General features: G+C 73.2%; 55 protein-coding genes (2 of these 55 cut by a window edge). 38 read left to right on the top strand and 17 right to left on the bottom strand.

Features of this window, described 5'->3' with window-relative positions; translation table 11 throughout:
• From LTT61_RS22860 to glmM, 5 genes are all read left to right on the top strand, one after another.
• Positions 1 to 2,207: the 3' portion of an FHA domain-containing protein gene (locus tag LTT61_RS22860; RefSeq protein ID WP_233016108.1), read on the top strand. 355 nt of this gene lie to the left of the window's left edge; 2,207 of the gene's 2,562 nt are visible here — the last part of the coding sequence; its start codon lies off the left edge, out of view; it ends in the stop codon at positions 2,205 to 2,207.
• 127 nt (positions 2,208 to 2,334) lie between these two features.
• Positions 2,335 to 3,684 carry a hypothetical protein gene (locus LTT61_RS22865; RefSeq protein WP_233016109.1) on the top strand — a complete coding sequence of 450 codons (1,350 nt, stop codon included), beginning with the start codon at positions 2,335 to 2,337 and terminating at the stop codon, positions 3,682 to 3,684.
• A gap of 159 nt (positions 3,685 to 3,843) precedes the next feature.
• Entirely contained in the window at positions 3,844 to 4,287 is a 444-nt protein-coding gene (gene rplM / locus LTT61_RS22870; RefSeq protein ID WP_233021148.1) for a 50S ribosomal protein L13, read from the top strand.
• On the top strand, positions 4,284 to 4,826 hold the full coding sequence (gene rpsI / locus LTT61_RS22875; RefSeq protein WP_420094685.1) for a 30S ribosomal protein S9: 543 nt from the start codon (positions 4,284 to 4,286) through the stop codon (positions 4,824 to 4,826). Before rplM ends, rpsI begins: the two co-directional genes overlap by 4 nt.
• Before the next feature lie 86 nt (positions 4,827 to 4,912).
• Positions 4,913 to 6,283, top strand: a complete 1,371-nt coding sequence (glmM, locus tag LTT61_RS22880) for a phosphoglucosamine mutase (RefSeq protein WP_233016110.1) — start codon at positions 4,913 to 4,915, stop codon at positions 6,281 to 6,283.
• On the opposite strand, the gene LTT61_RS22885 is transcribed toward glmM, so the two are convergent.
• Positions 6,280 to 6,717, bottom strand: a complete 438-nt coding sequence (locus LTT61_RS22885; protein WP_233016111.1) for a hypothetical protein — start codon at positions 6,715 to 6,717, stop codon at positions 6,280 to 6,282. The two genes, glmM and LTT61_RS22885, sit on opposite strands and share 4 nt — an antisense overlap.
• Before the next feature lie 2 nt (positions 6,718 to 6,719).
• A complete protein-coding gene (locus LTT61_RS22890; protein WP_233016112.1) occupies positions 6,720 to 8,354 on the bottom strand; it encodes an ABC-F family ATP-binding cassette domain-containing protein in 1,635 nt (544 codons plus the stop codon).
• A gap of 135 nt (positions 8,355 to 8,489) precedes the next feature.
• On the opposite strand from LTT61_RS22890, the gene LTT61_RS22895 reads away from it, so the two are divergent.
• The 5 genes from LTT61_RS22895 (at position 8,490) to LTT61_RS22915 (ending at position 12,284) form a co-directional block, all read left to right on the top strand.
• Positions 8,490 to 8,684, top strand: coding sequence for a PspC domain-containing protein (locus LTT61_RS22895; RefSeq protein WP_233016113.1), 195 nt, complete (start codon positions 8,490 to 8,492; stop codon positions 8,682 to 8,684).
• Between the two features lie 70 nt (positions 8,685 to 8,754).
• Positions 8,755 to 9,060 carry a DUF6802 family protein gene (locus LTT61_RS22900; protein ID WP_233016114.1) on the top strand — a complete coding sequence of 102 codons (306 nt, stop codon included), beginning with the start codon at positions 8,755 to 8,757 and terminating at the stop codon, positions 9,058 to 9,060.
• 120 nt (positions 9,061 to 9,180) lie between these two features.
• Positions 9,181 to 9,477: a hypothetical protein gene (locus LTT61_RS22905; RefSeq protein ID WP_233016115.1), complete on the top strand. Its 297-nt coding sequence runs from the start codon at positions 9,181 to 9,183 to the stop codon at positions 9,475 to 9,477.
• A 1-nt stretch (position 9,478) separates the two neighbouring features.
• Positions 9,479 to 11,593, top strand: a complete 2,115-nt coding sequence (locus LTT61_RS22910) for a hypothetical protein (RefSeq protein ID WP_233021327.1) — start codon at positions 9,479 to 9,481, stop codon at positions 11,591 to 11,593.
• A gap of 178 nt (positions 11,594 to 11,771) precedes the next feature.
• Complete coding sequence (locus LTT61_RS22915; RefSeq protein WP_233016116.1) at positions 11,772 to 12,284, top strand: hypothetical protein; 513 nt, start codon at positions 11,772 to 11,774, stop codon at positions 12,282 to 12,284.
• On the opposite strand, the gene LTT61_RS22920 is transcribed toward LTT61_RS22915, so the two are convergent.
• On the bottom strand, positions 12,257 to 13,120 hold the full coding sequence (locus LTT61_RS22920; RefSeq protein WP_233016117.1) for a hypothetical protein: 864 nt from the start codon (positions 13,118 to 13,120) through the stop codon (positions 12,257 to 12,259). The two genes, LTT61_RS22915 and LTT61_RS22920, sit on opposite strands and share 28 nt — an antisense overlap.
• 36 nt (positions 13,121 to 13,156) lie before the next feature.
• Between LTT61_RS22920 and glmS the strand changes: the two genes are divergently transcribed.
• Positions 13,157 to 15,037, top strand: a complete 1,881-nt coding sequence (glmS, locus tag LTT61_RS22925) for a glutamine--fructose-6-phosphate transaminase (isomerizing) (RefSeq protein ID WP_233016118.1) — start codon at positions 13,157 to 13,159, stop codon at positions 15,035 to 15,037.
• A 28-nt stretch (positions 15,038 to 15,065) separates the two neighbouring features.
• Here the strand turns inward: glmS and LTT61_RS22930 are convergent, their stop codons facing one another.
• Positions 15,066 to 15,476, bottom strand: coding sequence for a cupredoxin domain-containing protein (locus LTT61_RS22930; protein WP_233016119.1), 411 nt, complete (start codon positions 15,474 to 15,476; stop codon positions 15,066 to 15,068).
• Positions 15,477 to 15,601: 125 nt separating this feature from the next.
• On the opposite strand from LTT61_RS22930, the gene LTT61_RS22935 reads away from it, so the two are divergent.
• From LTT61_RS22935 to tsaD, 7 genes are all read left to right on the top strand, one after another.
• Positions 15,602 to 17,149, top strand: coding sequence for an NAD(P)H-hydrate dehydratase (locus tag LTT61_RS22935; RefSeq protein WP_233016120.1), 1,548 nt, complete (start codon positions 15,602 to 15,604; stop codon positions 17,147 to 17,149).
• Between the two features lie 32 nt (positions 17,150 to 17,181).
• A complete protein-coding gene (alr, locus tag LTT61_RS22940; protein ID WP_420094686.1) occupies positions 17,182 to 18,342 on the top strand; it encodes an alanine racemase in 1,161 nt (386 codons plus the stop codon).
• Between the two features lie 68 nt (positions 18,343 to 18,410).
• Entirely contained in the window at positions 18,411 to 19,475 is a 1,065-nt protein-coding gene (locus LTT61_RS22945) for an alpha/beta fold hydrolase (protein WP_233016122.1), read from the top strand.
• Complete coding sequence (gene tsaE, locus LTT61_RS22950; RefSeq protein ID WP_233016123.1) at positions 19,468 to 19,914, top strand: tRNA (adenosine(37)-N6)-threonylcarbamoyltransferase complex ATPase subunit type 1 TsaE; 447 nt, start codon at positions 19,468 to 19,470, stop codon at positions 19,912 to 19,914. Before LTT61_RS22945 ends, tsaE begins: the two co-directional genes overlap by 8 nt.
• A 48-nt stretch (positions 19,915 to 19,962) precedes the next feature.
• A complete protein-coding gene (tsaB, locus tag LTT61_RS22955) occupies positions 19,963 to 20,685 on the top strand; it encodes a tRNA (adenosine(37)-N6)-threonylcarbamoyltransferase complex dimerization subunit type 1 TsaB (protein WP_233016124.1) in 723 nt (240 codons plus the stop codon).
• A gap of 23 nt (positions 20,686 to 20,708) precedes the next feature.
• Positions 20,709 to 21,218 (top strand): ribosomal protein S18-alanine N-acetyltransferase, encoded by a 510-nt coding sequence (gene rimI, locus LTT61_RS22960; RefSeq protein WP_233021150.1) that lies wholly within the window; start codon positions 20,709 to 20,711, stop codon positions 21,216 to 21,218.
• Positions 21,215 to 22,258, top strand: a complete 1,044-nt coding sequence (tsaD, locus tag LTT61_RS22965) for a tRNA (adenosine(37)-N6)-threonylcarbamoyltransferase complex transferase subunit TsaD (protein ID WP_233016125.1) — start codon at positions 21,215 to 21,217, stop codon at positions 22,256 to 22,258. Before rimI ends, tsaD begins: the two co-directional genes overlap by 4 nt.
• Before the next feature lie 18 nt (positions 22,259 to 22,276).
• On the opposite strand, the gene LTT61_RS22970 is transcribed toward tsaD, so the two are convergent.
• Positions 22,277 to 23,758: an Hsp70 family protein gene (locus tag LTT61_RS22970; RefSeq protein WP_233016126.1), complete on the bottom strand. Its 1,482-nt coding sequence runs from the start codon at positions 23,756 to 23,758 to the stop codon at positions 22,277 to 22,279.
• 444 nt (positions 23,759 to 24,202) lie between these two features.
• Here LTT61_RS22970 and groES point away from each other — a divergent pair, with 444 nt between their 5' ends.
• Both groES and groL read left to right on the top strand, forming a co-directional pair.
• Positions 24,203 to 24,505, top strand: coding sequence for a co-chaperone GroES (gene groES, locus LTT61_RS22975; protein ID WP_067646611.1), 303 nt, complete (start codon positions 24,203 to 24,205; stop codon positions 24,503 to 24,505).
• A 90-nt stretch (positions 24,506 to 24,595) separates the two neighbouring features.
• Positions 24,596 to 26,206 (top strand): chaperonin GroEL, encoded by a 1,611-nt coding sequence (groL, locus tag LTT61_RS22980; protein WP_233016127.1) that lies wholly within the window; start codon positions 24,596 to 24,598, stop codon positions 26,204 to 26,206.
• A 105-nt stretch (positions 26,207 to 26,311) separates the two neighbouring features.
• Here groL and LTT61_RS22985 read toward each other — a convergent pair whose 3' ends face one another.
• From LTT61_RS22985 to LTT61_RS22995, 3 genes are all read right to left on the bottom strand, one after another.
• The gene (locus tag LTT61_RS22985) at positions 26,312 to 26,551 is read right to left on the bottom strand and encodes a hypothetical protein (protein ID WP_233016128.1); all 240 of its coding nucleotides are present in this window, start codon (positions 26,549 to 26,551) and stop codon (positions 26,312 to 26,314) included.
• Between the two features lies 1 nt (position 26,552).
• Positions 26,553 to 27,191 (bottom strand): sigma-70 family RNA polymerase sigma factor, encoded by a 639-nt coding sequence (locus tag LTT61_RS22990; RefSeq protein WP_269821787.1) that lies wholly within the window; start codon positions 27,189 to 27,191, stop codon positions 26,553 to 26,555.
• A gap of 254 nt (positions 27,192 to 27,445) precedes the next feature.
• The gene (locus LTT61_RS22995) at positions 27,446 to 27,739 is read right to left on the bottom strand and encodes a WhiB family transcriptional regulator (protein ID WP_067646602.1); all 294 of its coding nucleotides are present in this window, start codon (positions 27,737 to 27,739) and stop codon (positions 27,446 to 27,448) included.
• A gap of 597 nt (positions 27,740 to 28,336) precedes the next feature.
• Here LTT61_RS22995 and LTT61_RS23000 point away from each other — a divergent pair.
• The 3 genes from LTT61_RS23000 (at position 28,337) to LTT61_RS23010 (ending at position 31,186) form a co-directional block, all read left to right on the top strand.
• Complete coding sequence (locus LTT61_RS23000; protein WP_233016129.1) at positions 28,337 to 29,332, top strand: hypothetical protein; 996 nt, start codon at positions 28,337 to 28,339, stop codon at positions 29,330 to 29,332.
• A 200-nt stretch (positions 29,333 to 29,532) separates the two neighbouring features.
• Complete coding sequence (locus LTT61_RS23005; protein WP_233016130.1) at positions 29,533 to 30,111, top strand: sigma-70 family RNA polymerase sigma factor; 579 nt, start codon at positions 29,533 to 29,535, stop codon at positions 30,109 to 30,111.
• A complete protein-coding gene (locus LTT61_RS23010) occupies positions 30,104 to 31,186 on the top strand; it encodes an anti-sigma-D factor RsdA (RefSeq protein ID WP_233016131.1) in 1,083 nt (360 codons plus the stop codon). Before LTT61_RS23005 ends, LTT61_RS23010 begins: the two co-directional genes overlap by 8 nt.
• A gap of 128 nt (positions 31,187 to 31,314) precedes the next feature.
• On the opposite strand, the gene LTT61_RS23015 is transcribed toward LTT61_RS23010, so the two are convergent.
• Positions 31,315 to 31,728, bottom strand: coding sequence for a DUF5319 domain-containing protein (locus LTT61_RS23015; protein WP_011207424.1), 414 nt, complete (start codon positions 31,726 to 31,728; stop codon positions 31,315 to 31,317).
• A 277-nt stretch (positions 31,729 to 32,005) separates the two neighbouring features.
• Between LTT61_RS23015 and guaB the strand changes: the two genes are divergently transcribed.
• On the top strand, positions 32,006 to 33,550 hold the full coding sequence (guaB, locus tag LTT61_RS23020; RefSeq protein ID WP_233016132.1) for an IMP dehydrogenase: 1,545 nt from the start codon (positions 32,006 to 32,008) through the stop codon (positions 33,548 to 33,550).
• 255 nt (positions 33,551 to 33,805) lie between these two features.
• Positions 33,806 to 34,966, top strand: coding sequence for a GuaB3 family IMP dehydrogenase-related protein (locus LTT61_RS23025; RefSeq protein ID WP_233016133.1), 1,161 nt, complete (start codon positions 33,806 to 33,808; stop codon positions 34,964 to 34,966).
• Here the strand turns inward: LTT61_RS23025 and LTT61_RS23030 are convergent.
• Entirely contained in the window at positions 34,926 to 35,804 is an 879-nt protein-coding gene (locus LTT61_RS23030; RefSeq protein WP_233016134.1) for an alpha/beta fold hydrolase, read from the bottom strand. The two genes, LTT61_RS23025 and LTT61_RS23030, sit on opposite strands and share 41 nt — an antisense overlap.
• Positions 35,805 to 35,816: 12 nt before the next feature.
• Here LTT61_RS23030 and guaA point away from each other — a divergent pair, with 12 nt between their 5' ends.
• Positions 35,817 to 37,388, top strand: a complete 1,572-nt coding sequence (gene guaA, locus LTT61_RS23035) for a glutamine-hydrolyzing GMP synthase (protein ID WP_233016135.1) — start codon at positions 35,817 to 35,819, stop codon at positions 37,386 to 37,388.
• Positions 37,389 to 37,439: 51 nt separating this feature from the next.
• Here the strand turns inward: guaA and LTT61_RS23040 are convergent, their stop codons facing one another.
• On the bottom strand, positions 37,440 to 37,640 hold the full coding sequence (locus tag LTT61_RS23040) for a hypothetical protein (RefSeq protein ID WP_233016136.1): 201 nt from the start codon (positions 37,638 to 37,640) through the stop codon (positions 37,440 to 37,442).
• Positions 37,633 to 39,177 (bottom strand): PspC domain-containing protein, encoded by a 1,545-nt coding sequence (locus tag LTT61_RS23045; protein ID WP_332909199.1) that lies wholly within the window; start codon positions 39,175 to 39,177, stop codon positions 37,633 to 37,635. Before LTT61_RS23045 ends, LTT61_RS23040 begins: the two co-directional genes overlap by 8 nt.
• 124 nt (positions 39,178 to 39,301) lie before the next feature.
• Between LTT61_RS23045 and LTT61_RS23050 the strand changes: the two genes are divergently transcribed.
• Positions 39,302 to 40,642: an ATP-binding protein gene (locus LTT61_RS23050; RefSeq protein ID WP_233016138.1), complete on the top strand. Its 1,341-nt coding sequence runs from the start codon at positions 39,302 to 39,304 to the stop codon at positions 40,640 to 40,642.
• Between the two features lie 49 nt (positions 40,643 to 40,691).
• Positions 40,692 to 41,327, top strand: coding sequence for a response regulator (locus LTT61_RS23055; protein ID WP_233021152.1), 636 nt, complete (start codon positions 40,692 to 40,694; stop codon positions 41,325 to 41,327).
• Between the two features lie 4 nt (positions 41,328 to 41,331).
• Here the strand turns inward: LTT61_RS23055 and LTT61_RS23060 are convergent, their stop codons facing one another.
• A complete protein-coding gene (locus LTT61_RS23060; RefSeq protein ID WP_233016139.1) occupies positions 41,332 to 42,483 on the bottom strand; it encodes a serine/threonine-protein kinase in 1,152 nt (383 codons plus the stop codon).
• A 242-nt stretch (positions 42,484 to 42,725) separates the two neighbouring features.
• Between LTT61_RS23060 and LTT61_RS23065 the strand changes: the two genes are divergently transcribed.
• Positions 42,726 to 44,282 (top strand): DNA polymerase Y family protein, encoded by a 1,557-nt coding sequence (locus tag LTT61_RS23065; RefSeq protein WP_233016140.1) that lies wholly within the window; start codon positions 42,726 to 42,728, stop codon positions 44,280 to 44,282.
• Here LTT61_RS23065 and LTT61_RS23070 read toward each other — a convergent pair.
• Positions 44,273 to 44,779: a VOC family protein gene (locus LTT61_RS23070; protein WP_233016141.1), complete on the bottom strand. Its 507-nt coding sequence runs from the start codon at positions 44,777 to 44,779 to the stop codon at positions 44,273 to 44,275. The genes LTT61_RS23065 and LTT61_RS23070 overlap by 10 nt on opposite strands.
• A gap of 84 nt (positions 44,780 to 44,863) precedes the next feature.
• Positions 44,864 to 45,784, bottom strand: coding sequence for an SDR family NAD(P)-dependent oxidoreductase (locus LTT61_RS23075; protein ID WP_233016142.1), 921 nt, complete (start codon positions 45,782 to 45,784; stop codon positions 44,864 to 44,866).
• Between the two features lie 85 nt (positions 45,785 to 45,869).
• Between LTT61_RS23075 and LTT61_RS23080 the strand changes: the two genes are divergently transcribed.
• The 6 genes from LTT61_RS23080 to LTT61_RS23105 all read left to right on the top strand — a co-directional run bounded on the left by LTT61_RS23080 (position 45,870) and on the right by LTT61_RS23105 (position 53,183).
• A complete protein-coding gene (locus LTT61_RS23080; RefSeq protein WP_233016143.1) occupies positions 45,870 to 46,304 on the top strand; it encodes a MarR family winged helix-turn-helix transcriptional regulator in 435 nt (144 codons plus the stop codon).
• Entirely contained in the window at positions 46,304 to 47,494 is a 1,191-nt protein-coding gene (locus tag LTT61_RS23085; RefSeq protein WP_233016144.1) for an epoxide hydrolase family protein, read from the top strand. The genes LTT61_RS23080 and LTT61_RS23085 overlap by 1 nt, the downstream gene beginning before the upstream one ends.
• A 79-nt stretch (positions 47,495 to 47,573) precedes the next feature.
• The gene (locus LTT61_RS23090; protein ID WP_233016145.1) at positions 47,574 to 48,026 is read left to right on the top strand and encodes a hypothetical protein; all 453 of its coding nucleotides are present in this window, start codon (positions 47,574 to 47,576) and stop codon (positions 48,024 to 48,026) included.
• Positions 48,027 to 48,122: 96 nt separating this feature from the next.
• A complete protein-coding gene (locus LTT61_RS23095; RefSeq protein WP_420094825.1) occupies positions 48,123 to 51,644 on the top strand; it encodes an error-prone DNA polymerase in 3,522 nt (1,173 codons plus the stop codon).
• Between the two features lie 20 nt (positions 51,645 to 51,664).
• Positions 51,665 to 52,696, top strand: coding sequence for a DUF4349 domain-containing protein (locus tag LTT61_RS23100; protein ID WP_233016147.1), 1,032 nt, complete (start codon positions 51,665 to 51,667; stop codon positions 52,694 to 52,696).
• A gap of 91 nt (positions 52,697 to 52,787) precedes the next feature.
• Positions 52,788 to 53,183 carry an antibiotic biosynthesis monooxygenase gene (locus LTT61_RS23105; protein WP_233016148.1) on the top strand — a complete coding sequence of 132 codons (396 nt, stop codon included), beginning with the start codon at positions 52,788 to 52,790 and terminating at the stop codon, positions 53,181 to 53,183.
• Here LTT61_RS23105 and LTT61_RS23110 read toward each other — a convergent pair.
• Positions 53,180 to 53,644, bottom strand: coding sequence for a tRNA (cytidine(34)-2'-O)-methyltransferase (locus tag LTT61_RS23110; RefSeq protein WP_233016149.1), 465 nt, complete (start codon positions 53,642 to 53,644; stop codon positions 53,180 to 53,182). The two genes, LTT61_RS23105 and LTT61_RS23110, sit on opposite strands and share 4 nt — an antisense overlap.
• Before the next feature lie 93 nt (positions 53,645 to 53,737).
• Between LTT61_RS23110 and LTT61_RS23115 the strand changes: the two genes are divergently transcribed.
• The 3 genes from LTT61_RS23115 (at position 53,738) to LTT61_RS23125 (ending at position 55,302) form a co-directional block, all read left to right on the top strand.
• A complete protein-coding gene (locus LTT61_RS23115) occupies positions 53,738 to 54,553 on the top strand; it encodes a helix-turn-helix domain-containing protein (protein ID WP_233016150.1) in 816 nt (271 codons plus the stop codon).
• Positions 54,554 to 54,625: 72 nt separating this feature from the next.
• Positions 54,626 to 54,982, top strand: a complete 357-nt coding sequence (locus LTT61_RS23120; protein WP_233016151.1) for a VOC family protein — start codon at positions 54,626 to 54,628, stop codon at positions 54,980 to 54,982.
• Positions 54,983 to 55,056: 74 nt separating this feature from the next.
• Positions 55,057 to 55,302, top strand: a complete 246-nt coding sequence (locus tag LTT61_RS23125; protein WP_233021153.1) for a DUF3017 domain-containing protein — start codon at positions 55,057 to 55,059, stop codon at positions 55,300 to 55,302.
• On the opposite strand, the gene metX is transcribed toward LTT61_RS23125, so the two are convergent.
• Positions 55,299 to 55,837 carry the end of a homoserine O-acetyltransferase MetX gene (metX, locus tag LTT61_RS23130; RefSeq protein ID WP_420094687.1) on the bottom strand. The gene runs 589 nt beyond the window's last position, so 539 of the gene's 1,128 nt are visible here — the last part of the coding sequence; its start codon lies off the right edge, out of view; it ends in the stop codon at positions 55,299 to 55,301. The genes LTT61_RS23125 and metX overlap by 4 nt on opposite strands.

The following is a 55,837-nucleotide window of genomic DNA, read 5'->3' on the forward strand; positions in this document are numbered from 1 at the left end:
CGGCGCCGCAGTGGCCGCAGCAACCGCAGCGCCCGCCGTACCCGCAGCAGCAGCCCCCGCCGCCGCAGCGCCCGCAGTCGGGCCCGTTCCAGCAGCAGCCGCAGCAGTCGGGGGCCTTCCAGCAGCAGCCGCCGCAGTCGGGGCCGTTCCAGCAGCCGTCGGCGGCCCAGCCGCAGATCAACGTCAATATGACGACGCGGGCGGATTCCTCGTCGCTGCCGCCGGTCCGGGCCCGGCCGTCCACCGCGCCGATCGCGCGCGCGGACCGGCTTCCCCCCGGCGGGCTGACGATCGGCCGCACCTCGGACAACCAGATCGTGGTCAACGACCCGCTGGCCTCGCGCAGGCACGCGCGGCTGATCTCCGCCTCGGAGGGGCTGACCATCGAGGACCTCGGCTCCTCGAACGGCACCTTCGTCAACGGCGGCAGGCAGCAGCGCGCGGTGCTGCGCGAGCGCGACGTCGTCACTATCGGCAACATCGACTTCGAGGTGCAGCAGGGCGCGCTGGTGCACCGGCAGAAGCCGGTGGCCGAGCAGGGGCTGCACGTGCACGGCGTCGGCTTCACGGTGGAGAACAACAAGCAGCTGCTCGTCGATGTGAATCTGCAGGCGGGCAGCGGCACGCTGACCGCGCTGATCGGGCCGTCCGGCGCGGGCAAGTCCACACTCTCCAAGCTGATCGCGGGCAGTACCAGGCCGTCCGGCGGCGTGGTCACCTTCGAGGGCCGCAACCTGCACGCGGAGTACGAGGCGCTGCGCTCCCGGATCGGCATGGTGCCGCAGGACGACGTGCTGCACCGGCAGCTCACCGTGCGGCAGGCGCTCGGCTACGCCGCCGAGCTGCGGCTGCCGTCGGACACCACCAAGGCCGACCGGCAGCAGGTGATCGACGGCGTGCTCGGCGAGCTCTCGCTGACCGAGCACGCCGACACCAGGGTCGACCGGCTCTCCGGCGGCCAGCGCAAGCGCGCCTCGGTGGCGCTGGAGCTGCTCACCGGCCCCTCGCTGCTGATCCTGGACGAGCCGACCTCCGGGCTCGACCCGGCGCTGGACCGCCAGGTCATGACCATGCTGCGCGAGCTCGCCGACGCGGGCCGCGTGGTGATCGTGGTCACCCACTCGGTGGCCTGCCTGGACATGTGCGACCAGGTGCTGCTGCTCGCGCCCGGCGGCAAGACGGCCTTCTGCGGGCACCCGGCCGGGGTCGGCGCCGCGCTCGGCACCAGCGACTGGGCCGAGATCTTCGGCAAGGTCGCCGCCGATCCGGACCAGGCCTTCGCCGCCTACCGCTCGCGGCAGGCGTTCGTGCCGCCACCGCCACCGCCGCCGCCGTACGGCTCGGCGGGCAGCCCGCCGAAGTCGAGCAGCGTCAAACAGTTCTCCACGGTGGCGCGGCGGCAGCTCCGGCTGATCTTCGCCGACCGCGGCTACCTGACCTTCCTGGTGGTGCTCCCGTTCATCCTCGGCGGGCTCTCCCTGGTCGTGCCTGGCAAGAACGGCTTCACCAGGGGCGGGCTCACCCAGGCGCCGGACGGCTCGCTGATCCCCTCCGGCGGCGCCGAGGCGCAGCAGCTGCTGGTGGTGCTGATCCTCGGGGCCTGCTTCATGGGGTCCACGCTCACCATCCGCGACCTGGTCGGGGAGCGCACCATCTTCCAGCGCGAGCGCGCGGTCGGGCTGCTGCCCGGCTCGTACCTGTGGGCCAAGATCGCGGTTTTCAGCGTCACCGCCTTCCTGCAATCCGCGGTGCTGGTCGGGATCACGCTGGCGGGCAAGAAGGCACCGGGCGAGGGGGCGGTGCTCGCCTCGGGCAGCGCCGAGCTGTACATCGACATCGCGGTGACCGCGGTCTGCTGCGTGGTGTTCGGGCTGCTGATGTCGAGCTTCGCCAAGTCCAGCGAGCAGGTCATGCCGATGCTGGTGGTCGCGGTCATGGCCCAGCTGGTGATGGCCGGCGGGCTCATCCCGGTGACCGACCGGGTGGTGCTGGAGCAGGTCTCCTGGCTCTTCCCGTCCCGCTGGGGGTACGCGGCGGGTGCCTCGACGGTGGACATCCGCTCGATCTTCCTGAGCGCCCAGCCGGACCGGCTGTGGAACCACGAACCCGGCATCTGGGCGCTGAACATCGGCATGGTGCTGCTGCTCACCGTGGTTCTCGCGCTGGTCACCCAGCGCAGGCTGCGGTTGAAGAAGTCGTCGGCATGACGGCGCCGAGCGCGGCTTGCGGGCACCAGGCACACTTATGGCTGTGACGGTGCGAGTTGGGGCGGTACATCTCGGCTGGGATGTGGTGTCCGTTGCGGCCGGCGGCGGGGAGACACCGATCCGCCCGGTGCAAGTGGAGGGTACGTACTCGACGCCCGCCTACCTGCTGGCGGACTCGTCGGGCAGGCTGCACACCGCCGGTGTCGACCGGCTGCGCCCGGATCTGGGCATGGCCATCGCCGACGTGCGGGACATCCTCGGCCACCCGCAGATCGTGGTGGCGGGCGCCACCTGGCCCGCCCACATGGTGTTCCGGGCGCGGCTCTACAACCCGCTCGCCTCGATCGGCAGCTACCTGCGCGGCAAGCCGGACGTGGTCGCCATGCCGTACCCGGACGACTGGCCGGAGGAGAAGGTCGAGCTCTACGCCGAACTGGTCGAGCAGCTCGACGTCGAGGTGGAGCCGCTGCCGGAGAGCGTCGCGCTCTCCGGCTACGTGCGCGCGCTGAACCTGGTGAGCCCGCCGGACGAGCACGACCCGAACGGGGTCGGCGCCACCGGTGTCTACTGCGACGGCCGGACCGTGCTCGTCGTCGCGGTGCACGGCGACGACGAGCAGCCGACCGAATCGGTGGACGTGCACTTCGACCCGGCCGCGCTGCGCGAGGCGCGCGCCGCCGACGACGTGGTGATCGAGGTGATGGCCGCGGCCCGCTCGATCGGCGCGGACACCTCGACGATCCTGCTCGCAGGCAATGTCTACGACAACGAGCCGCTGCGCTTCGCCTTCCGCAACCACCTCGGGCAGCGCTTCCGGATCGCCGACCACCCGATCCACGCGCTGGTGCTCGGCGCCGCGCACCTGCTGGTCTCCGAGGGCGACGCGGGCGAGCCGGAGCAGGGCGGCAGGCATGCCGAGCGGTCCGGCGGCGAGCAGGGCGCGAGTGTGGCGCAGCCGGAGGCGGCGGCCTGGAGCAGCTCGGTGCAGCGGGACGAGCCCGAGCCGCCCGCCGGGTCGGACCGGGGCGGGCTGTGGAACCGGATGCGGGACAATTTCTTCGGCGCCCCCGCGGTCGCCGGGGCGATGGCGCTCGCGGTGGTCGCGCTGCCCGGCGACGGGCACGTCACCGCGGCAGAGCCGCCGGTCCCCGCGCTCGCGGCCGCGGCGGCTGCCCCGGCGCTGCCAGGGACCGGGTTCGCGGGGTCGGCGCGGGTCGCCGATGCCGCCGTGCCTGCACCGGGGGCCCCGGTGCTGCCCGCCGGCTTCGGGCAGCCGGTCTCCTGCGCCGTGACGCCGCGGATCGCCGACCGGCACCGCGACAGCGTCGCCTCGGCCCGCGCCGAGCTGTGGTTCCGGCCGGGCCGCGACACCGCGGCCGGGGAGCCGGACTGCGTCGCGCCCGGCGTCGACACCCTTCGGTACCTCATCCCCGGCCCGCCCGGGGCCCGCGATCCGGGCCCGCCGATCGCCATCTGAGCCGATTCGGCCGCCGGACCGGCGGCTGGTATCGTGGCCGATTGGCGTGTGGACATCCGGGTTCTCCCGGATGCGCTCGAGGCCCGGGTCTCCACCGGCCGCCGGGATCCCTCGACCATGCGCCAGGCCGGCAACACCGACGACAGACAGGGATGCACTGTGCCTACGTACAGCCCGAAGGCGGGTGACGTAACCCGCAAGTGGTACGTCATCGACGCCACTGACGTAGTGCTCGGACGCCTTGCCGTGCAAGCAGCGACGCTGCTTCGCGGCAAGAACAAGCCGACCTACGCGCCGAACTTCGATGGTGGCGACTTCGTCATCATCATCAATGCCGACAAGATCTCGCTCAGCGGGAACAAGCGGCAGGACAAGCTGATCCACCACCACTCCGGCCACCCGGGCGGCCTCAAGTCGCGCTCTGTCGGTCAGGTCATGGAGACCCGCCCCGATCGGGTCGTGGAGAAGGCCATCAAGGGCATGATCCCCAAGAACAAGCTGGGCAACGCGATCGCGGGCAAGCTCAAGGTGTACGCGGGCGCGGCCCATCCGCACGCCGCGCAGCAGCCCATCCCGTTCGAGATCAAGCAGGTGGCCCAGTGACCGCTCCCGAAAACGACGCGCTGAACCCCGACGAGACCGAGGTCGAGGTCGAGCTCACCGAGTACACCTCGGAGGACCCGAACGCCGAGGTCGTGACCGAGGACTACGGCTACGAGGGCGAGCCCGAAGAGGAGTACGCCCCGGTCCTCATCGACCGCCCGGTGCAGACCGTCGGCCGCCGCAAGGAGGCGGTCGTCCGCGTCCGCATGGTGCCCGGCTCCGGCAACTTCGTGCTGAACGGCCGCACCATCGAGGACTACTTCCCGAACAAGGTGCACCAGCAGCTGGTGAAGTCCCCGCTGGTCACCGTCGAGCGCACCGAGTCGTTCGACATCTTCGCCCGGCTCGTCGGCGGCGGCCCCTCCGGCCAGGCCGGCGCGCTGCGGCTCGGCATCGCCAGGGCCCTGATCGAGGTCACCCCGGACGACCGCCCCGCGCTCAAGCGGGCCGGCTTCCTCACCCGTGACCCGCGCGCCACCGAGCGCAAGAAGTACGGCCTGAAGAAGGCCCGCAAGGCGCCGCAGTACTCGAAGCGCTGATCTACTCGATCGTCCGAGAGCAGGCCACCGGCGCCGCCGGTGGCCTGCTCTCGTGGTGTACGCGGAACTTTCTCGAGGACGTATAAATGGGACGCTTGTTCGGCACCGACGGCATTCGCGGGCTCGCCAACGGCACGCTCGGCCCGGAACTCGCACTCCAGGTGGCCGGTGCGGCCGCCGAGGTGCTCGGCAGGGGCAAGGCCCGCCCGCTCGCGGTGATCGGCCGCGACCCGAGGGCGAGCGGCGAGATGCTGGAGGCCGCGGTCACCGCCGGGCTCACCGCGGCGGGGGTGGACGTGCTCTCGGTCGGCGTGCTGCCGACGCCTGCCGTCGCCTACCTGACCGGGCTCTACGACGCCTGCCTCGGCGTGATGATCTCGGCCTCGCACAACCCTATGCCGGACAACGGCATCAAGATCTTCGCGGCGGGCGGGCACAAGCTCGACGACGCGATCGAGGACCGGATCGAGGCCCTGATCAGGGCGAACACCCCGCAGCGGCCGACCGGCGCCGGGCTCGGCCGGGTGCGCAGCGCCTCCGCCGCCGCCGGGCCGGACGTGCCTGCGAAGTACTCGCTGGCCGGAACGCACGAGCGCTACGTCGAGCACCTGGTCGCCACCACCGGTGAGGACCTCGCCGGGCTCACCGTCGTGGTCGACTGCGCCAACGGCGCCGCCGCCGAGGTGGCCCCCGCGGTCTACCGGGCGGCGGGCGCGACGGTGATCGCGATCAACGCCGAGCCGGACGGGCTCAACATCAACGACGGCTGCGGCTCCACCCACCTGGGCCCGGTGCAGGCGGCGGTGCTGGAGTACGGCGCCGACCTCGGCCTCGCGCTCGACGGCGACGCCGACCGCTGCCTCGCGGTGGACGCCACCGGCGCCGTCGTCGACGGCGACGCCATCCTCGCGGTGCTCGCCATCGGCATGCGCGAGCGCGGCGAGCTGGCCGATGACACCCTGGTGGCGACGGTCATGAGCAACCTCGGGCTGCACATCGCCATGCGCGAGGCCGGGATCGCGCTGCGCACCACCGGCGTCGGCGACCGCTACGTGCTGGAGGAACTGCGCCGCGGCGGGTTCAGCCTCGGCGGCGAGCAGTCCGGCCACGTCATCCTGCCCGCGCACGGCACCACCGGCGACGGCGTGCTCACCGGGCTGCACCTGATGGCGCGGATGGCCGCGACCGGGCGGAGCATGGCCGAGCTGGCGAGCGTGCTCAGCACGGTGCCGCAGGTGCTGGTGAACGTCCCGGTGAGCGACAAGTCGCTGGTGGCCGCGGCGCCCGCGGTGCGCGCGGCGGTGGCCGAGGCGGAGCGCTCGCTCGGCGACAGCGGCCGGGTGCTGCTGCGCCCGAGCGGAACCGAGGAGCTGGTCCGGGTGATGGTCGAGGCCACCGACCCGGAACGGGCGCGCCAGCTCGCCGCCGATCTGGCCCGCCTGGTCGGCTCGTTCTAGCCGAGCTGCCAGGCGCGCAGGAAACCGGTGAAGAGCACGAGGAAGCCGCCGACCTCCGCGACGATCAGCAGCACGGTCGCGAGCTTCAGCGCGACCGGGATGTCGCCGCGGTACTGATTGGTGGTGTCCCGGCGCCACCCGTGCAGCACATAGCTGACGATCGCGCCGACGAAGAAGGCGAGCACCACCAGGTCGGCGGCGAGGTTCACCGCCGTCGGCCAGGCGCTCAGCTCGGTGAAGACCGCGAGCAGCAGCCCGGCGAAGGCGTAGAGCAGCGCCGCCCGGTGCGCGATGTCGACGTAGGGGTGCGCGGCGCCCTCCGGGGAGCTCCGCATGCCGCGGTACTTCCAGACCCCGAGCAGCAGCGCCGCCAGGAAGATCACCCCGGTGATCAGCAGCGTGACCCGGGTGTCGAGGCCGAGCGTGGCTGGCACGGTCACTCCTCCGTGAGCGTGCCGCCGGCCAGGTGCCAGCGGCGGGTGGCGCGCACCGAATCGAGCATCCGCCGATCGTGCGTGACCAGCAGCAGCGTGCCGTCGAAGGAGTCGACCGCCTGCTCCAGCTGCTCGATGGCTGGCAGATCCAGGTGGTTCGTCGGCTCGTCCAGGACCAGCAGGTTCACCCCGCGGGCCTGGAGCAGCGCCAGCGCCGCCCTGGTCCGCTCGCCGGGGGAGAGCGTGGCACAGGGACGAAGCACGTGCGGGCCGCGCAGCCCGAACTTGGCGAGCAGGGTCCGCACCTCGGCCTCCGGCAGCTCCGGCACCGCGGCGCCGAAGGTCTCGGCCAGGGTGTCGTCGGCCCGGAACAGCCCGCGCGCCTGATCCACCTCGCCGACCAGCACGCCGGAGCCGGTGCTCGCGCTGCCGCTGTCCGGCTGGATCCGGCCGAGCAGCAGCCCGAGCAGCGTGGACTTGCCCGCGCCGTTCGCACCGGTGAGCACGACCCGGTCGGCCCAGTTCAGCTGGGTGCTGATCGGGCCGAGGGTGAAGCCGCCGCGGCGCACGACCGCTCGGGAGAGCGTGGCGACCACCGAGCCGCTGCGCGGGGCCGCGGCGATCTCCATGCGCAGCTCCCACTCCTTGCGCGGTTCGTCGACCACGTCCAGCCGCTCGATCCGGCGCTGCGTCTGGCGGGCCTTGGCCGCCTGCTTCTCGGTGGACTCGGCACGCATCTTGCGCCCGGCCTTGTCCGAGTCCTGCTTGCCCTTGCGCCGCGCGTTCCGCACCCCGTGCTCCAGCCAGTTGCGCTGCATCTGCGCGCGCGCCTCCAGCCCGGACTTGGTGTCGGCGAACTCCTCGTACGCCTCGCGCGCGTGCCTGCGCGCGACCGCCCGCTCGGCCAGGTACGACTCGTAGCCGCCGTCGTAGTAGTCGACCTGCTGCTGCGCCAGATCCAGCTCCAGGATGCCGTTCACGGTGCGCGCGAGGAACTCCCGATCGTGGCTGACCACCATCATCGGCACCCGGATGCCGAGCACGAAGCGCTCCAGCCGGGCCAGGCCGTCCAGGTCGAGGTCGTTGGTCGGCTCGTCCAGCAGCAGCACGTCGTAGCGGGAGAGCAGCACCGAGGCCAGCCCGGCGCGGGCGGCCTGGCCGCCGGAGAGCGCCGTCATCGGGGTCTCGACGCCCTGCGGCAGGGTGCTGTCCAGCCCGAGCTCGGCGGAGATCTCCGCGGCGCGCTGCTCCAGGTCGGCGCCGCCGAGCGCGAGCCAGCGCTCCAGGGCGGGGGTGTAGTCGTCGGCGCCGCCGTCGGCGAGCCGCTCGGCGGCGGCGTCCATCGCGCGCTGCGCCTCGGCCACCCCGGTGCGCCTGGCGAGGAAATCGAGCACGGTCTCGCCCGGCACCCGCTCCGGCTCCTGCGCGAGGTGGCCGACGGTCGCGTCCGGCGGGCTCAGCGTGATGCCGGCGGCGGGCGCGCTCGCCAGCAGCCGCAGCAGCGTCGACTTGCCCGCGCCGTTCACGCCGACCAGGCCGATCACGTCGCCGTCGGCGAGCGTGAGATCGAGGTCGTCGAAGAGGGTGCGTTCGGCGTGTCCGGCCGCGAGACCGCGGGCGTGCAGGGTGGTGCTCACCCGCACGAGTCTGCCGTGTCCGGGTCCGACCCCGAGACCGGGCCGGGCGGAATGGGGGTCGATATGGGTACCGCGACCGATGCGGCGCGAACCCCGCTCGCGGAGAGTGGAAGTCGTCACGAGGAGGAGAACACCATGACCACCACACCGACCCGCCGCTTCACCCGCACCGCCGACGATCAGGTCGTCGCCGGGGTCTGCGGCGGCATCGCCCGCTACTTCGGCTGGAACTCGACCGTCGTCCGGATCGCGTTCGTGCTGTCCTGCCTGCTCCCGGGGCCGCAGTTCCTGGTGTACGCCGCGCTGTGGCTGCTGATGCCGAAGTACTGAGCATGCGCCCCGGATCGGCGGGTGACAGGATGGAGGGCCACACCCGCCGATCGGCCTTGCAGGAGGAGCCGTGGTCAATTCGGCCGAGTTCCCCGGGATGGACCTCCCCGACGTGGACGCCGCCTCGCCGCTGCACGACCTCGGCGAGGTCGGGCTGGCGCACCCCGGCCAGGACATCGACGGCGACGGCGCACTCGACTCGATCACCGAATCCGACGAGCACGGCCTGCGGGTCTGGACCGACACCGACCGCGACGGCCTCGCCGATCACCTGACCGTGGTGGAGAAGGACGGCGACTACGCCGCCTGGGAGTTCCACCACCACCCGGACGGCACCTCGGAGTGGGTGCGCACCGATCAGGGCAGGCTCGGCTGAGCCGCGATCCGGCGGAACCGCGAGCACCCCGGCCGCGTCGAAGGAGGGTGAGGAGGTTCCGGGCCGGGAGCGGGGCCGCCGCACATCCATCGGGCGAGCAGAAGCGGAGGGGGCGCAGCGATGAGCAGCGAGATCGTCGGGGTGAACACCGGCGAACTGAAGCGTCTGGCGAACGAACTGCAGGGGTCGGGGAGTGACGTCGGGAGCCTCGTGCGGGCCGTCTCCGACCATCTCCTCGGGCCGGGGGAGGTCGGCGCGAACTACCCGGCGGAGGGGGCGGCCATCCGGGCCGGGCTCGAGGCGCTGGGGGAGCGGATCGCAGGCTGGTCCGGCGCGACGGCGGCCGCCGCCGCATCGATTCTGGTCGCGGTGAACCGGCAGAGCGCCGCCGACCGCCTCGACTTCGGCGAGCAGTGACATGACCTTCACCGTGCCCTCCGGGGCTACCGTCGCCCAGCTGCTGGAGCTGGGGTCGCAGAGCCTGCTGTACTTCGAGCACTTCGGCCCGCGCTACCAGCGCTGGGCGAAGACGGTGCCGGAGAACGGCGACTACGCCACCCTGCACCGCCGCTTCTACGAGCAGAACGGGGTGTCCGAGGAGCGGATTCGCGCCACCGCCGACGCACTGCGCGGGGTGCTCGGTGCGCTGCGCGAGCAGTACCAGGCGCAGGGCGACAGCACGCGCGGGATCGCCGGGGTCTGGCAGGGGGCGGCGGCCGCCGCCGAGATCTCGCTGCTGAACCGGCAACTCGCGGTCGCCGAGGTGGATATCGCCGCGCTCGCCGAGATCTCCGCCGCCTTCGACCGCCTGCCTGAGTTGCTGCGCGACGCGGTGCGCGGCAAGGCCGAGATCGTGCCGCAGATCTTGGAGCACGGCACCGAGCTGAAGATCGACGGGAAGTCGCCGGAGGATGTCGATCTCATCATCGACGGGGCCGACGGGTTCGGGTGGACGCACACGCTGAGCGCCGGTTCCGCGGCGAGCCGGGCGCAGGCGCTTTTTCCGGATCTGCGGCTCGGGGTGTGGGAGGAGTTCGTGTACGGGGGCGGGGCGGTGCAGAGTCCGTGGTCGCCGTATCAGGATGTCATCGCGGAGCGGTGCCGGGGGTGGCTGGACGAGCTTTTCGTGCCGGATTACGAGCGGAAGGTGGGGAAGTTCGGGGAGCTCTGCACCGTTGTCGACGACGGGGTTCGGCGGGTGTACGAGGGGGTTGCGGGGAAGTTCGCGGGGTTGTCGGGGGAGGGGTATCCGCGGGCGGGGGATTCGGCGTCCGAGACGCCGGGTGCCGAGGCGTCGGGTACGGCGCCGGTGAGTACCGAGCCGGTCGGCACGACGCCCGCGTCGACCACGCCTACGTCGACTACGCCTACGTCGACTACGCCCGCCGCGATAACGTCCTCGGCCACGACGCCCTCGGCCGCGACGCCGTCCGCGACAACGCCCTCGGCCACGACGCCTTCTGCGACGACGGCGACAACGCCGACACCCTCGTCGACCACGACGCCGTCGACGACAACCTCGCCGCCTTCGACAACGGCATCGCCTACGACGACGCAGTCGCCTACGACGACCACGCAGTCGCCCACGACGAGCACGCCGACCACCACGTCACCGTCGACCACGACGAGCACGCCATCGACCACAGCCATCACCACGGCTCTCGAGGGGCTCAGCACGCTGAACTCGGCGGCGCAGACCCTGACGCCGATCGCGCAGAGCGTGGCGCAATCCCTCGGCACCGGCCTCAGCGCCCTGACCGATTCGGTCACCGCGGGCATCGATGACGCTCTGGAACGCGTCCAGCAGGCTTTCGAACCGGTCGACGCGGACGGTGACGGCCGGCCCGACGACCGGGTGCTCGCCGGCTTCCCGCTCGGCGAGCAGCAGGCGGAGGTGGCGCTCGGCGCCGACGGGCAGCTCGCGCTCACCCTCACCGAGCCCGACGGATCGAGCGCCGAGTACCGGCTGGAGACCGACGAGAACGGTCACCCGGTGCTGGTCCAGGTCGACCCGGAGACCGGCGAGAAGATCGAGCCAGAGGGTGACGAGGCGGCCCCCGGCGACGATCCACGGTCCAGGTCTGCCCCGGACGACGCCCAGGCTCCGGATGAGGCACCGCAACCGGCCGACGCGGATCCGGCGACCCCCGATCCGGCGAATCCGACTCCCGGCGCCTCCTCTCCAGGTGACCCCGGCTCGGCGACCCCGGCTCCCGGTGCCTCCACTCCAGGTGACCCGGACCCGGTGACCCCGGCTCCAGGTGACCCCGGCTCGGCTCCAGGTGACCCGGACCCGGCGACCCCGGCTCCGGGTGTCCCCGGTACGGCGGCTCCGGTTCCGGGTGGGGATGCGCAGGCGAACCCCGCTCCCGCCGATCCGGCCCCGGCGAACAACCCCGGCACCGGAATCCCGGCCGCCCCGCGCCGGGAGGAGGACGGCGAGCACCGCTCCCGGGAATTCCCGGACAGCGCACCGGCCGAACCACCGGACCCGGACAGCGGCGCCCGACTCTCGGAAGCGGGCCCCCTGTGAACCGCCGCCCGGCGGGCACCCACCGCTGGTCCGCCTCGCTCCGCGGCGGCGCGGGCCACCGCCCGGCCCTGCGCTGCGCAGGCCCCGTCGACCGCCGCCTCGACGCACCCGCCGACCCCGTCCCCGACGACCCGACCCGGGACGAACCGGGCGCACCGGCGAAGGAAGGTGAATCACCGTGACCCTCGACGCCGACCTCGACCGCATAGCCGCCGAGTCCAGCCGCCGCTCCGCCGCCGTCATCGACGAACTCACCTCGGCCAACGCCCGCACCGCCATCGTCGCCACCGACCTCGCCACCCGCTCCGCCCGAGCCATCGAGGCCCTCCAGCGCAGGCAACCACCCGCCGAACCTCGGCAGGAGGCCCTGCCGGACGTGGTGAGCACGCCCGGCGCACCTGGGTGGCCGGTACCCGAGCACCCGGACTCGAGCCCCGCGCCGGATCCGAGCTTCGCACCGGGTGCCGCACCGGAGCGCACAGGCAGGCATGCCGCTCCGGACCCGGACGAGAACACCCGCCCGCTCCGGCGCGCCCCCGTCCCGGCCGACGCGGACAGGGAGGAGCTACAGGAGCGCCGCGATGCGATCGCACGCTCGATCGCCGCCCGCAGGGCGCAGAGCGTCGCCCGGCCGAGCGACCAGGACGACGAGGAGGGCGAGTACTACCGGCGCACCAGCTGGCTGATCTGACGCAGCCCGATCTTCCCCCGCCCCGCCTCCGGCTCGACCGGCGCGTGCGGGTCGACGGCGGTGGTCCGCGGAATCTCCGCCTCGGGGTCGGCGAAGGCGGCGTAGGTCTTGTCGCCGAGCAGGGTGTGCAGCAGGTACCCGGTGAGCAGCGCACGAGTCGCCCGCGCGTTCTTCGCCTCGAACTTGCCGATGCCGAAGGTGGCGAGCGAGCGCCGCCCCTCGATGAGCCCGTTGTGCGAGGCGCCCTCCAGGGTGCGCAGCACCAGCGGCCCACCCCACGCCTTCGCCAGCGGCAGCGTGTCGGAGCTCACCGACTTGGCGTCCACCTCGCCGCCGAGCACGAAGGCGGGGATGTCCAGGTCCGGCGCGAGCTCCTCGGCGGCGGGCGCGGTGGGGGCGGGGAAGAGCGCGACGTACGCGGCCACCCGGCGCTGCGCGGCGGCGATGGCGGCGGCGCCCGCGCCCATGCCGTGCCCGGCGAGCGCGAGCTTCTCCGGGTGCACGCTGATCGAGCCGTTGCCGAGCCGGACGCCGGTGCAGATGTCGAGCGTGGTCAGCAGGTCGGTGCCGAGCCCGAGGTGCGAGGGGATCGGGCCGCGCTCGGTGTCCGGCGCGGCGGCGACGATGCCCCAGGAGGCGAGGTGCTGCAGCAGCTCGCGGTAGTTGCCTGCCTTGGTCAGCCAGGCGTGCCCGAAGGCGACGGCGGGCAGGTTGGTGCCGCTCTCGGGGGTGAAGACGACGCCGGGCAGCCCGGCCACCGCGAGGTTCCCGCGGAGCACCCGGTGCGGGCCACGGCTGGTCAGGGTGGTCACGAGTGATTTCACAGACGCCGACACGACGTGAACGGTAGCCGATAAGTACTGTGGGGAGCCATGTGCGGAATCGTGGGGTACGTCGGGCATCGGGATGCGCTCGGCGTCGTCGTCGACGCGTTGCGCCGCATGGAATATCGCGGGTACGACTCGGCGGGCGTCGCGATCCTGGACGGCGCGGGCGCGATCTCGGTGGAGCGCAAGGCCGGCAGGCTCGCCAATCTGGAGGCCGAGCTGGCCGAGGCGGGGGCGAGCCGGTTCGCGGGCACGGCGGGCATGGGGCACACCCGCTGGGCGACGCACGGCGCGCCCACCGACCGCAACGCGCACCCGCACCGGGACGGCAGCGGCACGGTCGCGGTGGTGCACAACGGCATCATCGAGAACTTCGCGCCGCTCCGGCGTGAGCTGGAGAACTCCGGCGTCGAGTTGAGCAGCGACACCGACACCGAGGTCGCGGTGCACCTGGTCGCCGCGGCCTACGCCGCCGGCCCCACCGCGGGCGATTTCGTGGCGAGCGCGCTCGCCGTGGTTCGCCGCCTGGAGGGCGCCTTCACGCTGGTGTTCACGCACGCCGAGCACCCGGGCACGATCATCGCGGCGCGCCGCTCGACCCCGCTGGTGGTCGGCGTCGGCAAGGGCGAGATGTTCCTCGCCTCGGATGTCACCGCGTTCATCGAGCACACCAGGGAAGCGGTCGAGCTCGGCCAGGACCAGGCCGTCGTGATCACCGCCGACAGCTACCGGGTCACCGACTTCGACGGCGCCGACGCCGGCCACCGCACCCGCCCCTTCACCATCGACTGGGATCTGGCGGCTGCCGAGAAGGGCGGCCACGACTACTTCATGCTCAAGGAGATCGAGGAGCAGCCGACGGCGGTGGCCGACACGCTCATGGGGCACTTCACCCAGGACGAGTCCGGCGGCCGGATCGTGCTGGACGAGCAGCGCCTCGCCGACCAGGAGCTGCGCGACTTCGACAAGGTCTTCGTCGTCGCCTGCGGCAGCGCCTACCACTCCGGGCTGCTGGCCAAGTACGCCATCGAGCACTGGACCCGGCTGCCGGTCGAGGTCGAGCTGGCCAGCGAGTTCCGCTACCGCGACCCGGTGCTCGACCGCTCCACCCTGGTCGTCGCCATCTCGCAGTCCGGCGAGACCGCGGACACACTGGAGGCGGTGCGGCACGCCAAGGAGCAGAAGGCGCGGGTGCTCGCGATCTGCAACACCAACGGCGCGCAGATCCCGCGTGAGTCCGACGCGGTGCTCTACACCAGGGCCGGGCCGGAGATCGGCGTCGCCTCCACCAAGGCGTTCCTCGCGCAGGTGACGGCGAACTACCTGGTCGGGCTGGCGATCGCGCAGGCGCGCGGCACCAAGTACCCGGACGAGGTGGCGCGCGAGTTCGCCGAGCTGGAGGCGATGCCGAAGCTGGTCTCCCGGGTGCTGGAGACGGCGCCGCAGGTGCGGGCCATCGCGCGCGAGCTGGCGCAGGTGCCGACGGTGCTCTTCCTCGGCAGGCACGTCGGGTACCCGGTGGCGCTGGAGGGCGCGCTCAAGCTCAAGGAGCTCGCGTACATGCACGCGGAGGGGTTCGCCGCGGGCGAGCTCAAGCACGGCCCGATCGCGCTGATCGAGCAGGGGCTGCCGGTGATCGTGGTCATGCCGTCGCCCAAGGGGCGCGCGGTGCTGCACTCCAAGCTGCTCAGCAATATCCGGGAGATCCAGGCCCGCGGCGCGCGGACCATCGTGATCGCGGAGGAGGGCGACGACACGGTGCGGCCGTTCGCCGACGACCTCATCGAGATCCCGACGGCGCCGACGCTGTTCCAGCCGCTGCTCTCCACCGTGCCGCTGCAGATCTTCGCCGCCGAGGTGGCGCAGGCCCGCGGGTACGACGTGGACAAGCCGCGGAACCTGGCCAAATCGGTGACGGTCGAGTGAGCCGGGGGCGGGCCCGCGCCCGCCCCCGCTACTCCACGACGACGGCGCCGCGCATCTCCGGGTGCAGCGAGCACAGGTAGCGGTAGTTGCCCGGCGTGGTGAAGGTGTAGCTCCAGGAGCCCTTGTTCAGGATCGGGCTGTTGAGGCCCATCGCCCGGTCGCCGATGCCCTGCACCGAGTGCGCCGCGCTGTCCGCGAATTCCCAGGTGACGGTGGTGCCGACCCCGACCCGCAGCTCGGCGGGGGAGAAGGCCATGTCGTCCACCCGCACGGTCATCGTGCTCGGCTCGGTGGCCTGCCGTGAGGTCGGTACGCCCGCCGCGGCGGAGGTGCCGCTCGCCGGGGCGGCCGTGCCGGAATCGTCGGTGCCGCAGGCCGCCGTGCACGCGGCGATGGCGACGGCGGCGATGGCGATGCGGGTGCGGCGGGAAGTGGGCATGATCGCCAAGCGTAGTCGGCGACCGGGGGCGGGCTCGCCCGCCGCGCCCCCGCGCCGGCGCGCGGGCACTGTGCGATGCTCGCGCCGGACCGTGCACGGGTAGTCGAGGCAGCGCAGGAGGGGTCATGGCGTTCTCCCGTCGGGGGTACTACACCGCGGATCAGGTGCGGGCGGCCGAGGCCGAGCTCTTCACCCGGGTCGCGGACGGGGTGCCGATGCGGCGCGCGGCGCACGGGCTCGCCACCGTGGTGGCGCGCGAGCTCGCGGAGCGTACCGGCGGGGTGGCGGGGCGCCGGGTGGCGCTGCTGGTGGGGTCGGGCGACAACGGCGGCGATGCGCTGTGGGCGGGTGCCGCGCTGCGCCGCCGGGGTGTCGCGGTCACCGCGCTGCTGCTGCAGCCGAAGCGAGCGCACGCCGCCGGGCTGGCCGCGCTGCGCCGGGCCGGTGGCCGGGTGCTGAACGCGGGCTGCGCGGTGCCACCGCACCCGGCGTCGCTCGCGGCGCTCGACGCCGACCTGGTGCTCGACGGCATCGTCGGCATCTCCGGGCGCGGCTCCCTGCGCCCCGACGCGGCGGCGCTGGTCGCCGCCGTCCGCGCACCGATCATCGCCGCCGACCTGCCGAGCGGCGTCGACCCGGAGACCGGCGCGGCCGACGGCCCGGCCGTGCGCGCCGCGGTGACCGTCGCCTTCGGCGCGCGGAAACCGGTGCACGCGCTGGCGGTGCCGTACTGCGGGCGGATCGAGCTGGTCGAGATCGGATTGCGCCTGCCCGAACCGGAGTTCGCCGCGCTCGAGCCCGCCGAGATCGGCGCGCTGTGGCCGGTGCCAGGCGCGCACGACGACAAGTACAGCCAGGGCGCGACCGGTATCGCCGCGGGCAGTGCCCGCTACCCGGGCGCGGCGGTGCTCTGCGTCGGCGGCGCGGTGGCCGCGACCTCCGGCCTGGTGCGGTACGCGGGCACCGGCGCCGACGCGGTGCTCGCCCGCTTCCCCGAGGTCGTCGCCACCGCGGACCCCGCGAGCGCGGGCCGGGTGCAGTCCTGGGTGATCGGCCCCGGCGCGGGCACCGACGCCGCCGCCGCCGAACGACTGCGCACCGTGCTCGGCACCGACCTGCCCGTGGTCGTCGACGCCGACGCCCTCACCATCCTGGCCGCCGACCCCGCGCCGCTGCGCGGTCGCGCCGCCCCGACCGTGCTCACCCCGCACGCGGGCGAGTTCGCCCGGCTCACCGGCCACCCCGTCGGCGCCGACCGGGTCGCCGCGGTCCGCGATCTGGCCCGCGCGTGGAACGTCACGGTCCTGCTCAAGGGCCGCGCGACGCTCGTCGCCGCCCCCGACGGCAGCGTCCTCGTCAACGAGGCGGGCGGCTCCTGGGCCGCCACCGCGGGCGCGGGCGACATCCTGGCCGGCGTCATCGGCGCGCTCCTCGCCGCGGGCCACGACCCCGCCTTCGCCGCCGCGGCGGCCGCCCGCGCCCACTCCCTCGCCGCCAACCTCGCCGCCGCCCCGCCCGGCATCCCGGCAGCACTGCCGGTCTCCGCACGGACCGCGTTCGCCGCCGCGCCGACGACAACCCCTGCGACCGCGCCCATTTCGGCGACCCCGCTCCTCGAACACCTCCGCCCCGCCATCGCGACGCTGCGCGCCACCGCCCCCGCCGACCGGTGACCGGACCCACGCCGGAACAGCCGCGAGCGCCGGTGCCCCCGATCACAGTGGCAGGATCGGAGACCGTGCATGCGCAAGCGGAGACCGTCGTCGACCTGGGCGCCATCGCGCACAACGTGCGGATCCTGCGGGAGCACGCGGGCACCGCGGCGCTGATGGTCGTGGTCAAGGCGGACGGCTACAACCACGGCGCGGTCGAGGTCGGCCGCGCCGCGCTGGCGGCGGGCGCCCGCGAACTCGGGGTCACCACGGTGGCCGAGGCGGTGGCGCTGCGCGAAGCCGGGATCACCGCGCCGGTGCTCTGCTGGCTCAACGACGCCGATGCCGACTTCGCCGCCGCCGCCCGCGCCGACGTCGAGCTCGGCATCTCCTCGCTCGCGCACCTGGAGGCGGTGGCCGCGGCCGCCCGCGCCACCGGCTGCGCCGCGGTGCTGAGCCTCAAGGTGGACACCGGGCTGAACCGCAACGGCATCGCCGCCGCCGGCTACCCCGCCGTGCTGACCGCGCTGCGCGCCCTCGTCGACGAGCAGGTGGTGCGGCTGCGCGGCATCTTCTCGCACCTCGCGCACGCCGACGAGCCCGGCCACCCCTTCCTCGACGTGCAGCGCGCCCGCTTCGTCGAGGCGGTCGCGCTGGCCAAGGAGCACGGCCTGGAACCCGACGTGCTGCACCTCGCCAACTCCGCGGCCACGCTGACCAGGCCCGATCTCGCCTTCGACATGGTGCGGCCCGGTATCGCGGTGTACGGGCTGAACCCGGTCCCCGAGGCCGGTGACTTCGGGCTGCGCCCGGCCATGACCTTCCGGGCCAGGGTGGCGCTGGTGAAGGAGGTCGCGGCGGGCGAGGGTGTCTCCTACGGCCACGAATGGATCGCGCCACGGGACACCACGGTTGCGCTGATCCCCGCCGGGTACGCCGATGGTGTGTTCCGAACGCTCGGCGGCCGCCTCGACGTCTTCGTCGGCGGCGCACGACATTCCGGCGTCGGGCGGGTGTGCATGGATCAGTTCGTCGTCGATCTCGGCGCGAACGCCGCCGGGGTGCGCCCCGGCGACGAGGCCGTGCTCTTCGGCGCCGGCCCCGGCGTGCCGGGCGCGCAGGAGTGGGCGGAGCTGCTCGGGACCATTCACTATGAAGTGGTGTGCGCCCCGCGCGGCCGGGTGCGCCGGACTTTCACACAGGAGGACGGGTGAGCCAGGATCGCGCAGCGGCTTGTTCGTCCGACCGGGTGCGGGTGCCCCGCACGGACACAGGAGGACCGATGAAGCGGATCGTGCAGGGTGGCGCGGCGACCGCGGTCGCCGTGAGCGCGCTCGCCGTCGCGCACGTGCTGCGGCGCATGGGTTCCCGGGTGCTCTGGCCCGCGCGCGCCGACGAGTACCGGGACGAGGACTTCGGCCTGCTCGGCCGCGACCGCGCCGCCGTGGTGCACGCCACCGACGGCGTCCCGCTCGCGGTCCGCGAGCACGGCCCGGCCGACGCCGCGGTCACCGTCGTCTTCGTGCACGGCTTCTGCAACGACATGACCTCCTACCACTTCCAGCGCCGCGACCTCCCCGCGCGCTGGGGCGACCGGGCCCGGCTGGTCTTCTACGACCAGCGCGGCCACGGCGAGTCCGGCGTCCCGGAGGCGGCGAACTGCACGGTGGCCCAGCTCGCCGACGACCTGGCCGCCGTGGTCGAGGCGCGCGCCCCGCACGGCCCGGTCGTGCTGGTCGGGCACTCGCTCGGCGGCATGGCGGTGCTGGCCGCCGCGGCCGCGCACCAGGGGCTCTTCCGGCAGCGGGTCGCGGGCGTCGTGCTCATCTGCACCACCGCCGCGGGGATGACCTCGGGCGGCATCGGCCAGCTGCTGCCGAGCCCCGCGCTGGACGGTTTCCGGCTCGCGGTTCGGTTCGCGCCCGCCCTGGTGCAGGCCGGCCGGGCCACCGCGCGGCACGTCATCACCCCGCTGCTGCACGTGAGCTCGTTCCACGGCCAGGTGAGCCCGACGGTCTCCCGCTTCACCACCATGATGATCGACCGCACCCCGGTCGCGACCATCGTCAAGTTCCTGCAGGCCATCGAGGTGCACGACGAGTCGGCGGCGCTGCCCGCGCTGGCCGGGGTGCCCGCGCTGGTGATCGGCGCCGGCTACGACCGGGTGATCCCGTTCAAGAACTCCGAGCTGCTCGCCCGCGAGCTCCCGGAGGCCGAGCTGGTCCGGCTGGACGACGGCGCGCACATGCCGCACCTGCAGTTCCCGGACGCCGTCAACGCGGCGCTGGACCGGCTCTTCGCCAGGGCGGTGCCGAGCACGGGCGAGCGACGGGCCGCCGGTGGCTGATCCGGTCACCAGGCTGCTGCCGACGGTCGAGGACACCGAGGCGCTCGGCCGGGAACTCGCCGCCGGGCTGCGCGCGGGCGACCTGGTGGTGCTGGACGGCCCGCTCGGCGCGGGCAAGACCGCGCTCACCCGCGGCATCGCGGCCGGGCTCGACGTGCTCGGCCGGGTGAGCTCGCCCACCTTCGTGATCGCGCGGGCGCACCGGGCGGGCGGCCGCGGCGTCGGGCTGGTGCACGTGGACGCCTACCGGCTCGCCGGTGACCTGGACGAACTCGACGCGCTCGACCTGGACGCGGACCTGGACCGCGCGGTCGTCGTCGTCGAGTGGGGGCGCGGCGTCGTCGAGCACCTGACCGATCGGCACCTGCTGGTCCGGCTGGTCCGGGAGCCGGAATCCGATGTGCGAACGGCCAGTTGGGAGTGGGTCCGGGAGCGGTGAACCCGCGGCCCTTCGGGGGCGGTACCACCCGGTATCGTTGACCGAATCATGCTTGTACTCGCCGTCGACACCGCGACCCCCGCCGTCACCGCGGGGCTGGTACACCTCGAGCAGACCGGAGCCGGGCCGATCCCGGATCGGGTGCGCACCGTCGCCTCCCGGGTGCACGTCGACGCCCGCGCGCACGCCGAGGTGCTGACCCCGCAGATCCTGGAGTGTCTCGCCGAGTCCGGCTGTGCCCGTACCGACATCGACGCCGTCGTCGCCGGGGTCGGGCCGGGCCCGTTCACCGGGCTCCGCGTCGGCATGGCGACCGCGGCCGCCTTCGGCGACGCGCTCGGCATCCCGGTGTACGGCGTCTGCAGCCTGGACGCCATCGCCGCCGATGCCGGGCGGGAGCCGCCCGGCGAAATCCCGGCCCTCGGCGCCGATCCCGACGCCGCCGGGCTGCTGGTGGTGACCGACGCCAGGCGCCGCGAGGTGTACTGGGCGCGCTACCGCGACGGGCTGCGGGTCGCGGGCCCCGCGGTGGACAAGCCCGCCGACGTCGACCCGGACACCGTCGCGGCGATCGCGGGCTCGGCCTCGCACGTCGACCTCTTCGACCTGCCGGTGCTCCCGGTGGAGAGCCCGTCGCCGCGCGGCCTGGTCACCGTCGCCGCGCCCGCGCTGCTCGCGGGCGCCGCGCCGGAGCCGCTGGTCCCGCTCTACCTGCGCAGGCCGGACGCGGTCGAGCGCAGCTACCGCACCCTCGACCGGACGGGAGCGTGATCGTGGCCATCCACATCGAGCCGATGCGGCCCCGCGACATCGAGCGCTGCGTCGAGCTCGAGCAGCTGCTCTTCCCGGAGGACGACCCGTGGCACGCGGTCGCCTTCCGCTCCGAGCTGGCCGGCTCACACAACCGCTACATCGCGGCCCGTGACTCCGACGGCAGGCTGGTCGGCTACGCCGGGATCGCGCTGCTCGGCGACGCCGCGTACCCGGAGGCCGAGGTGCACACCATCGGCGTCGACCCGGAGGTGCACCGCGCGGGCATCGGCACGCTGCTGCTGGAGTGGCTGCTGACCGAGGCGGCCAAGCGCGGCGGCCCGGTGTTCCTGGAGGTGCGCACCGACAACGCCCCCGCCATCGCGCTCTACGCCAAGCACGGCTTCCACATCATCGGGCTGCGCAAGAACTACTACCAGCCCAGCGGCGCCGACGCGTACACCATGCGCCGCCCCGAGCTCGGCGACTTCCCCGGCCTGGTGCCGGAGAGCGGCCCCGGCGCCGCCGTGCGCGGCGACGAGGTGCTCTCGTGATCGTGCTCGGGATCGAGAGCTCCTGCGATGAAACCGGGGTCGGCGTGGTGCGCAGGCACCCCGACGGCCGCTGCGAGCTGCTCGCCGACGAGGTGGCCTCCAGCGTCGAGCAGCACGCGCGGTTCGGCGGCGTCGTCCCGGAGATCGCCTCGCGGGCGCACCTGGAGGCCATCGTGCCAGCCATGCGCCGCGCGCTGGCGACCGCGGGCATCGCCAGGCCGGACGCGCTCGCCGTCACCATCGGGCCCGGCCTGGCCGGCGCGCTGCTGGTCGGGGTGGCCGCGGCCAAGGCGTACGCGGCGGCCTGGGACATCCCCTTCTACGCGCTGAACCACCTGGGCGGGCATGTCGCGGTGGACACCCTCGAGCACGGCCCGATGCCGCCCTGCGTCGCGCTGCTGGTCTCCGGCGGGCACACGCACCTGCTGCGCGTCACCGACCTGGCCGAGCCGATCACCGAGCTCGGCAGCACCGTCGACGACGCGGCGGGCGAGGCCTTCGACAAGGTGGCGCGGCTGCTCGGGCTCGGCTTCCCCGGCGGCCCCGCGCTGGACGCCGCCGCGGCCACCGGCGACCCGGCGGCGATCGCCTTCCCGCGCGGCATGACCGGCCCGCGCGACGCCAGCTACGACTTCTCCTTCTCCGGCCTGAAGACGGCGGTGGCGCGGCACGTGGAGGCGGCGCAGCGGGCCGGAATCGCCCCCGAGGCGCTGCCGATCCCGGATATCGCGGCCTCCTTCCAGGAGGCGGTCGCCGACGTGCTGACCCGCAAGGCGGTGCGCGCCGCCACGGACACCGGAGTGGACACCCTGGTGCTCGGCGGCGGCGCGACGGCGAACTCCCGGATCCGGTCGATGGCCGAGGAGCGCTGCGCGGCGGCCGGGCTCACGCTACGGGTGCCGAAGCCGCGGCTCTGCACCGACAACGGGGTGATGATCGCCGCGCTCGGCGCGCACGTCATCGCGGGCGGCGCGGAGCCGTCCCCGCTCACGGTGGAGACCGACCCGGGGCTACCGGTGTCGATCAGCCGGGTCGGCTGAGCCGGCCGGAGGGCGGCGTCAGCGCGGAACGTCGAGCGTCGGCAGGGGAGCGGAGCTCTCCGCCGTCGTTGTGGCTCCGCCCGCGGAGCCGGAGTCGACCGGAGGTGCCAGCGGCATGCTGCTCTGGGCTGGGGTCTGCGCGTTCGGCGGCAGCGGGGACGGGGTGACCGTGCGGGCGGGCGCGGTACTCGGCATCTCCAGCCCGGGGCCGAGCGAGTTCGGGAACGGGATCGGCGGGTTGTTCGGGTCCGGGCGCAGCGTGGGCGAGGTGGGCCCGGCCGGTTGGCTGGTCGTGACGGTGACCGGCGGCGTGGTGGTCTCCGGCGGCTCGGCGGTGGTGCCCGGCGCGACGACCGGCGTCGGCGTGACCGGAGGCGCGGTCGTGGTGGGGAGCCCGCCGCTGCTCGTGGTGCCCGCGGGCGAGATCTCCTCGTCCGCGATCGGCGCGAATTCGCGCACCCCGTAGCCGATCACCAGCCCGACCACGACCAGCGCGCCGACCAGCACCCCGGCCACCTTGGTCACGGTCCGGCCGGAGGTGTCGGCGCGCACCGCCGCGATCGGGGCCTCCGGCAGCGCCTGCGCCTGATCGGCGACGAGCGCGGCGCCCTTGGCGATCACGGCGTCCGGATCGGGCACGGTCAGCACCGGGATGCCGAGCCGGTCGTGCAGGGCGGAGAGCACCGCCGGGATATTGGCGCCGCCGCCGATCACGGTGACCGCCTCCGGCAGCCGCTCCGCGCGCTCGGCCGCGGTCGCGGTGAAGTGCGCGATGTCGCCGAGCAGCTCCTCGATCAGGTACTCGAAGTCCTCGCGGGTCAGCTTGAGCGGGCGGCCCGCCACGTGGTCGACGGTCACCGCGGGCGCCACCGAGAGGTGCTCCTTGGCGGCGCGCGCCCGGTTCACCAGGGTGTGCCGGTTCGGGCGGGTGCCGCGCCTGGCGAAGTGCTGATCGACCAGGTGCCGGTAGATGAGCTCGTCGATGGCGTTGCCGCTCAGCACCGAGGTGCGTTCGGCGACGAGCACCGCGCCGTCGGCCCGGTCGGCCACCGTGACGGTGAGCCCGGTGGCGCCGAGGTCGACGACGGCGACGGTGCCGTACCGGTCGAGCAGGCCGGTGTGGCGCAGGAAGGTGAGCGCGGCGGTGAACTCGGGAACCATCCGCAGCTCCCGCTGCCTGCCGGTGGCGGCGCGGATGATCTGCTCCTGCTCCTTGCCGCGGTAGGCGACAGCGACGCTGGTCGGCGCCTCGGCCGGAACCGGCTCCGGCCGCTCGGGGTAGCGGCCGCCGACCGGGTGCACCGGCTCGCGCGGGTGCGTCGCGGGCAGCTGGGTGGTCATCAGCTCGATGGACGAGGTGACCAGGTCGCCGAGGTCGGAGTGCGCGGCGTCGGCGGAGACGACCCGGTAGTCGAAGGTCTGGGCGCCGTTCGGCGCGGTGACGACGGTGGCGGAGCAGACGACCTCGTTGCCTGCCGAGATCCCCAGGGATGTTCGCATGGTCACCTCCCCTCGCGCGCGGACTGTCCGTAGCTGGCGTGTGGTGTTTCGAGTTCGAAGGCTCCGCTGTCACTGTGACGAGGAGTCACTGTGAATTCCGGTACCACCGAGCTTCGATGCCCGCCAGGTGCCGCGGAGCGGCCGACACGGAACGCTCGACCATAGTGTCACGATCCGTTATCCGAACGTTACAGATTTACCACGCCCTTGGAAAGTCCCCCAGTTCTGGTGACTGGAGGGGGCGTGTCCCCGCCGGTACGCCGCGGTAGCAGAGTCGGGCCTTGAGCGCTGGCACTCGCATGTATAGAGTGCTAGTCGACGCTGTGTGAGGGCTCCGGCACCCGCGACGACGGGGCTTTACGCAGGGTCAGCACGAGACCGACCCCAACGGGTGGAGCAATCGGTTCCGCCCGACCGTAAACCCCGAAAGTTGGAGGGCTCAACGTGGCGAGCGTGAACATCAAGCCGCTCGAGGACAAGATCCTCGTCCAGGCCAACGAGGCCGAGACGACGACCGCCTCCGGCCTGGTCATCCCCGACACGGCGAAGGAGAAGCCGCAGGAGGGCACCGTCGTCGCCGTCGGACCCGGTCGCTGGGACGACGAGGGCGAGAAGCGCATCCCCCTGGACGTCCAGGAGGGTGACACCGTCATCTACAGCAAGTACGGCGGCACCGAGATCAAGTACCAGGGCGGGGAGTACCTCATCCTGTCGGCGCGTGACGTCCTGGCCGTCGTCACCAAGTAGCCGTTCGGGCACCCGCGTTCCGCCCCGGAGTCGTCCGACCCGGGGCGGAGCGCGTTCCGGCCTGCACCGAAACCACAGGAGCGAAACCTCATGCCAAAGCAGATCGAGTTCGACGAGAAGGCTCGCCGGGCTCTGGAACGCGGTGTCGACAAGCTCGCCGACGCCGTCAAGGTCACCCTCGGCCCGCGGGGCAGGCACGTCGTGCTCGCCAAGGCCTTCGGCGGCCCGACCGTGACCAACGACGGCGTCACGATCGCGCGCGACATCGAGCTCGAGGACCCGTTCGAGAACCTGGGCGCGCAGCTGGTGAAGAGCGTCGCGACCAAGACCAACGACGTCGCGGGTGACGGCACCACCACCGCCACCGTGCTGGCCCAGGCGCTGATCCGCGGCGGGCTGAAGAACATCGCCGCGGGCGCCAACCCGATCGTCGTCGGCGCAGGCATCGCCAAGGCGACCGACGCCGTCTCCGAGGCGCTGCTGAAGCTGGCCACCCCGGTCTCCGGTGAGGAGGCCATCGCCCAGGTCGCCACGGTCTCCTCGCGCGACCCGGAGATCGGCGCGATGGTCGGCAAGGCGCTGACCACCGTCGGCAAGGACGGCGTCGTCACCGTCGAAGAGGCGTCGACGCTGCTCACCGAGCTGATCGTCACCGAGGGGGTGCAGTTCGACAAGGGCTACCTCTCGCCCTACTTCGTCACCGACACCGACGCGCAGCAGGCCGTCCTCGAGGACGCCTACATCCTGCTGCACCGCGAGAAGATCAGCTCGCTGCCCGACCTGCTCCCGCTGCTGGAGAAGATCGCGGAGAGCGGCAAGCCCGTCCTGATCATCGCCGAGGACGTGGAGGGCGAGGCGCTCTCCACCCTGGTGGTGAACAGCATCCGCAAGACGATCAGGGCCGTCGCGGTCAAGGCGCCGTTCTTCGGCGACCGGCGCAAGGCGTTCCTGGACGACCTGGCCGTCGTCACCGCGGGCACCGTGGTGAACCCCGACATCGGCATCGGGCTGCGCGAGGCCGGGCTCGACGTGCTCGGCGTCGCCCGCCGCATCGTGGTCGGCAAGGACGAGACCACCATCATCGACGGTGCGGGCACCGCCGACGACATCGCCGCCCGCAGCGCGCAGCTGCGCCGGGAGATCGAGGCGACCGAATCCGACTGGGACCGGGAGAAGCTCGAGGAGCGGCTGGCCAAGCTGGCGGGCGGCGTCGCGGTGATCCGGGTCGGCGCGGCCACCGAGACCGCGCTCAAGGAGCGCAAGTACCGGGTGGACGACGCGGTCGCGGCGGCCAAGGCGGCCGTGGCCGAGGGCATCGTGCCCGGCGGCGGCACCGCGCTGGTGCTGGCCGGGGCCGAGCTGGAGGCGCTGCGCGATTCGCTCTCCGGCGACGAGGCCGTCGGCGTCGAGGTGGTCAGGCAGGCGCTGCGCGCGCCGCTGTACTGGATCGCCAGCAATGCCGGGCTGGACGGCGCGGTCGTGGTCAGCAAGGTCATCGAGGGGAAGCAGGGGTTCAACGCGGCCACTCTCACCTACGGTGACCTGCTCGCCGAGGGCGTCGTCGACCCGGTCCGGGTCACCCGCTCCGCGGTGGTCAACGCGGCCTCGGTCGCGCGCATGGTGCTCACCACCGAGAGCGCGATCGTCGAGAAGCCCGTCGCCGACGAGGGTGATCACTCGCACCACGGGCACAATCACTGATTTCGGCAACGAGCAGCGCCCCCGGACCGTCCAGGTCCGGGGGCGCTGCTCGTTGCGGTGGGGGAGCCCGCTTCGGGTTCGCACTGCGGCCCCGCTCGGTGGCCGTCAGGAGGCGGTGTCGCGCTCGGGAGTGATGGTGTCGAGCAGGCGGGCGCGGAGCTCGGGCGGCGGAGCCGCTGCGGTCACCTCGGCCAGCGCGGCGAGCGCGGCGCGCGAGTTACGCACCTCGGCGAGGAACTCCTCGCGGGCCGCGGAGCCGAGTACCGCGACCACCGCTGCGTGGTCTTCGTCGTCGATCGAGCCGAGCGCGACGGTGTGCGCGAGGTCGAGACCCGGCTCGTCCATCTCACGGCACCCCCAAACTTCTCTTCAGGCGAGTGAGCCCGTCCCGTATGCGGGACTTGACCGTAGGCAAGCCTACGCCGAGATGGCGAGCCACCTCCGCGTAGGTCCGGCCGCCGTAGTAGGCGAGCGAGATCGCCTCGCGCTGCGTCTCGGTCAGCGTGGCGAGCCCGGCGACCACGGCCTGCTGCTCCAGCCTGCGTTCCACCTCCTCGGTGACCTCGTCGAAGTCGTACCCGAGTACCCGGCTGCCGTAGGTGTTCTCGCGCTGGCTGTGCGCCTGCTCCGCGCGCACCCGGTCGACCGCGCGCCGGTGCGCCAGGGTCATCAGCCAGGTCAGCGCCGAGCCCTTGGCCGGGTCGAAGCCGGAGGCGGTGCGCCAGATCTGGAGATAGACCTCCTGGGTCGTCTCCTCGGCGTAGCCGGCGTCCTGCAGCACCCGGAGCACCAGCCCGAACACCCGCGCGCTCGTCCGGTCGTAGAGCTCGGCGAACGCCGCCTGGTCGGCGCGGCCGCAGCCGCGTAGCAGCTGTGCGAGCTCGAGATTCTCCGCCGCGCGCGCCGTCGTAGCAGTGCCCGTTCCCGGTGGGGAGGCTGCTCTCCGGAACGCATCGCCCCCTGCGGCCGAAGGCCGCGCCGTCACAACGCTCCATTCTGAGTCATCGCGGACTACGGTAGCGCGCGGCTCCCCGTGCCGTGGCAGGACACGGCAAACCACCGGCCAACCGGTAGCGGTGCGGAAAAGTTCCACTCCGGTGCGGCGGCTACCAGCCATCGACCGCCGCGGCCGGAAAACTTCCGATCACCGGCGCCGGAAACCGGGGGCACCGAGCGACCGTTTGGCTTACAGGCATTCGGCGCCGGTGCACCCGGCGGATGGGAGCGGTGCGGAACGGCTCAGACCGTCATCCGCCGCCGGTTGCGCCTGGCGTGCAGCTCGCGCTCGGTCTCGGACATTCCGCCCCAGATGCCGTACGGCTCGCTCACCTTGAGCGCGTGCGAGCGGCACTGCATGAGGACCGGGCAGGTCCGGCAGATCTCCTTGGCGCGCATCTCCCGCGCGGTGCGGGCGCGGCCGCGCTCTCCGTCGGGGTGGAAGAACACCGCCGAATCCACTCCGCGGCAGGAGCCGCGCATCTGCCAATCCCAGACATCGGCGTTCGGCCCGGGGAGGTGGGTGGGCATGGGCATGGTGAACTCCTCGTGGTGCGAGCTCGTCGGCGTTGTCGAGCCGGTTCTACTGCGAACGGGTGTCAACCACGGTGTCGCCGGAACTCGCTGATGCGAGGTCGCTGAAATTTCGCGCGGCGCCGACCGTGGCGATGAGTTACGTTAGGACCCCGGTCGAAATTCCGTCAATAGTTCGGCGCAGGGGTTCCTCGAACAGGCGGAGAACAAATTTAACCTTCGCACTGTTTACAAGCGCGGCCCGCTCCAGCGATACTGATCGGTTGACCAAACCGAGGTCGCTTCGCGCTGTCCGCCCCGTTTCTGGAAAAGTGCTGGTAGAGGCATTTTTGCCGATGATCCGGCCGTTTCGGCGGGGGGCGCGGAGCCCGGGCGGCGGCCCCACGCGGCGGCTCGGCCGCCCGCCGACAGTGCCGGAGATGGCGAAAACGGGGCGCGCGGGTTAATAGCGGGAAACGTGCGTGAATTCGAAAGTCCACGTGATCGCCTTTGACCGGACGAGATTTACCTGATGGAAACATCGTTCACCGTGGAAAATGCTGAGAGATTGCCGCGCAGGTGAGAGTGGTTCGCTGGGATCGCTCGGATACAGTGCGCCCGGTGGTAAGCCCCCTGCACTCGGTTCTCGCCGCCGCCGCCTTCGGTCCCGCGCCCGGCGCCGCCGGGCTACCGCCCGCGCGCACCCCGCTCGACCGCTGGCATCGCGCCGTCGCGCTCGGCGGCGCCGGCCGCTACGCCGCCGCCCGCGCCGAGCTCGCGGCGCTCACCCGCCCCGGCACCGGCCGGGTGCTCCGCTCGCTCGCGCTGAGCACGACGGCCTCGCTCATCCGCCAGTCCGGCAGGCACGCGGCCGCCGCCGACCCCGACGGCCGGGCCGCGGCCCTCGTCGCCGAGTTCGCCCTCCACGCCGGAGTCACGGCTCCGCCGCCCGTACGCGCGGCGGCACCCGGCGCTGTCACCCGATTCCCGGCGCCGGCCGATCCGGCGCGTGCCGACCCACCACCGGTCGACCCGGGCCTCGCCGACCCCTGGTTCGGCGTCCCCGACGCCGTCGACCCCTGGTTCGGCGTCCCCGACGCCGCCGACCCCTGGTTCGGTGTCCCCGACGCCGTCGACGCCTGGTGCGACGCGCTCACCGGCCTCGCCGCCGACGCGCTCGGCAGCGCCCGCCCCGCCCTCGCCTTCCGCCTCCTCGCCCGGGTGCGCGAGCCCGCGCGCACCCGCCCGCGCGCGGCCGTCCGGCTGCACTGGGTGACCGCGGAGACCGCGCTCTCGGTCGGCGACCCCGATACGGCGCTCGAGCACGCCGCGGCAGCCGTGGAACTGGGGGCGCAAGCCCCATCGACCCGGCACCGGGTGAAATCCGCCCTGCTGCTCGCCGCCGCCACCGCCGCGTCCGGGGATGCCGCGGGCGCCGCGGCGCTGGCCGAGCCGGTCGCGCGCGATTGCGCCGAGCACGACCTGCTCCCGCTGCGCTGGGCCACCGCCATGCTGCGGGCCGGGCTCGGGGCGGCGGGCGCGGCCGCGGAGGCCGCCGAATGCGCGGCCCTGCTGCGGGCAAGGGGGGGTGACTTCTCGGGTCCGGCCGGCTCCTGAACCGGATTCGATCTTCGGCCCGACCACGGCGTCAGCGCCCGCGCGGCGAAATGCTCTCCCGGGGGCGGGATCCGCGGACCGCACCGGGTGCGCGTGTGGCATCCGTTGTGTCGCTATTGTTGGACTCGTTCCGTCCGATCGGGCGGAAGCACCGGTTCTCACCGCCGGTGCCACTTGTAACGCCAGGAATCTCTCTGACGATGACGCACTCGGGCGAAGAGTTGGACCTCGCCGTCACTGCCGCTGCGCAGGGCGACAGATCCGCTTTAGCTCAGGTACTCGCACTGGTCCGACCACTGGTGGTTCGTTACTGCCGGGCGCGGATCGGCGCCGCGGAGCGCGGCCAGCTCTCCGCCGACGACGTCGCGCAGGAGGTCTGTCTGGCCGTGATGACGGCGCTGCCCCGGTATCAGGATCAGGGCAGACCCTTCATGGCCTTCGTGTACGGAATCGCTTCGCACAAGGTCGCCGACGCCCATCGGAACGCCGCCCGTAACAAGGCGGAGGCGATGGCCGAAGTACCAGATGTCATATCCACCGACCAGGGACCGGAGCAACGGGCTCTCGATTCCGAGACGAGCAGGCAGATGAACCGTCTGCTCGCGACTCTTCCGGAGAAGCATCGAGAGATTCTGATCCTCCGGCTGGTCATGGGTTTGTCAGCGGAAGAAACCGCGGTCGCCGTGGGCAGTACGGCGGGCGCGATACGGGTTGCCCAGCACAGGGCACTCGCGAAACTGAAGTCACAAGTGGCGAGGGCAGGTGAAATGTATGGCTAGGGATGGCGAGCGCGGCGATCGAAAAGCGTGGCTCGGCGCGCGGAACAGCGGTCCCTATGCCGGGGGGACCGGTGACTCCGGTCCCGTCGATATCGCCGCGGTACGCCGCGACGACGCGCTCATCGACGCCATCGCCAGCGATGGACCGGTGCAGACCGACAGCCCGGAGGAGTTCCAGCTCGCGGCGCTGCTCGCGGATTGGCGCGCGGAAGTCGTCGCGCCACCCCTCCCGGCGGCGCCCGATCTCGACGAGATCGTGGCGGCAGTCAATCAGGAGATCGGGGCAAGGCAGGTACGGGTCGGCGGCTCGGCCGGGCGTGGCGGCAGGCTCCGGCTGGTGCGCCCGCTCGCGGGTGCGGCGGCCGCGCTGGCCCTCGTCTTCGGCGGGATGACGGCGTTCTCGTACAGCGCCGAGCCCGGCGACCCGCTCTGGCGGGTCAAGGAGGTCGTGTTCAGCGAACAGGCGCAGACCACCGTGGTGGCCCGCGCCGACGACGAGCTGAGCCAGGTGCAGGCGGCGCTTGCACAGGGCGACAACGACGAGGCGCGGGTGCTCCTCGACCGGGTGCGCACCACCGCGCAGCAGGTCGACGACCCGGCCAAGCAGGACGATCTGATCGAGCGCTGGAACGCATTGGTGGCGGAACTGGGGAAGGTCGCGCCCGAAATCGCCAGCCAGATCACCTCGACCCAGTCCAGGCCGTCGGAGCCGAAGCCGTCCGGGCAGGTGCCGACCACGGCGCCGACCAAGCCGGGTACCACCCCGGACCCGTCGATTCTCGGCACCCAGGAGCCGAGTACGCAGGATCCGGGCACCGTGCTGCCGACCAAGCCGACGGTCCCGACCCAGCCGGAGCCGACGCAGCCCGAGCCCCCGCAGACGCAGGAGCCGACCCAACCGGAACAGCCGACACCCCCGGCCCCCACCACGATCGCCTCGCCGACCGCGGTGCCGACCGCCGGGGGTGGTGGCGTGCCCACCCAGTCGGTGCCGACCCAGTCGGTGCCTGCGGTGGACACCGTGCCGCCGGTTCAGGTTCCCGTTCCGGCGGTTCCGGTCACCCCGGCGGGCTGAGTACGAGACAACGAAAAACCGGCCGTCACCCGACGGCCGGTTTTTTCGTGTCCTCGGTGTGCGGGCAGTGCGTGGGCCCGCTTCCGTGCGGCGCGCGCGACACGCACACCGCGGGGGTGTTCTCCGTCTCAGCTGTCGAAGCCGTCGAACCCGTCGCCGTGGAAGGCCTCGTTCATCGAGGCGTCCGCGTATCCCCGGCAGTAATCCCAGGTGACGTAGGCCTCCGGGGTCGGGTCGTAGGCGGGCTCGTGCGGGCGGACGGTGCCGTCGACGAGCAGTTGGAGCAGGTTCGCGCGGAGCATGTCCCAGTCGTGGTAGTGATCCTGCCTGCAGTCCTCGCAGCTGACCACGAGCCCGCGGATGCCGCGGTGCGCCAGCAGGGCTTCGTAGACAGCGAGGTCGGCGAGATCTTCCTCGACCGCGAGGCGCTCATGGGGATCCAGCGGCTCACCGGGCTCGATGGCGTCGAGCGCGGCGGACGGGTCGGAGGGGTCTCCGGCGAAGGGATCCGGCGGCAAGCCAGGTGGTAGATGGTCACGCACATCCCCACGGTACGCAGAACAGGTGGGTCTGCGCCAGCGGTGCGCCGGGCAAGTTTCCCGGGCGGACCGACTGGAACATCGCGTTCACGCGACCGATACCATAGGCGAAAGGCACAGGCGATGCCCGCGCAGCTCGGCGTATTTACGGAAGCCGTCCGTATCGCGCACCGGGTCAGGGGCCGCCTCCGCCGCTACCGTCCATCCGATTTCACACCGCCGCGGCGCCGGTTCCGATCCGGCTCCCGGTGCCTTCGACGTCCAGGAGGGGTCGATCCGAATGAGTAATCCCGTACCGGGCGAACGACTCGCCGCTCGCCCTCATACGGGTGGTGACGATCCGAACAAGATCGCCATGCTCGGTCTCACGTTCGACGACGTGCTGCTGCTGCCGGCCGCGTCGGACCTGATTCCCAGCTCGGTGGAGACCTCGAGCAAGCTGTCCAGGGATATCCGGCTGCGCACCCCGCTGGTCAGCTCGGCGATGGACACCGTCACCGAGGCGCGGATGGCGATCGCCATGGCGCGCGCGGGCGGCATGGGCGTGCTGCACCGCAACCTCTCCGGCGCCGACCAGGCCGCCCAGGTGGAGACGGTGAAGCGGTCCGAGGCGGGCATGGTCACCGACCCGGTCACCTGCCGCCCGACCGACACCCTCGCCGAGGTGGATGCCATGTGCGCCCGCTTCCGGATCTCCGGCCTGCCGGTGGTGGACGAGCAGGGCGCGCTGGTCGGCATCATCACCAACCGCGACATGCGGTTCGAGGTGGACCAGAACCGCCGGGTCGCCGATGTGATGACCAAGGCGCCGCTGATCACCGCGCAGGAGGGCGTCACCGCCGAGGCGGCGCTCGGGCTGCTGCGCAGGCACAAGGTGGAGAAGCTGCCGATCGTGGACGGCGGCGGCAGGCTGCGCGGCCTGATCACGGTGAAGGACTTCGTCAAGACCGATCAGTACCCGCACGCCACCAAGGACCGGGACGGCAGGCTGCTGGTCGGCGCCGCGGTCGGCGTCGGCGAGGATGCCTGGTCGCGCGCCATGACGCTGGCCGATGCCGGGGTCGACGTGCTGGTGGTCGACACCGCGCACGGCCACCAGGCGCAGGTGCTGCAGATGGTCACCAAGGTGAAGACCGAGGTCGGCGAGCGGATCCAGATCGTCGGCGGCAACGTCGCCACGCGGGCGGGCGCGCAGGCGCTGGTCGACGCGGGCGCGGACGCGGTGAAGGTCGGCGTCGGCCCCGGCTCGATCTGCACCACCCGCGTCGTCGCCGGCGTCGGGGCCCCGCAGATCACCGCGATCCTGGAGGCGGTCTCGGTGTGCCGCCCCGCAGGCGTCCCGGTGATCGCCGACGGCGGCATCCAGTTCTCCGGCGACATCGCCAAGGCCATCGCGGCCGGCGCCTCCACCGTCATGCTCGGCTCCCTGCTCGCGGGCACCGCGGAGTCCCCCGGTGACCTCATCCTCGTCGGCGGCAAGCAGTTCAAGAGCTACCGCGGCATGGGCTCGCTCGGCGCCATGCAGGGCCGCGGCCAGGCCAAGAGCTTCTCCAAGGACCGCTACTTCCAGGACGACGTCCTCGCCGAGGACAAACTGGTCCCCGAGGGCATCGAGGGAAGGGTCCCGTTCCGCGGCCCCGTCAACCAGGTGATCCACCAGCTCGTCGGCGGCCTCCGCGCCGCCATGGGCTACACCGGCTCGGTGAACATCGCGCACCTCCAGGACGCCCAGTTCGTCCAGATCACCGCCGCCGGCCTCAAGGAAAGCCACCCCCACGACATCACCATGACCGTCGAGGCCCCCAACTACACCGGCCGCGGCTAAGCTCTACCCCGGCTTGCGCGAAAGCCGGGGTAGAACCATGTCCGCCCCCGGCGCGGCCCCCCCGGGGCGGCACCCCCAGGGTCAACATCCGGATCAAACGGCGACGTCACAGACGAGCCCACAACGGGTTTGCGGCCCGTCCCGCGTTCGGCGGCCGAAGCAATGCGGCGCAGCCGCGAGTCTCGGCCGCCGAACGCGGGACCCCGAAGGGCCGCAAACCCCGCCCGCGCCAGCGGGCAGAAAGGCACAGCACTTATGCGCGACATGGTTGAGATCGGCATGGGCCGGACCGCTCGCCGAACATACGACCTGGACGACGTGGATATCGTCCCGTCGCGGCGCACCCGCTCGTCCAAGCAGGTCTCGCTGTCCTGGCAGCTGGACGCCTACCGCTTCGACATCCCGGTGGTGGCGCACCCGACCGACGCGCTGGTCTCCCCGGAGTTCGCGATCGAGCTCGGCAAGCTCGGCGGCCTCGGCGTGATCAACGGCGAGGGGCTGTGGGCCAGGCACGCCGACGTGCAGGCGAAGATCGAGCAGCTGACCGACCTGGCCGCCGCGGGCCCGTCCGACCGCGCGGTGGCGTTCCTGCAGGAGCTGCACGCGGCCCCGATGCAGCCGGACCTGCTGGCCGCCGCGGTCGCGCAGGTCCGCGCGGCGGGGGTGACGGTGGCGGTGCGGGTGAGCCCGCAGAACGCCCGCGCCCTGACCCCCGCGCTGGTGCAGGCCGGAGTCGACCTGCTGGTGGTGCACGGCACGATCATCTCCGCCGAGCACGTGAGCGAGGGCGAGCCGCTCAACCTCAAGACCTTCATCGCCGAGCTGGACGTCCCGGTGGTGGCGGGTGGTGTGAGCGATCACCGCACCGCGCTGCACCTCATGCGGACCGGTGCGGCGGGCGTGATCGTCGGCTACGGCTCGTACCCGGGCGCGACCACGACCGGCGAGGTGCTCGGGATCGGGGTGCCGATGGCGACCGCGATCGCGGACGCGGCGGCGGCGCGGCGGGACTACCTGGACGAGACCGGCGGCCGGTACGTGCACGTGATCGCGGACGGCGACGTCTCGACCTCGGGGCAGCTGGCGAAGGCGATCGCCTGCGGCGCGGACGCCGCGGTGCTCGGGGTTCCGCTGGCGCTGGCCGCGGAGGCGCCGGGCCGGGGCTGGTACTGGCCGTCGGCGGCGGCGCACCCCTCGGTGCCGCGCGGCGCGCTGCTCGAGGTGGACGACCCGTGGGACGCGGGCGGCGCCGACCCGGAGCGCGCGCGGCCCGATCTGCACCGGGTGCTCTTCGGCCCGTCGGACGACCCGTTCGGCTCGCTGAACCTGGTCGGCGGGTTGCGCCGTTCGATGGCGAAGGCCGGGTACTCCGACCTCAAGGAATTCCAGAGGGTCGGGCTGACGGTCCGGGCCTGAGCGCGGTGTGCGCCCGGAGGAATCGGCCGATGGCGGTGTTCACCGGCTCCGGGTGGGTCATGGTGACGGCGAGCCGCGCGCCGTCGATCTCCAGGTAGGTGGCGCCGGGCAGGCCGCGGGCGAGTTCGCGGGACCTGGCCCTGGCGATGCCGCTGTCGGTGGCGTGGATCACCAGGGCGGGGCAGGTGATCTCGCCGAGCCGGTCGGCCACCGAGTCGCGGGCGAGCACGCAGTGCGCCGCCACCTCGATGTCGCGGCGGCCCTGGCCGAGCCAGCGCCTGGTCCAGATGGCGCGGTACCAGTCGTCGTCGCCGATGAGCCAGCGGGCGAGCTGCTGCGCGGCCCGCTCGCGGGAGTGCTCGCCGTACCAGAGGTCGAGGAATCGCAGTGTGGCGGTCGACTGTTCGCGGCTGAGGCCACCTGCCTCGGTGCTGATCAGGATCAGCCCGGCGACCCGCTCCGGGGCGAGCAGCGCGGCGCGCAGCGCGGTGAAGCCGCCCTGCGCGGTGCCGCCGAGCACCGCGCGCTCCACCCCGATGTGGTCGAGCACGGTGAGGGCGTCGCGGGCGGCGGTCCAGAAGGTGAAGGGGAGGCGCTGGTCACGGGTGCGACCGTGGCCGCGCGCGTCCCACGCCACGATGCGGAACTCCGGGGTGAGGGCGGCCTGCTGCGCGGCGAACATCGTTCGGTCCATGAAGAATTCGTGCGCCAGCAGAACGACCGGCCCGGTGCCCCCGCTGTCCTCGTAGTGGATGTCGGCGTCTATCGCACGGGCGAACGGCACGCCGATGAGGATAGCCAGCGGCGCGGGGGTGCGCGGGGCGATTCGCGCGCTCATTAAACTGTGCCGGTGGCAGATACCCAGAGCCCTGTTCTCGTCATCGACTTCGGCGCGCAGTACGCCCAGCTGATCGCCCGCCGGGTGCGCGAGGCGCGCGTCTTCTCCGAGGTGGTCCCGCACACCATCACGGTGGCGGAGATCGCCGAGAAGAAGCCGGCGGCGGTGATCCTGTCCGGCGGCCCGGCCAGCGTGTACGCCGACGGCGCGCCACGGCTGGATGCCGGGCTGTTCGATCTGGGCGTCCCCGTGTTCGGCATCTGCTACGGCTTCCAGGCGATGGCGCAGGCGCTCGGCGGCACCGTCGCGCAGACCGGGACCAGGGAGTACGGCCGCACCGAGCTGAGTGTCGACGGCGGCGTGCTGCACGGCGGGCTGCCCGCGGTGCAGCCGGTCTGGATGAGCCACGGCGACGCGGTGACCGGCGCCCCCGACGGCTTCACCGTCACCGGGACGTCGGCGGGCGCGCCGGTCGCGGCCTTCGAGGACCGGGCGCGGCGGCTGGCCGGCGTGCAGTACCACCCCGAGGTGCTGCACTCGCCGCACGGCCAGCAGGTGCTGAGCCGGTTCCTGCACGAGCTGGCCGGGATCCCGGCGGGCTGGACCCCGGCGAATATCGCGGAGTCGCTGATCGGTGCGGTGCGCGAGCAGATCGGCGACGGCCACGCCATCTGCGGCCTCTCCGGCGGGGTGGACAGCGCGGTCGCGGCGGCGCTGGTGCAGCGCGCGATCGGGAACCGGCTGACCTGTGTCTTCGTCGACCACGGGCTGCTGCGGGCCGGGGAGCGCGAGCAGGTCCAGCAGGATTTCGTGGCCTCGACCGGCGCGAAGCTGGTGACGGTCGACGCCGTGCACAAGTTCCTCGGCGAGCTGAAGGGCGTCACCGACCCGGAGGAGAAGCGCAAGATCATCGGCCGGGAGTTCATCCGGTCGTTCGAGGACGCGGTCACCGGGATCGTGGCCGAGCAGAGCGAGGGCGGCGGCGCGGGCTCGGTGGAGTTCCTGGTGCAGGGCACGCTCTACCCGGACGTGGTGGAGTCCGGTGGCGGCAGCGGCACCGCGAACATCAAGTCGCACCACAATGTCGGCGGGCTGCCGGACGATCTCGAGTTCGCCCTGGTGGAGCCGCTGCGGCTGCTCTTCAAGGACGAGGTGCGCGCGGTCGGGCGCGAGCTCGGGCTGCCCGAGGAGATCGTCGGGCGCCAGCCCTTCCCCGGGCCGGGGCTCGCCATCCGGATCGTCGGCGAGGTGACCGGCGACCGGCTGGCCACGCTGCGCCAGGCCGACGCCATCGCCCGCGAGGAGCTCACCGCTGCCGGGCTGGACGGCCAGATCTGGCAGTGCCCGGTGGTGCTGCTCGCGGATGTGCGCAGCGTCGGCGTGCAGGGCGACGGCCGCACCTACGGCCACCCCATCGTGCTGCGCCCGGTGACCAGCGAGGACGCCATGACCGCCGACTGGACGCGGCTGCCGTACGAGGTGCTGGAGCGCATCTCCACCCGGATCACCAACGAGGTCGCCGAGGTGAACCGGGTCGTGCTCGACGTGACGAGCAAGCCGCCGGGCACCATCGAGTGGGAGTGATGCCGAACGGGCGCCGCTTGCGGGTAGGAGCGGCGCCCGTGCGCGGCGCGGTCAGTCCTTCTTGTTCCGCCCGCGCGGAAGTACCAGCAGGATGCCTGCCACGATGGCGACGCCGACGGCGGTCCAGCCGAGCGGGATGATGTCCACCGCGCTCGGGCCGACGAAGGCCCAGACGCTGATCGCCAGGCCGATCAACCCGGCCACCAGCATGGACAGCGACGGCCCCCCGCGGGTCCCGGTGGGGTCAGCCACGGCGCACCTCCACGTTGCCCGCGACGACGTCGATCTTCAGGTCGAGCACCGGCGCGCCGGGGGTGGCCGGGCCGCTGATGCCGGGGACGCAGTTCGACTCGCCCATGGTGGTCGCGCAGGTCATGTTCACGGTCAGGTCGGCGGGGAGCAGCACCTCGGCCTCGCCCATCCTGACCTCCAGCTGAACCGCGCGGTTCTCGGCGAGCGCGAGTTCGCGCAGGTCGAGCGTGGCATTGCCCATGTTCACCCGGTAGGCGGGTTCGAGCGTGCTCGCCGAAGCGGCGGTCCAGACGTGCTCGCCCATGTCGGCCCGGTCGAAGTTCATCGGGCCGATCAGCGAGGCGAGCAGCACGAAACCGGCCAGCGGGACGGCCGCGAGGTACAGCCCGTGGCCGCGGCGCAGGAAGGCGCCGACCAGGAGACCGATGCTGAGCACCGCCAGCGCGGCGCCGCCGATCATGGCGGGGGTCATCCACGCCGCGCCCGCGGCGGCGACGGAGCCGGCCGCGCCCGCGGCCAGGATGGCGAGGCCGATGGTCACCGGGGTGAGCCGGGAGCGCGGGCGGCGCTCGGGCGAGGCGACCGGTGTCTTGGCCGGGGTGGGGTCGGGGAGGTCCCAGGCGAGGGGGGCGACGCCCAGGGGGTCCCAGGAGGGCGGAACCGGGGTGGGGAAGGGGTGCCGGGCGGCCGGGGTCGGGGATTTGGTGAGGTTCGGGGTCGGCATGCCGGGTGAGGCATTCGGGTCGGCTGCGGTGACCGACGCACCGGTGGTGCCGGGGTCGGCCGAGGCACCGGCGGTGCCGGGGTCGGCCGCGCTGACCGCGGTGGCCGGACCGGTCGCGGTGGTCTCGCCGGTCTGCTCCGGGGCGGTGGCCCGCTTGCTCAGGTCCGGCCGGGGGCTTTCCGGCTCGGCGTCCGACTCCGCGCGCAGCGGTGTCGTCGCGGCGGGATCCTGCTCCGGCACGTAGAACTCCGGGAGCTTGGTGTACGGCGAGTACGGCCCCGGGTCGGCGCGGAACATGTCGCCGACCGAGCGCAGCGGCGACCCGGCCGGGACACCGGGGTAGCCGGTGGCCGGGAAGCCGCCGAACGAGGTCACGGGCTGCCCGGGCAGCCCGAGCGGCGGCTCCGGCTGCCGCAGGTGCAGCAGCCACCACCCGCCGAGCATGAGCGCCATGCTGATCAGCCCGGACCCGCCGAGCCCGACGCCGATCGGGCCCATGGTGCTCACCGCGATGGCGAGCGCCACGATCAGCACCACCGTCTTGGTCTGCGACTGCGACTTGTCCAGCAGCGAGCGCGGCGGCACGCTCGGGTCGCCCGCGTCGTCGAGCATCAGCCAGGCCAGCAGGTAGAGCACGATGCCCGCCCCGCCGAACAGCGTCGACACCACGAACGCGATCCGCACCAGGACCGGGTCGATGTCGTAGCGCCTGCCGAAGCCGGCGGCGACGCCGGCGACCGGGCCCTGGCGCGACATCCGGACCGGCCGGGTCTGCCACAACTGCTGGAGCTGGTCTCCGATGCTCGTCTTCATGCTTTCCATGGTGGCGAGACCTGGGGATTCGCGCATCGGGGGTAACCCTGAATCGCTACCCCGGGCCGGGGGGTCAGGGTGTTTCCCGATATCCCCCCGCGCGGGGGCGTGCCACCATCGGAGCATGTCCCCCGCCACCGCCACACCCGTGCCCGCCTCCCCGCCGCGGCTGGTGCGGCGCACCGGCGGCCGGGTGATCGGCGGGGTCGCGGGCGGGGTCGCGGATCACCTCGGCATCCCGGTCTTCCAGGTGCGGATGGCCTTCGTGCTGCTCTCCGCGCTGGCCGGGGCGGGCATCTTCGGCTACGGCCTGCTCTGGCTCTTCACCCCGGCGGGGGCGGACACCGAGGAGGTCTCCGGCGAGGAGCGGCGGCAGGCGGTCGGGCTGGTACTGCTCGGCATCGGGCTCGCGGTGGCGGTGTCCTGGGTGTTCAGCGGGCGGGTCGCTGGCATCGTCGCGCCCATCGTGGTGGTGGCGGTCGGCGCCGCGCTGGTCTGGCGCGAGTACGACGCCGACGGCGGCGGGCCGCGCTCGCTGCTCGGGCTGCCCGCCAAGCCGACGGTGATCACCTGGTCCCGGATCATCGCCGGGGTCACCCTGGTCGTGGTCGGGCTCGGCGTCGTCGTGCTGGCCAGGATCGACCTCGGCTCGCTGGGGCCCGCGCTGCTCGCGGTCGGGGTCACGCTGGTCGGCGCCGGGCTGCTCACCGTCCCGCTCTGGGTGAAGACGGTGCGCGCGCTGAACGCCGAGCGCGCCGCCCGGATCCGGAACGAGGAGCGCGAGGAGATCGCCTCGCACCTGCACGACTCCGTGCTGCAGACGCTCGCGCTGATCCAGCGCCAGGCGGCCGACGCGCAGGAGGTGGTGCGGCTGGCCCGCAGCCAGGAGCGGGAGCTGCGGCGCTGGCTCTTCGAGGACGCGGGGCCCGCGCAGTCCAGCCTGGCCGCCGCGCTGCGCACGATCGCGGGCGAGGTGGAGGACCAGCACGGGGTGAAGGTCACCCCGGTGACCGTCGGCGACGTCAGCATGGACGTCGGCGACACCGGGAGCGGGCTGCCGAAGGAGCACTTCACCGCGCTGCTCGGGGCGGGCCGGGAGGCGCTGGTGAACGCGGCCAAGCACGCGGGCGTCCCGGAGATCGACCTCTTCGCCGAGGCCGAGCCGCATCAGGTGAGCGTGTTCGTCCGGGATCGGGGCATCGGCTTCGACCCCGGCGACATCCCGGCCGACCGGCAGGGGCTCGCGCGCTCGGTGCGCGGCCGGATCGAGCGGCGCGGCGGGACCGTCGAGGTGCGCTCCACCCCCGGCCGCGGCACCGAGGTGCGGATCGTCATGCCGCGCAGCGACTCCGGGGTGGCGGAGATCGTGCCCGATCCCGGCGATGCGGTGCCGGACGACCCGGCGGCGGGCGCGGAGGCGGCTCGGACGGTCCCGTTCCGGCCCGGCCCGACGGCCGGGGCGTGAGCTCTCACCGGCATGATGACCCCGTGACGAGGAGGAGTAACCGGTGAGTGTGCGCGTCTTTCTGGTCGACGATCACGCCGTCTTCCGGTCGGGGGTCAGGGCCGAGCTGGGGCGGGAGGCGGATATGGAGGTGATCGGCGAGGCGGGCGGCGTCGCCGACGCGGTCTCCGGCATCAACACCGCGCGGCCCGACGTGGTGCTGCTTGACGTGCACATGCCGGACGGCGGCGGCGTCGCGGTGCTCAACGGCATCGACGACGGCCCGGTCTGCCTGGCGCTCAGCGTCTCCGACGCCGCCGAGGACGTCATCGCGGTGATCAGGGCGGGCGCCCGCGGCTACGTCACCAAGACCATCTCCGGCGCCGAACTCGCCGACGGCATCCGCCGGGTCGCCGGCGGCGACGCCGTCTTCAGCCCGCGCCTGGCCGGCTTCGTGCTCGACTCCTTCACCGGCCGCTCCCCGGTGCCGGAGCCGCCGCTCGACCCCGAGCTGGACTCGCTCACCCCGCGCGAGCTGGAGGTGCTGCGGCTGCTCGCCCGCGGCTACACCTACCGGGAGATCGCCGAGGCGCTCTTCATCTCGGTGAAGACGGTGGAGACGCACGCCTCCAACGTGCTCCGCAAGACCCAGCAGTCCAACCGCAACGCCCTGACCCGCTGGGCGCACCGCCGCCGGATCGACTGAACCGCTACAGCGCGACGATGATCAGCGCGATCACCAGCACCAGCCCGATGAGCAGCCCGGCGGCGACCGCGAGCGGCGCGCCGGGGTTGCTGCTGAAGCCGCCACCGCCGCTGCCGGTACCGCTGCCGAGCCGCTGTTGCTGCTGCGGCGCCGCCTGCGCCCCCGCGTGCTGCCGGTGCGGGCGGGGCAGCGGGGTGGAGTGCGGGCTGCGCTGCCCGGAGGCGGAGTTGCGCGCGGCCCAGGCCGGGATGGTGCCGTCCTCGGTGCGCACCGGCGCGCCGAGGATGTACGGGGCCGTGCCGGGACCGAATGCGGCGGTGAGGATCTCGTCGCGCGCCTCGGCCATGCTGGGCCGGCGCTGCGGGGCGGGTTCCATCATGTGCAGCAGCGCGGTGGTGAGGACGCCGCTGCGGGTGGGCGGGATGATCTGCGCCATGGCGGCCCGCGTCACGACGGCGTCGCTGTCGTCGTCGAAGCCGAAGGGCGGCTGGCCCTCGATGGCGGTGTAGAGCGTCGCGCCGAGCGAGAAGACGTCGCTGGCGGTGGTCGGCACCGCGCCGCGCGCGACCTCCGGCGGGAGGTAGGACGGGGTGCCGGTGATGATGCCGTCCTGCTGGTCGGCGGGGTCGCCCGCGCCGCTGGAGATACCGAAGTCGCTGAGCTTGGCCTTGCCCACCTCGGGGCCGCGGTCGGCGACCAGGATATTGCCCGGCTTGATGTCGCGGTGCACGATCCCCGCCGCGTGCGCGGCCGCCAGCGCATCCGCCACCTGGGCGCCGATCTGCGCCACCTCGACCGGGGGCAGCGCCTCCACCAGCGACAGCGCCTTGGCGAGGCTGCGCGAGGGCAGGTGCTCCATCACCAGCCAGGGCTCGCCCGCCTCCAGCACCACGTCGTAGACCGCGATGGCGTGCTCGTGCGAGAGCTTCGCCGCGACCCGGCCCTCGTGCATGATCTGCTCCCGCACCGCCCGCGCCGTCGCCTCGTCCAGCCCGGCCGTCGTGAGCACCTGCTTGATCGCCACGTCCCGGTTCAGCAGCCGGTCGAGCGCGAGCCACACGGCGCCCATGCCACCGCCGCCGATCTTCGACTGGAGCCGGTACCGGCCTGCCACCAGGTAGTCCGGGCCGATGATGGGGCGGGGGCGATCGATCATGGTGTGCAGGGTAGTCGAAAGCCCCGGTAGCCGACCTGATTCGGGGCGGGGGTGAGACGGGCGTCCGGTTCGGCCGGTGGAGCCGACCCGGGGTCGGCTTCCCCTCCCCGTCACTCGAACGTATATTCGATTGCGGATCGATAGCTGGCAGCCGGAGGTGAGGGTGACATGGAGCAATCGCGCCACCCCTCGCCGGGTTTGCCCAACCCTGCCGCGAACCCGGCCCGCCGAAGGCGGGCCCGATGAGACAGCTCGCTGTGTGGTGTGCGGACTGGCCTGCCGTGGCCGCGGCTGCGACGGCCGGGATCCCGGGGCATCGTCCGGTGGCGGTGCTCGCCGCCAATCGGGTGGTCGCGTGCACCGCGACGGCACGGGCGGCTGGGGTCCGGCGCGGCCTGCGGCGGCGCGAGGCCCAGGCCCGCTGCCCGGAGATCTTCCTGGCGCGCGAGGACCACGACCGCGACGCCCGCCTCTTCGAGCCGATCGTCACCGCCGTGGAGGCGACGGTGCCCGGCGTCGAGGTGCTGCGCCCCGGCCTGCTGGTGCTCGCCGCCCGCGGCGCCGCCCGCTACTTCGGCTCCGAGGAGCTCGCGGCCGAGCGGCTGGTCGACGCGGTGGCGGCGGCGGGCGCGGAGGCGGCGATCGGGATCGCCGACGCGCTCTCCACCGCCGTGCTCGCCGCCCGCCGCGGCGCCGTCGTCGCGCCGGGCGAAGGCAGGGATTTCCTCGCCCCGCTCCCGATCGCCGAGCTCGCGGCCGAGCCGGGCGCGGACGCGAAGTACCGCGCCGACCTGGTCGACCTGCTGCACCGCCTCGGCCTGCGCCGGATCGGCGACTTCGCCGCGCTCACCCCGGCCGAGATCGCCTCCCGCTTCGGCGCCGACGCCATCGCCGCGCACCGCTGCGCCCGCGCGCTGCCGGAGCGCACCGTCTCCGCGCGCCGCCCGCCGCCCGAGTTCACCGTGGTGTACCGCTGCGACCCGCCGATCGACCGGGTGGACGCCGCCGCGTTCGCCGGCCGCATGCTCGCCACCAGGCTGCACGCCGCGCTCGCCGCCGCCGGCACCGCCTGCACCCGGCTGGTGGTGAGCGCGGAGACCGAAGCGGGCGAGGAGCTCTCCCGGGTCTGGCGCTGCGCCGAGCCGCTCACCGCGGCGGGAACGGCGGACCGGGTGCGCTGGCAGCTGGACGGCTGGCTCACGCACCGCTCCCGCCCGACCGGGCCGATCACCGTGCTCCGGCTGGAGCCGAGCGAGGTGGTGCCCGCCGGTGCGCTGCAGCTCGGGCTGTGGGGCGGGTCGGGGGAGACCGAGGGGCAGGCGCGCCGCGCGCTGATCCGGGTGCAGGGGCTGCTCGGCGGGGAGGCGGTGCAGTTCGGGGTGCTCAGCGGGGGTCGCGGGCCGGGGGAGCGGGTGACCATGGTCGCGCTCGGCGACGAGCGGGTGCCCGCCGCCGATCCGGCGCTGCCCTGGCCGGGCAGGCTGCCCGAGCCCGCACCCGGCGTCGTCCTCGTCGACCAGCCCGCGGTGCTGCTGGAGGCCGCCGACGGCGCCGCCGTCGAGGTCACCGAGCGCGGCGTCTTCAGCACCGCCCCGGCCCGGCTGCGCTGGGGCAGCCGGGAGTGGGCGCTGGCCGGCTGGGCCGGGCCGTGGCCGGTGGACGAGCGCTGGTGGGCACCGGGCTCGGCGACGGTCCGCGCCCGCGCGCAGATCCGGCTGGACGGCGAGCCGGCGGACGCCAGGGTGCTGCTGCTCGCCTACCGGGACGGCGGCTGGCGCGCCGAGGGCGTCTACGACTGACCGCGCGCCATCTCCGCCGCCAGGGTCTCGCCCGCGTAGCCCAGCGCCGCGACGTACTCCGGGAGCGCGAACCGGCGCGTCATCTCGTCGGTATCGACATCCTCGACGCGCTCGTGCACCCACCACAGGTGGCCCTGCGGATCGCGAAAGCGGGCGATCGCGTCGCCGAACGGCAGCACGGCAGGCTCGGTCACGATCCGGGCGCCGCGCTCGCGCGCCGCGCGCACCGCCGCGGTGAGATCGGGCACGTACACCCGCGTATGGGCGGGGGTCGGCGGCCACTCGGGCGGTGCGTCGAACAGCATGAGCGACCCGCCGCAGAGTTCGATCTCGACGTGATTGATCATCGCGCCGTTCATGACGCGGCTGCCGCTGCGCTCGGTGGCGCCGAAGACGCCGGCGAGGAATTCCAGCTCGGCCTCGGTGTCGCGCGAGATGATCCAGCTCGCGACCGGTGCGACCCCGGCGGGCGCCGGGCCGGTGGGGGTGTTCGTCATGGTGCCTCCTCCCTGTTGCTCACCCCGATCGTCGCAGCGGCCACCGACATTCGCCGCCCGCGGTGCGCGCCTCCGTGCCCGGCGTCACCAGTGCGTGCCTGGTACCCACCGCCCGACCCGGCGCAGCGCGGTCCCGGTGACCCGCAGCGGCGTCGAGCGCGATCGCGCGGGCTCGGCCCACCCCGAATCCTCCTGCGGCGCAGCCTCGTTCTCGCCCTTCGCGGCGGGGGAGTCGGGCAGTGCGCGGTAGTAGCGGTGCAGGATGCGGTCGCGCAGCTTCGGGGTGAGCAGCGCCCCGTACTCGGCGATGGTGCCGAGCGGCACGTCGATCCGCCGCGGCCGCTCGACCAGCGCCCGCACGATGGTGGCCGCCGCCCACTCCGGCGTCTCGGCGGGCCCCTGGTTCCCGCTCGGCGCGATCATCGGGGTGCGCACCAGCGGCATGTGGATGGTCGTGAAGGTCACCCCGTCGGCCATCGTCTCCACCGCAGCCACCTCGGTGAACTTGTCCAGCGCCGCCTTGCTGGCCAGGTACGCGGCGAAGCGCGGCGTTGCCACCTGCACCCCGGCGCTGCTGATGTTCACGATGTGCCCGAAGCGCCGCTCGCGCATCTGCGGCAGCAGCGCGAGGGTGAGCCGGAGCGCGCCGAAGTAGTTCACCGCCATGGTGCGCTCGAAGTCGTGCAGCCGGTCGGTGGAGCGGTGGATCGCGCGCCGGATGGAGCGGCCCGCGTTGTTGACCAGCATGTCCACGTGGCCGTGGTCGTCGAGGATGGCGCGGACCGTGCGCTCCACCGACTCGCCCTCGGTGATGTCGCACGGGTAGCCGTACGCGTCGCCGCCGGCCGCGCGCACCTCGGCGACCGCCTCGTCGAGCTCGTCCGCGCGCCGGGCCAGCAGGAACACCGTGGCGCCCTTGGCCGCGGTGGCGAGCGCGGCGGCCCGGCCGATCCCGGAGGAGGCGCCGGTGATGAGCACGTGGCGGCCGGTCAGAGTTTCACCCATGGGCTGAACTTACTCTCAAGTAAGATGACCTGCCAAGATCCAAATTCAATGAGAAACTTATATAAGTTTCTGCTAGAAATGAGGGGTGCCCGACCTCGATCCCGCCACCCTGACCTCCGTCATGGAGCAGTTCACCCGGATGTTCATCCGCCTGCCCGCGGTGCAGCGGCGCAGCTTCACCACGCTCTCGGTGCTGCACACGCTGGCCGGTCGCGGCCCGCAGCGGCTCTCCGCGCTCACCGCGGGCGAGCAGGTCACCCAGCCCGCCATCACCCAGATCGTGGCCAAGCTGGAGCGCGACGGGCTGGTGGCGCGCGGCCCCGACCCCAGCGACGGCCGCGCGGTGCTGGTCCGGATCACCCCGCGCGGCGAGGCGGCGGTGGCGAGCAGGCGCACCGCCCGGGTGGCGCGGATGGCCGAGCTCGTCGCGCTGCTGGAACCGGAGCACCGCGCCGCGCTGACCGCCGCGCTCCCCGCGCTGGCCCGGCTGGCCGAACTCGACGACGAACGGAACCGCTGATGGAACGCCGCCCCATCCACGTGCCCGACGCGGTGCTCGGCGATCTCCGGCAGCGGCTCGCCCTGACCAGGAGGGCCGCCGTCCCCGGCGACGGCTACGGCGTCTCCGGCGACTACCTGCGCGAACTGTGCGAGTACTGGCGCACCGAGTACGACTGGCGCGCCGCCGAGGCCGCCATGAACGCCTACGACCACTACCGGGTGACCGTCGACGGCGTCCCGGTGCACTTCCTGCGCAGGCCGGGCGTCGGCCCCGCGCCGCGGCCGCTGATCCTCACGCACGGCTGGCCGTGGACCTTCTGGCGCTGGTCGAAAGTGCTGGAGCCGCTGGCCGATCCCGGCGCGCACGGCGGCGACCCGGCCGACGCCTTCGACCTGATCGTGCCCTCGCTCCCCGGCTTCGGCTTCTCCGGCCCGCTCGACCGCGCCGACCTGAACTTCTGGACGATCGCCGAGCTCTGGCACACGCTGATGACCGATGTCATGGGGTTCGAGCGCTACGCCGCCGCGGGCTGCGATGTCGGGGCGCTGGTCACCGCCGAGCTCGGGCACCGGTACCCGGACGAGCTGTACGGCATCCACATCGGCTCCGGGCAGCCGCTCACGCTCTTCAACGGCGAGCGCGGCTGGGACGTCAGCGGCGGCAGGCCGATCCCGGACGACCTGCCCGGCCCGGCCAGGGACCGGCTGATCGCCCTCGAGCACCGTTTCGCGGTGCACCTGGCCGCGCACACGCTGGCGCCGGACACCCTGGCGCACGCCCTCGCCGATTCGCCCGCGGGCATGCTGGCCTGGATCCTGGAGCGCTGGACCTCGTGGAGCGACTGCGGCGGCGACGTCGAGCGGGTGTTCCCGCGCGACGACCTGCTCACCCAGGCCACGATCTACTGGGTCACGAACTCGATCGGCACCTCGATGCGCACCTACGCCAACAACAACCGCCACCCCTGGACGCCGGCGCACGACCGGAAACCCGTGGTCCAGGCGCCGACCGGGGTGACGCTGGTGGCGCACGAGAATCCGCCCGGCGTGCCGACCGCCGAGCGCGCCGCGTGGTTCCGCGCCACCCGGGCGGAGTGGTATCGGCTGGCGGAGGTCACCGTGCACGAACGCGGCGGCCACTTCATCCCCTGGGAGATCCCCGGCGAATGGGTCGCTGACCTGCGCCGGACCTTCCGGTCGGTGCGCTGATCCGCCGATAACCGCGAGGTTGCGAACAGATGTTCGATCCGCACTCGAAACGTTCGAACACATGTGCGATACTCGGCGCATGGCGGACGATCGGATGGCGGATATCTACGCCGCGGTGCGGCTCGGAGGTGTTGACCGTGCGGCAGCGCGACGCGCGCTCACGGAGGTATGGGAGGAGCTCGGCGAGGACGGTGATCCCGTGCAGCGGTGCGTGGTCGCGCACCACCTCGCCGACGTCCAGGATTGCGCGGAGGACGCGCTGTACTGGGATCAGCGGGCGCTGGCGGCGGTCTTCGCCTACGGCGTCCCGCTGGACGAGGGGCTACGCGGCTTCCTCCCCTCGCTCTACCTGAATTTGGCCGACAGCCAGCGCCGGACCGGCGATTTCGAGTCGGCCCGGATGCAGCTGACCATCGCGCGCGGCCATCTCGACGTGCTGGCCCACGACGCGTACGGCGACATCATCCGGTCCGGGCTGGAGCACGTGGAGCAGGCGCTCGCGGCGGGCTCCACCGAGCGGCTCTCGGCCTGAGGCGCGGTCGTGGGCTGGGATCACGGCCCGCCCACCTGGGCGGAGATGGAGCGGATGCTCTCCGGCCGCCGCTCGGGGCGCGCCGATCCGGCGTCGATGCACCCGGGCGACGGCGGCGACAGCCCGGCGTGGTCGCGCAAGCGCGGCGCGTACCGGGCCGGGCCCGCGGCGCCCGCGAGCGCGACGGTGCCCTACGCGGAGCTGCACGCGCATTCGGCGTACAGCTTCCTCGACGGCGCCGTGCACCCCGAGGAGCTGGTGGAAGAGGCGGCGCGGCTGGGGCTCTCGGCGCTCGCGCTGACCGATCACAACGGCTTCTACGGCACCGTGCGCTTCGCCGAGGCGGCCAAGGAGTGGGGGCTGCCCACCGTCTTCGGCGTCGAGCTCTCGCTGGGCTCCGCGCCGGAGCGGGGGCGTCCCTCGGTCGCGGGCTGCGGTGCTCCCTCTTCCCGGGAGGAGGGCCGGGAAGAGGGAGCACCGGGTTTCCCGGACGGCTGGAGCGGTGCGGATTTCGGGGAAGGCCGGGGTACGGCGGCGGCTGGTCCGGAGCGGGCCGAGCGCGCGGTGCGCGGCGGCGCGCGGCGGGGCGGCCGATCGGCGGGCGGATCAGCCCTGCGCAATCGCGGGGCGCGTGGTCCCGCGGTCCAGGCCGCGCCGACCGGGGCCGGAGCGGTCGGCGGGCACGCGCAGGCACCGGATTCCGCGCCGCGCACCGGCGAGCCCGATCCGGCCGGCCCGCACCTGCTCGTCCTCGCCCGCGGCGCCGAGGGGTACCGCAGGCTCTCCCGCGAGGTGGCCGCCGCGCACCTGGCGGCGGGGGAGAAGGGCATCCTGCGCTACGACCTGGACGCGCTCACCGCCGCGGCGGGCGGCCACTGGCACATCCTCACCGGCTGCCGCAAGGGAACGGTGCGCCGCGCCCTCGCGCTCGACGTGCTCGCCCGCGACTCCCACACCCCGCGCGCCGAGGCCGCGCTGCGCGACCTGGTGGAGCGCTTCGGCGCCGACCGGGTGAGCGTCGAGCTCACCCACCACGGCATCCCGGAGGACGACGAGCGCAATGCCCTGCTGATCGCGCTCGCCGACCGGGCCGGGCTCCCGGTGCTCGCCACCACCGGCGCGCACTTCGCCGCCCCCGCGCACCGCCGCCGCGCCATGGCGCTCGCCGCGATCAGGGCCAACCGCGGCCTGGACGAGATGGCGGGCTGGCTGGCCGCGGCGGGCGGGGCGCACCTGCGCTCCGGAGCGGAGCTGGCCGAGCTCTTCGCCGACTCCCCGGCCGCGCTGGCGCACGCAGCCGAGCTGGGCCGCGAGTGCGCCTTCGACCTCCGGCTCATCGCCCCCACGCTGCCGCCCTTCGACGTCCCGCCCGGCCACGACGAGCTCTCCTGGCTGCGTGAGCTCAGCTATCGGGGCGCCGCGAAGCGCTACGGCCCGCGCGCGGAGAACGAGCCCGCCTACGCCCAGATCGAGCACGAGCTCACGGTGATCGGCCGGATGAAGTTCCCCGGGTACTTCCTCGTGGTGCACGACATCGTGGACTTCTGCCACCGCAACGGCATCCTCTGCCAGGGCAGGGGCTCCGCGGCGAACTCCGCGGTCTGCTACGCCATCGGCATCACCAATGTCGACCCGGTCGGCAACCACCTGCTCTTCGAGCGGTTCCTCGCGCCGGAGCGGGACGGCCCGCCCGACATCGACCTCGATATCGAGTCCGACCGCAGGGAGGAGGCCATCCAGCACGTCTACGGCCGGTACAGCAGGGAGAACGCCGCGCAGGTGGCGAATGTGATCACCTACCGGGGCAAGTCGGCGGTGCGCGACGCCGCGCGGGCGCTCGGCTTCTCGCCCGGCCAGCAGGACGCCTGGAGCAAACAGGTGAGCCGGTGGTCCGGGGTCGCCGCCGAGACCGGCACCGACATCCCCGCCGACGTGCTCGAGCTGGCGTCCGAGCTGGAGGGGCTGCCGCGGCACCTCGGCATCCACTCCGGCGGCATGGTGATCTGCGACCGGCCGATCGCCGACGTCTGCCCGGTGGAGTGGGCCCGGATGGCGGGCCGCAGCGTGCTGCAGTGGGACAAGGACGACTGCGCCGCCATCAACCTGGTGAAGTTCGACCTGCTCGGGCTCGGCATGCTCTCCGCGCTGCACTACATGATCGACCTGGTGCGCGAGCACATCGGCGAGACCGTGGAGCTGCACGCCATCGATCTCGGCGAGCCGGCGGTCTACGCCATGCTGACCAGGGCCGATTCGGTCGGCGTCTTCCAGGTGGAGTCGCGGGCCCAGATGGCGACGCTGCCCCGGCTGAAGCCGCGCGAGTTCTACGACCTGGTGGTCGAGGTCGCGCTGATCCGCCCCGGCCCGATCCAGGGCGGCTCGGTGCACCCCTACATCCGCCGCCGCAACGGCGAGCCCTACCGGCTCGACCACGAGGCGCTGCGCCCCACCCTCGAGCGCACCTACGGCGTGCCGCTCTTCCAGGAGCAGCTCATGCAGCTCGCCGTCGACGTCGCCGGCTTCACCGCCGCCGAGGCCGACGAGCTGCGCCGGGCCATGGGCTCCAAGCGCTCCAGGGCCCGCATGGAGCGGCTGAAGGACCGACTCTTCGCCGGCATGCGGGAGCGGCACGGAATCACCGGCGAGGTGGCCGAGCGGATCTACGAGCAGATGTACGCCTTCGCGAATTTCGGCTTCCCGGAGAGTCATTCGCAGAGCTTCGCGGCGCTGGTCTTCTACTCCGCGTGGTTCAAGTTGCACTACCCGGCGGCGTTCTGCGCCGGGCTGCTGCGCGCCCAGCCCATGGGGTTCTACTCGCCGCAGTCGCTGGTCGCCGATGCCCGCAGGCACGGCGTCGCGGTGCACGGGCCGGACGTGAACGCGAGCCGCGCCGAGCCGACCCTCGAGCGCCGCGGCACCGAGGTGCGGCTCGGCCTGGCCGCGGTGCGGCACATCGGCGACGAACTGGCCGCCCGCATCGTCGCCGCGCGCGACAAGGACGGCCCCTACACCTCCTTCACCGACCTCACCGGCCGGGTCGAGCTCACCGTGCCGCAGGCGGAGTCGCTCGCCACCGCGGGCGCGCTCGGCGCACTGGCCGGTCCGCGCCGCTCGGCGCTCTGGGCGGCAGGCGCGGCGGCGGGGGAGCGGCCGGACCGGCTGCCCGGCATCGGCGCAGCCACCGCGGCGCCGTCGCTGCCCGGCATGAGCGGGCTCGAGCTGGCCGCCGCCGATGTGTGGGCCACCGGCGTCTCACCGGACAGCTACCCCACCCAGTTCCTCCGCGCCTACCTGGACAGCATCGACGTGCGCCCGGCATCCGGGCTGCTCGCGGTGCGCGACGGCACCCGGGTGCTGGTGGCGGGCGCGGTGACGCACCGGCAGCGCCCGGCCACCGCGGGCGGGGTCACCTTCATGAACCTGGAGGACGAGACCGGCATGGTGAACGTGGTCTGCTCGGTGGGGCTGTGGCAGCGGCACCGCCGGCTGGCGCAGAGCGCCTCCGCGCTGATCGTGCGTGGCCTCGTCCAGAACGCTGAAGGTGCCGTGAGCGTGGTGGCCGAGCATCTGCAGCCGCTGGACCTGCGGATGGCGTCGAAGTCGCGGGACTTCCGGTAGCGGGCCGCTACGCTGCGCTCATGCGGAAGGTTGCGGTGTTCTGTGCCGGGCTGCTCGGGCTCGCCCTGCTCGTCGGTTGCGGGGCGGACGGCTCCGAAAGCGCGCCCGGCGCACCCGATTCCACCGTCGCCGCGCCCGCCGTGAGCCCGCCCGGGCTGCGCGAGCAGGGCGCACCGGCGCCGTCGGACAACGAGCAGGCGCCGGACACCACGCGCAAGGAGGTCGTCACCGGCGACGTCGCGCTGGTCGCCGACGACCCGATCGCCGCCGCGGGCACCATCGCCGACCGGGTGCGCGCCCTCGACGGCCGGGTGGACAGCCGCACCGAGCAGCCGCGCACCGACGAGAACGACGGCGGCTCCGGCTACCGCCCGTTCCCGCAGGGGCCGAGCGCCTCGCTCACCGTGCGCGTCCCGAGCGACCGCACCGACGCCTTCGTCGACGGCCTCGGCCAGGTCGGCCGGATCACCAGGATCAGCCTGAACCGCGCCGACGTCACCATGCAGTGGGAAGATCTCGACGCCCGCATCCGCGCCCTCCAGACCTCCGTCGACCGCCTGCGCGCCCTCATCGCCGGCGCCACCAATACCGCCGACCTGATCGCCGCCGAGCAGGCGCTCTCCTCCCGCCAGGGCGAGCTGGACAGCCTGATCTCGCAGCGGCGGCTCCTCGACGACCAGGTCGCGCTCTCCACCCTGAGCATCTCGGTCACCACCCCCGCGGCCAACCCGGTCGACGACGACGAGCCGAGTTCCTTCTGGGGCGGCATCGTCGCCGGGTGGAACGGGCTGGTCGACTGGCTCGGGGACGCGGTGGTCGCCGCGGGCAAGGCTGTCCCTTGGCTCGCCTTCCTCGCCGTCATCGGCGGGCTGATCTTCGCGATCGTCCGCGCCGTGCGCCGCCGTCGCAGCGGTCCGGGCGCCGAGCCCGCCCCCGGCAAGGCGTGGGCCGAGCCGGAACCGGCGAAAGCCGCACCGGCGCAGCCGGAATCATCCGCTGCGAAGACCCCCGATGCCGACCGTCCGCGCGACGATCACCCCGAACAGCCGTAAAGGCACGCTTCGAGAACGGCCGAACCCGGTTGAATGTTTACGGCTGTGCACATAAGCTGGCCGTCAGACATCCCACTGTGGAAGGAAGCCGATGCCAGCGCTGCCCTGGACCCGTGGAGTACACCACCCCTCGAACGGGGAGACTCTCCATGTCCTCACCTCCCGCCTCCCCCTGAACCGCTACAGCGACATCCCGCGGTTCCTCCGCTGGACCCTGCGGATCCGCGGCCAGCTACGCCGGGCGCCGGGCTGCGTCGGCTACACACTCGACGCCCGCCTGCTCAGCAAGACGTTCTGGACGCTGTCGGCGTGGTCGGACGAGGCATCGATGGAGGCATTCGTCCGCAGCGACGCCCACGCCCTGATGCTGGCCGACATGAAAGGCCGGGTGGGCGCACCGGGCTTCATCACCTCCCCGGCGACGCCGGACCAGCTCCCCCTGTCCTGGTCGGACGCCCGCGACCGCCTCACCGGCCACCAGCGCTAGACCCCGCCGGAAAACCCCTGCTGCCGCCACGCCTCGTACACCGTCACCGCCGCCGCATTCGACAGATTCATCGACCGCCGCCCCGGCACCAGCGGAATCCGCACCCGCGCCGTCACCCGCGGATCGGCGAGCACCTCCTCCGGCAACCCCGTCGGCTCGGTCCCGAACAGCAGCACGTCCCCCGGCTGGTAGGCGACATCCGTATACCGCACCTCCCCCTGCGTACTGAACGCGAACACCCGCTCCGGCCGGATCACCGCGAACGCCGTCTCCAGATCGGCATGCACCCGCACCGAAGCCAGATCGTGGTAATCCAGCCCCGCCCTGCGCAGCTTCGCCTCCGACAGGTCGAACCCCAGCGGCTCGATCAGATGCAGCTCACACCCGGTCCCCGCGACCAGGCGGATCGCATTGCCGGTGTTCGGCGGAATGCACGGTTCGTGGAACATCAGATGAAACACAAGGGCGAATCCTCTCAGATCACGGCGGGCCGGAGAGTTCGGACGTCGGGATCGCCGCTGCGGCGGACCGAGGCATGGCGCAGGATGGGGGCTATGGGCGTGAGCTCCTCGGAGTCGGTCGCGGCACCGCCGCATCCGGCGCTCGCCGGGCTGGTCGGCGAGTACGCCGAGTTCAGCGAGCGGGCCGGTGGGCCCGTTGTGCGGTACGAGCCGGCGAATGCCGGGGCGGTGCTGGTGGTCGAGTTCGCCGATCCGCTGGTCGTCGCCGATGTGGCGGAGCCCGCGGTGTCGCGCACCTGGCGGGCATTCGTGGCCGGGCCGAGCCTGGGGCCGACGCGGACCGAGCACGCCGGGGTGCAGCACTGTGTTGAGGTGCGGCTGACGCCGCTCGGGCTGTACCGGATGGCGGGGAATGTGTCCGAACTGGCGGATCGGGCGGTCGGATTGGGCGAGCTGTTCGGCAGGGAAGGCGGCGAGCTGTCGGACAGGATTGCGGCACAGCATGATTCAGCGAGCAGATTCGCCGTGCTGGACGCGCTGTTCGGCCGGGCCGCGGCGGATGGCCGGGAGCCGGACCCCGAGGTCTCCTACGCCTGGTACACCCTGCGGCGCACCGGCGGCACGGCGCCGATCGCCGCGATCCGCACCGAGATCGGCTGGAGCCGGGCCCGGCTGGCGCGCCGGTTCCGCGCCCAGGTCGGGCTCACGCCGAAGGCGGCGGCCAGGGTGATCCGCTTCGGCCGGGCCGCCGCCCTGCTCCGTGCGCCGGACCCGCGGCCGCTGGCCGCGATCGCCCTCTCCTGCGGCTACGCCGACCAGGCCCACTTCACCCGTGACTTCCGCGAGTTCGCCGGCCGCCCGCCGGGTACGTGGGCCGCCGACCAGGGTTCACCCGCGCCGCGCGAGTGAACATTCCTTCAAGACCGGAGCCGCGCCGCGCGCCTAGGGTCGGGCGAACCACCTGAACGGAGGGAACCATTCATGACCGGTGAACCGAGCTTTTTCGAGATCGGCGTCCCCGACGCCATCCGCGCCCGCGCGTTCTACGAGCGCCTTTTCGGCTGGAAGACCCACGAGACGAAGCCCGGCGGCCCGGCGTGGCTGGAAACCGGCGGCGTCCGCGGCGGCGCGCACAACGGCGACGAGGATCGCCGAATCGAACTCTTCTTCCGAGTCGATGACATCGAGGCCGCGGCGCGGAAGGTCCGCGAACTGGGCGGCGAGGCCGACGATCCCGGCCCGGAAACACCGGGCTTCGGCCGCTTCGCCTTCTGCCGCGACGACCAGGGCGTGCGATTCGGGCTGCACCAGCCGGGTCTGTCACAATCGCAGGCGTGACAGACCCGACCGTGGCGCGGCGCGAATCCGGAGGCGGCAGCTGGGGTGCGCAGTTCCTGCGCTGTCACCTGCCGATGGTGGTCGTCGGGCTGGTCGTGCTGGTGGCGATCGTCTTCGTCGCCTCCGATCGCTGGCGCCGCGGCGCCTTCATCTTCGGCAGCGCGGCGCTGCTCGCCGCCGTTTTCCGGCTGTGCCTGCCGACGGTGCGGGTGGGGCTGCTCGCGGTGCGCGGCAAGCCGTTCGACGTGGCGGCGCTGAGCCTGCTCGGCAGCACCATCGTCTTCCTCGCCGCCACCATCAACACGCTCGGCGTCGGTTAGCGGTTCGCCCGCGCCAGCTCGGCGGTGCGGGCCAGCAGAACCGAGATCTGCTCGGCCTCGGTGAGGAAACCGTCGTGGCCGTCCCTGGAGTGGATGATGTCCAGCCCGGTGCAGCCGGGCAGCAGCCCGGCCAGTTCGCGCTGGGTGCGCAGCGGGTAGAGCCGGTCCGAGTCGACCCCGCCGACCACGCACGGCACCGGGGTCGAGCCGAGCGCCGCCGCGACCCCGCCGCGGCCGCGGCCGACGTCGTGCCGGTTCATGGCCTCGGAGAGCAGCACGTAGGTGGCGGCGTCGAACCGCGCGACCAGCTTCTCCGCCTGGTGCTCCAGGTAGCTCTGCACCGCGTACCTGCCGCCGTCCCACGGATCCTCGCCGTCCTGCGGCAGGTTCTCGAAGCGGTAGTCCAGCTCGGCCTCGGTGCGGTAGCTGAGGTGCGCGATCCGGCGGGCGACGGCGAGCCCGGTCACCGGAGCGCTGCCGGTGCCGTGGTAATCGCCGCCCTGCCAGGCCGGATCGCCGACGATGGCGGCGATCT

The organism is Nocardia asteroides, from assembly GCF_021183625.1.
GTDB classification, from domain to species: domain Bacteria; phylum Actinomycetota; class Actinomycetes; order Mycobacteriales; family Mycobacteriaceae; genus Nocardia; species Nocardia asteroides_A.

What these genes read in the sequence shown, in the direction of transcription:
- LTT61_RS23100 (WP_233016147.1), top strand. Translation starts at nt 51,665, where the DNA reads ATGCGGAAGGTTGCGGTGTTCTGTGCCGGGCTGCTCGGGCTCGCCCTG.
- LTT61_RS23065 (WP_233016140.1), top strand. Translation starts at nt 42,726, where the DNA reads ATGAGACAGCTCGCTGTGTGGTGTGCGGACTGGCCTGCCGTGGCCGCG.
- guaB (WP_233016132.1), top strand. Translation starts at nt 32,006, where the DNA reads ATGAGTAATCCCGTACCGGGCGAACGACTCGCCGCTCGCCCTCATACG.
- LTT61_RS23090 (WP_233016145.1), top strand. Translation starts at nt 47,574, where the DNA reads ATGGCGGACGATCGGATGGCGGATATCTACGCCGCGGTGCGGCTCGGA.
- LTT61_RS22905 (WP_233016115.1), top strand. Translation starts at nt 9,181, where the DNA reads ATGAGCAGCGAGATCGTCGGGGTGAACACCGGCGAACTGAAGCGTCTG.
- LTT61_RS22930 (WP_233016119.1), bottom strand. Translation starts at nt 15,476, where the DNA reads ATGCCCACTTCCCGCCGCACCCGCATCGCCATCGCCGCCGTCGCCATC.
- LTT61_RS22895 (WP_233016113.1), top strand. Translation starts at nt 8,490, where the DNA reads ATGACCACCACACCGACCCGCCGCTTCACCCGCACCGCCGACGATCAG.
- LTT61_RS22945 (WP_233016122.1), top strand. Translation starts at nt 18,411, where the DNA reads ATGAAGCGGATCGTGCAGGGTGGCGCGGCGACCGCGGTCGCCGTGAGC.
- LTT61_RS23005 (WP_233016130.1), top strand. Translation starts at nt 29,533, where the DNA reads ATGACGCACTCGGGCGAAGAGTTGGACCTCGCCGTCACTGCCGCTGCG.
- LTT61_RS23070 (WP_233016141.1), bottom strand. Translation starts at nt 44,779, where the DNA reads ATGACGAACACCCCCACCGGCCCGGCGCCCGCCGGGGTCGCACCGGTC.
- LTT61_RS23010 (WP_233016131.1), top strand. Translation starts at nt 30,104, where the DNA reads ATGGCTAGGGATGGCGAGCGCGGCGATCGAAAAGCGTGGCTCGGCGCG.
- LTT61_RS23075 (WP_233016142.1), bottom strand. Translation starts at nt 45,784, where the DNA reads ATGGGTGAAACTCTGACCGGCCGCCACGTGCTCATCACCGGCGCCTCC.
- LTT61_RS23030 (WP_233016134.1), bottom strand. Translation starts at nt 35,804, where the DNA reads ATGAGCGCGCGAATCGCCCCGCGCACCCCCGCGCCGCTGGCTATCCTC.
- LTT61_RS23125 (WP_233021153.1), top strand. Translation starts at nt 55,057, where the DNA reads ATGGTGGTCGTCGGGCTGGTCGTGCTGGTGGCGATCGTCTTCGTCGCC.
- rimI (WP_233021150.1), top strand. Translation starts at nt 20,709, where the DNA reads ATGCGGCCCCGCGACATCGAGCGCTGCGTCGAGCTCGAGCAGCTGCTC.
- LTT61_RS22935 (WP_233016120.1), top strand. Translation starts at nt 15,602, where the DNA reads ATGGCGTTCTCCCGTCGGGGGTACTACACCGCGGATCAGGTGCGGGCG.
- LTT61_RS23105 (WP_233016148.1), top strand. Translation starts at nt 52,788, where the DNA reads ATGCCAGCGCTGCCCTGGACCCGTGGAGTACACCACCCCTCGAACGGG.
- LTT61_RS23045 (WP_332909199.1), bottom strand. Translation starts at nt 39,177, where the DNA reads ATGAAGACGAGCATCGGAGACCAGCTCCAGCAGTTGTGGCAGACCCGG.
- LTT61_RS23050 (WP_233016138.1), top strand. Translation starts at nt 39,302, where the DNA reads ATGTCCCCCGCCACCGCCACACCCGTGCCCGCCTCCCCGCCGCGGCTG.
- LTT61_RS23095 (WP_420094825.1), top strand. Translation starts at nt 48,123, where the DNA reads ATGCACCCGGGCGACGGCGGCGACAGCCCGGCGTGGTCGCGCAAGCGC.
- LTT61_RS23085 (WP_233016144.1), top strand. Translation starts at nt 46,304, where the DNA reads ATGGAACGCCGCCCCATCCACGTGCCCGACGCGGTGCTCGGCGATCTC.
- glmS (WP_233016118.1), top strand. Translation starts at nt 13,157, where the DNA reads ATGTGCGGAATCGTGGGGTACGTCGGGCATCGGGATGCGCTCGGCGTC.
- groL (WP_233016127.1), top strand. Translation starts at nt 24,596, where the DNA reads ATGCCAAAGCAGATCGAGTTCGACGAGAAGGCTCGCCGGGCTCTGGAA.
- LTT61_RS23120 (WP_233016151.1), top strand. Translation starts at nt 54,626, where the DNA reads ATGACCGGTGAACCGAGCTTTTTCGAGATCGGCGTCCCCGACGCCATC.
- LTT61_RS23025 (WP_233016133.1), top strand. Translation starts at nt 33,806, where the DNA reads ATGCGCGACATGGTTGAGATCGGCATGGGCCGGACCGCTCGCCGAACA.
- LTT61_RS22985 (WP_233016128.1), bottom strand. Translation starts at nt 26,551, where the DNA reads ATGGACGAGCCGGGTCTCGACCTCGCGCACACCGTCGCGCTCGGCTCG.
- LTT61_RS22970 (WP_233016126.1), bottom strand. Translation starts at nt 23,758, where the DNA reads ATGCGAACATCCCTGGGGATCTCGGCAGGCAACGAGGTCGTCTGCTCC.
- LTT61_RS22995 (WP_067646602.1), bottom strand. Translation starts at nt 27,739, where the DNA reads ATGCCCATGCCCACCCACCTCCCCGGGCCGAACGCCGATGTCTGGGAT.
- glmM (WP_233016110.1), top strand. Translation starts at nt 4,913, where the DNA reads ATGGGACGCTTGTTCGGCACCGACGGCATTCGCGGGCTCGCCAACGGC.
- LTT61_RS23060 (WP_233016139.1), bottom strand. Translation starts at nt 42,483, where the DNA reads ATGATCGATCGCCCCCGCCCCATCATCGGCCCGGACTACCTGGTGGCA.
- LTT61_RS23115 (WP_233016150.1), top strand. Translation starts at nt 53,738, where the DNA reads ATGGGCGTGAGCTCCTCGGAGTCGGTCGCGGCACCGCCGCATCCGGCG.
- LTT61_RS22910 (WP_233021327.1), top strand. Translation starts at nt 9,479, where the DNA reads ATGACCTTCACCGTGCCCTCCGGGGCTACCGTCGCCCAGCTGCTGGAG.
- tsaB (WP_233016124.1), top strand. Translation starts at nt 19,963, where the DNA reads ATGCTTGTACTCGCCGTCGACACCGCGACCCCCGCCGTCACCGCGGGG.